The following is a 56,240-nucleotide window of genomic DNA, read 5'->3' as shown; positions in this document are numbered from 1 at the left end:
GTTGTCGCCGTTACCAAACGTGGTGCTCCAGAACGGGACGCCCGCTTTGGTTTTGCTGCGCTCTTTGCCCGCCGCGACCTGGAAATGGTCGCTCCACTTCATGGTTATCAGGTTGTAGTTAAAAAAAGAGACCGTCAGGTTGCCGCGTGTCGGGCAGTGAAGTCGGACGGCATCATCCGCCCGCACGCTGGAAATAAAGGTTATCAGCAATAAAAGCAGGGAGTATTTCATCGGCGGTTTCCGCAGGTTTTTGGCAAAGCACGAAGGTAATCCATCGCGGCGGTGAAAATCCGTAAGAAACGATGTCAGCAAAAGAGAAAACGAGTCAGGATGTTAACGCGGGGTTGCGGTCAGCCTATTTTTTGATGTTGTATATGTTTCGTTTATTTTGACATGATAATAATTATCAAAATCATTAATATCTGACTATCTGCAGGGTTGTTTTTTTATGCAAGGGAAATCAATCTTTACGTTCGTGCTCTCCGCTTTACTCGCTGTTCCCATTCTGGCGCACGCCACGCAATATCCTCTCACCGTAACCGATTTCGATGGCCGCAAAGTGACCATTGAACACGAACCGCAACGCATTATTTTGCAGGACGGGCGTGACATCATGACGATGGCGCTGCTGGATCGCGACAATCCGTTTAAACGGCTGGTGGCGTGGAATAATCTGGCGAAAAAACAGGACATTGCCACCTGGGAAATGCTGAAAACCCAGTGGCCGGAAGCGACCCGCATTATGGACATGGGTTTTAGCGATAAAGGCAATGTTGATCTGGAAAGTGTGCTGGCGAAACAGCCGGATCTGATGATTGCGCAGTTGCGCGCGAAACCGGCGCTGGCCGATAGCGGCGTGCTGGCTAAACTGACCGCGCTGCACATTCCGGTGCTGTTTGTTGATTATGAAGTGAACCCGGCAAAAGACACCGCGCCGAGTATCGATCTGCTGGGTAAAGTGATTAACCGCGAAAGCAACGCGGCGGCCTACACCTCCTATTATCGTCAGCAACTGGCGGCGATTGAGCAGAAAACCGCCGCCATCAACCCAAAACCGAAAGTATTCGTCGAAGCGCTGGCCGGTAACGCGGATAGCTGTTGCTTTACCCACGGGCACAGCGGTTGGGGCGGGCTGGTTGAAGCGGTCGGCGCGAAGAACCTCGGCTCTGAACTGCTGCCGGGCGCAACCGGGTTTATCTCGCTGGAGAAAATCATCAGCGCCAACCCGGATGTCTATATCATGACCGGCTCTAAACGGGGCAACAGCCAGGTACTGCCGCTCGGGCTGAACGTCTCACAAGATGAGGTCAATAAACAGGCGCAGGTGCTGCTGCAACGCACCGGTGTCGCGCAGATCCCGGCGGTCAGCGCCAAACGTGTGTATGGCGTTTACCACCACTTCTATAACCATCCGTACAACATTGTCGGCATGGAATATCTGGCGAAAGATATCTATCCGCAGGCGTTTGCGGATTTGAACCCGGATGCGACCTACCATCACATCATCAAAAACTTCACCACACTGCCGGATAACAACTTCGTCTATAGCTGGCAGCAGGGCAAATGAGTACCACGCTGGAAACAAGCGAGCAGAGGCAGGAAACGGCTGCGGACAGCCTGATGCTCAATTACCGCGTGATCCTTCGCCGCCGCGTCAGTTTGCTGGCGCTGCTGGTGGTGTTCATTGCCGCCTCAATGCTGCTGGATTTCACCCTCGGCCCCTCCGGTTTGCCGCTGGATACGCTGTGGCAAACGCTGGTTGACCCGGCGAGCGCCGATGCCGGAACGCGGGTGATCGTCTGGGATATCCGCATGCCGTACGCGCTGATGGCAATCATTGTTGGGCTGACGCTGGGGCTGGCGGGCGCGGAGATGCAGACCATCCTCAACAACCCGCTGGCGAGCCCGTTTACGCTGGGCGTGTCGTCGGCGGCGGCGTTTGGTGCGGCATTAGCGATTGTGCTTGGCATCGGCATTCCCGGTGTTCCGGCACAGTGGTTTATCTCGGCGAACGCGTTTATCTTCGCGCTGCTGGCGGCGCTGTTGCTGGACGGCATCACCCGCTGGACGCAGGTGGCGACGTCGGGCGTGGTGTTGTTCGGTATCGCGCTGGTGTTTACCTTTAACGCGCTGGTGTCGATGCTGCAATTTATCGCCAACGAAGACACGCTGCAGGGGCTGGTGTTCTGGACCATGGGTAGTATTGCCCGCGCGTCATGGGAGAAACTCGGCATTTTGCTGCTGGCGCTGGCGGTGATCATGCCGCTGTCGATGCTCAGCTCGTGGAAGCTGACGTCGCTGCGCCTCGGCGAAGATCGGGCGATAAGTTTTGGCATTAACGTGCGTCGTCTGCGGCTGGCGACGCTTTTGCGCATCAGTATTTTGTCAGCGCTGTCGGTGGCGTTTGTCGGGCCGATTGGTTTTATCGGCCTGGTCGCTCCGCATATCGCCCGCATGGTGTTTGGCGAGGATCACCGTTTTTATCTGCCCGGTAGCGCGTTGATTGGCGCGCTGGTGTTATCGCTGGCTTCTATCGTTTCCAAGAACCTGATCGACGGGGTAATTATTCCGGTGGGCATTGTCACCTCGCTGGTTGGCGTGCCGTTCTTTATCACCATCATTGTGCGCCACCGGGGGAGTGTATGAGCCAGAGCGGCCTGAGCCTGCGCGGTTTTGGCGCGGGCTATCACAAGCGACAGATTATTCGCGATCTCAATATTTCCCATTTGCCGCGCGGCAACGTGACGATTCTGCTTGGGCCAAACGGCAGCGGCAAATCGACGCTGCTGCGGGCAATGGCCGGGCTGAACAAGGCGCAAGGGGAATTGCTGCTGGATGGCGAAGACGTGCTCAGCCAGCCGTTTGCAAAACGCGCCGAGCAGGTCGTCTATCTGCCGCAATCGCTGCCAGCGGGCGTTCATTTGCATGTGCTGGAGTCGATTATCGTCGCACAACGTGCTTCCGGCGGCTTACACAGCGCGGCAAAGCAGGCGGAAGTGATGTCGCTCCTGCGCCAGCTCGGTATCGAGCATCTGGCGCTGCACTACCTCGACCAGCTCTCCGGCGGGCAGAAACAGCTAGTCGGGCTGGCGCAATCGCTGATCCGCCAGCCTTCACTGCTGTTGCTCGATGAGCCACTCAGCGCGCTGGATCTCAACTACCAGTTCCATGTGATGGATCTGGTGAAGCGGGAAACGCGCAGCCGCAATATCGTCACCGTGGTGGTGGTGCACGATATCAATATCGCGCTGCGCCACGGCGACCATGTGCTGATCCTGAAGCAAGGTGAGTTAGTGGCGAACGGCGTGCCGGGCGAGGTGATAACGCCGGAAAGCCTGGCGCAGGTCTACGGTGTACGCGGGCGCGTGGAACCCTGCTCGCAGGGGATGAAGCAGGTGATTATTGACGGTTTAACCCAGCAGGCAAGCTAGCCTCAACGCGCTGTCCAGTGCGGCAAAAGGTAAACCGTCACCAGCGTTGACGCGGGTGCTGCGCGTAGTGGTGCAGCACGGCTTTATAGGGTTCGGTGCGGGCGTCGGGATGCTGAATAATCGACGCCAGCAGCACGGCAATGGCGTTGTCGTATTCGCCAAGATTGTGCAGACACAAAGCATAAAATGGCCGCACTTCGGTGGCCTGCGGCCAGCTTGCCATGATCTCTTCAAACAAGCTTTTCGCCTGTGCGTATTTGCCAAGACAGCGCCACGTTGACGCCAGGCCGAACTGCGCGTCGAACTTGTCTTCACCGCGTAATCCCGCTTCGAGCGCTGCCATGTAGTGAGGCTCGGCGTCGCGCTCTTTGCCTTCGTTATCATACGACCAGGCGATATTGAGCAACGCCTGCGCACGCAGCGCAGGCTCTTCTGCCAGCGCTTGCAGCGCCTGACGGCTTTTATCGTGTTGACCCTGTTTGCGCAGCGCAATCGCTGCCTGCAATCTGCTATCCATCGTTTTCATCCATTAAGCGTGTCTGAACGTTATAAAGCAGGCGACAGGCAGCGACAAGATTAGCGCGCGCTGATTCGCCAGATAGCGTTACCGGCATCGTCGGCAATCAGCACGCCGCCTTGTTTATCCATCGCCAGCCCGACCGGTAGCCCGCGCACCTGTTTCTGGTCATCGGTAAGAAAACCGGTCACCACCGGTTGCGGTTGTCCAACCGGTTTGCCGTTGGCAAATTTCACCCACACCACCTGGTAGCCATTGAGCGGCTTCCGGTTCCAGCTTCCGTGCTCGCTGATAAACGCGCCGCCGCGATACTGCGGCATGTTGTCGCCGGTATAGAATAACAAGCCAAGTGGGGCGACGTGCGAGCTAAGCGCGTAATCCGGTTTGATGGCCTGCGACACTAAGTCCGGGCGCGGTGGTTTGACGCGCTCGTCCACGTGCTGCCCAAAGTAGCTATATGGCCAGCCGTAGAAACCCTTCTCTTTTACCGATGTCATGTAGTCCGGCACCAGATCGGATCCGATTTCATCGCGTTCGTTGACGATCGCCCATAACGCACCGCTTTCTGGCTCCCATTGCAGCCCGGTCGGGTTACGCAGCCCGCTGGCATAAATGCGGCTTGCACCGGTGGCGGCATCCACTTCCAGCACCGCTGCGCGGCGATACTCCGCGCCGATGCCGTTTTCGGTGATATTGCTGTTGGAACCCACGCCCACATAGAGTTTGCTGCCGTCGGGGCTGGCGAGCAGGGATTTCGTCCAGTGATGGTTAATTGGCCCACCGGGCAGTTCGGTGACGGTTTCTCCCGGCGCGTTGAGGGTGGTTTCTCCTTGTTGATACGGGAATTTTACCAGACTGTCGGCATTGGCGACCCACAAGGTATTTCCAATCAATTGCATGCCAAACGGTGAGTGCAGGTTTTCAATAAACGTGTGCTTTTGCCATGTGCCTCCAGCGTTACGCAACAACGTGATGCGGTTACCGCCGGGGCCGCCTTTGCCGGAGGCTTTTTGCACCAGACCCATAATCAGCTGTTTCGGGCGCGTGGTCGGTTTTTCCGGGGCATTGGCTTCGGCGACCAGAATGTCGTTATTCGGCAAAACGTACAGCTGGCGCGGATGCAGCAAGCCATCCGCCACTTTTTCAATTTTTAACCCCGCTGGCACTTTTGGTGTTTCGCCCGCTTTCCACGCCACGCCTTCCGGCACCTGCATCGGCGGTAACAGGAAATTCTGCGCTTTAGGTAGCTCCGGCTCGGGGCCAACCTGCTTCATCGGGTCTATGTTTGCTCCCTGATCGCAGGCGGTGAGCAGGGCGGTGAGCGCGGCAACGGTCAGTAAGCGATGAGGCATATTCATGGTTTGTTTCCTTACTGGACACGCGTGCGCAGGGCGAGTTGAAGATGGGCAATCAGCAGCAAAATCACCACCGCCGTTGAGAGGATCACGCCAAGCGGTACCACCGCGTAAGCATCCCGGCTGTGTACAAAGGCGTTAAAAATCGCCAGCACAATTGCCAGCAGCCAGAGCCAGAAATGGATTTTTTCCGCGTTTGTAACGCTGTGGCGCTGCGTTACCCAAACCTGCACAAGGTTGATAAGCCGGGGAAGGATGGCAATCAACAAACCGATGGCGATAAGCCAGCTTGCCGCGTCGGTCCACATGATTTGAAAGGTTTTGAGGTACAGAATATCGAAGATCCACGCTGCCACAAAAAAGCCGGTGGGGAGCGGGTTAAAGAGTTCGTAAAGCGCAAGCGTCGCGCGCGATGACCCGGAGAGTGTTTGCATTGGTCTTTCCTTTTGGTGGAAACAAGCGGGATAAGCCACAGGATCTGCTTGTTAAAGGGTAGACCGCTTACACAAAATTTAATTAATTTTGCTTATGTGTTGCGTTTGTTCCACTCACGTCGCGCTATTCCTGCGCGTCTCAATTTCGCCTGGAAAACATTCACTTTACATTCTTTTATCGATAATGATAATCGGTATCAAAATGTTTCTTATTGTTGTCATTTGATTTTGTTACGGAATCATCCCCGCAAACGGTGGGGAATAATAAAAATTGAGGGTTGTTTAGATGAGAGTTTCCCCTTTGTACGGCGCGATGGCTCTGCTTTTCGCCTCGCCACTTTATGCGCAGGATGCGAAAAACAGCGATGATGAACTGATTGTGACCGCCACCCGCACCGACGGTTCGCGTAATGATTCCCCGCAGGTCATCAAAGTCATCAGCGAAAAAGAGATTGCCCAGCAGCGGCAAATCACCTCCGATACCTCGCAGATCCTCAGCAATCTGCTGCCGTCGTTTTCACCGTCACGGCAGAAAATGTCCGGCAGTGGCGAAACGCTGCGCGGGCGCACACCGCTGGTGATGATTGACGGGATACCGCAATCAAACCCGCTGCGCCCGACCGGGCGCGAAATGCACACCATCGACGCTTCGATGATCGAGCGCATTGAGGTGATCAAAGGGGCGAACGCCAGCAACGGCGTCGGCGCGACGGGCGGGGTGATCAACATCATCACCAAACGCGCGAAACCGGGCACCGTCAACCAGCATGTCAGCGTGGAAACCACCACGCCCACCGCGGAATTTAACCGCGATACGCTTTCCTATAAAACCAACTACAGCATCAACGGCAGCGAAGAGTACATCGATTACCTGTTCGCCCTGAGCTATGAAGATCAGGGCCTGTTTAAAGACGCCGACAACCACGCGATTGGTGTGGATAACACGCAGGGCGATTTGATGGACTCCCGTGCCTGGGATCTGCTGGCGAAAGTGGGTTACTGGCTGGATAACGATCAGCGCGTACAGTTGAGCCTTAACCGTTACCGACTGAAAAACAAAGACAACTATGTCAGCGTGCGAGGCGATCGCGATGAGGGTGTATTAACCACCTCGAAAAAAGGTAACCCGCCGGGCAGCGCGCCGCACAACGATGTGTGGACGGTCGGCGCTACCTACGATAATTACAATCTGGCAGGTATGAAGCTGACGGCGCTGGCCTATTATCAGCGTTATGAAGCGCTGTTCGGCGCGACCAATTCCTCGTCGTTCCAGGATCCGGCTATTGCTCCCATTGGCACGTTGTACGACCAGAGCCGTGCGTATACCGATAAGTACGGCAGCAAAATCGCGCTCACCAAAGACGATCTCTGGGATGACCGCATAAAAGCGACGGTGGGTTTCGATACCCTGTTTGATAATTCGAAACAGGATTTATGGGCCACCGGGCGCACCTACGTGCCGGAAATTAACTACACCGATCTGTCACCATTCCTGCAACTGGAATACACGCCAGTTGAATCGGTGAAATTAAGCGGCGGCGTGCGCTATGAATACGCCCGGCTGAATATCGACAGTTATCAAACCGTGTGGGCCAACGACCGGGTAACCGTGGAAGGTGGCACGCCATCGTTCGACCAGACGCTGTATAACGCCGGTGTGGTCTGGACACCGATTGAACCGTTAAGCCTGTTTGCCAGCTACAGCGAAGGGTTTACCGTGCCGGATGTCGGACGCGTGCTGCGCGGCATCGACACGCCGGGCATCAAACTGGATGATTACAACGGTCTGAAACCGATCGTCACCAAAAACAGCGAAATCGGTTTTCGCGTACAACACGCGCCGTTTGATTTCGAAGCCAGCTACTACCAGTCCACCTCGAAGCTCGGCAGCCGCGTTGAACTCGTCAACGACGCGTTTGTCGCCCGTCGCGAAAAGACCGAGATTGACGGTGTAGAAGTGAGCGCCGGTTACAGCCCGAATGCCGATCACAAATTCACCGTGTCGTGGTCACACATGCGCGGTCGTTACGACAGCGATGACAACGGCAGCCTGGATGCGAAACTCGATGGCTTAAATATCGCCCCGGATCGCATCATCGCCAGCTGGTCGGCAAACTGGAATGCGCAACTGAGCACCTTCCTGCAAGCCAACTGGGCGCTCAGCAAGACATTCGACGATGCGGAAAAAGACTTTTCCGGTTATGCGCTAGTGGATGCGGCGGTCGGCTACAAGCTGCCGTACGGGCAGGTGAGCCTTGGGGTTTCTAACCTACTGAATAAACAGTACATCACCTACTATTCGCAAAGCGCGTCAGTCGATCCGGATCGCTATTTCGCCGGTCGGGGTCGCACCGCGACGCTGGGCTACAGTCTCGATTTTTGAGTGTCACCGCCCCGGTTAGCGGGGCGGTTTGAGTGGATGATGAAAAACGAACTCGCTTTCTCTCTTTCGCGCCGACGCAGCTTACAGGCGCTACTGTTGTGCAGTGTCTCACCATTGCTGTTTGCCAAACCCGGCGTACCGCGCGCGGTTTCTCTGTTTCAGGGGGCCACCGACAGCCTGGCCGCGCTGGGCGTTACGCCCTGCGGCATTGTTGAATCCTGGGCGGAAAAACCGGTGTATCGCTATTTGCGCCCGCAGCTTTCCGGCGTGCCGCAACTGGGGCTGGAGACGCAGCCTGCGCTGGAAAAAATCGCGCTGCTGCAACCCGATATCATTTTCGCTTCCCGCTTTCGCCATCAGGATGTCGCGCCGCTGATGGCGAAAATCGCACCTGTTACGCTGCTCGACGATGTCTTTGAATTCAAAAAAACGCTGACGGTGGTGGCGCAAAAACTGGCCCTGACAAACGCCGCCGCGCAACTCCTTGAGCGCTGGGATGCGCGTATCGCCACGCTGCGCAGCCTGCTGCAACAACGTTTTGTCGGGCAGCGTGCGCCGCAGGTGTCGGTAATTGAAGTGCGCCCCGATCACATTCGCAGCTATGTGGCGAACAGCTTTCCCGGCTCGGTGATGTCTGAAGTGGGATTTGCCTGGAATGCGCAGACCATGAAGGCGCACAGCGCGTCGTTGCGCTTTTCCAGCATGGAAAATATTCCGCTGCTGGATGCCGATCTGTTTTTTATTTTGCTGCGGGCCAACAGCCCGGCCATCACCCGCCAGTACCACACCCTCACCGCGCACCCGCTGTGGCAGCAACTGCGCGCGGTGAAAACGCGGCAACTGTGGGAAGTGGATAGCGTGCCGTGGAGCTTATCTGGCGGCATTCTTGGCGCCAACCAGATCCTCCGTGATGTTGAACAGGCGCTCAACCGGGGGCGCGTATGAGCGGGCGTTTTCTGCTCGGCGGCCTGCTGCTGGTAATGCTGATGTTGCTCAGCATGATGACCGGCGCGCGGTTTTATTCACTCACCCAACTGACGCAGGCGCTGCTGCATGCCGATCCCACCAGCGCGGTGGATATCATTATTCGCACCTCGCGCCTGCCGCGTACAATGCTGGCTGTTGGCGTTGGCGCGTTTCTCGCCGTGGCGGGGGCGTTGATGCAGGCCTTGACCCGCAATCCGCTGGCCTCCCCGGGGTTGTTTGGTGTCAATGCGGGCGCGGCGCTGTTAATTGTGCTGACGGGCAGTTTTTTTGCCATCGGCGATCCGTGGATCACGCTGCTGCTGGCCTTTAGCGGTGCCTGCGCCACCAGCACGCTGGTGTGGTTTGCCAGTAAAGTCAGCAACGGGCAGCTTAATCCGCTGCGGCTGGTGCTGGCGGGGGTGGCGATCACCGCGCTGTGCAATGCCTTTACCCAGGCCATTCTTGTTATCGATCAGGAAAGTCTCGACACCATGTTGTTCTGGCTGGCCGGTAGCCTTGCGGGCAATGACGTACAGCTCGTCTACCCGATGCTGCTCCCCGGTGCGCTGCTGGTGATTGCCGCCTGCTTTTTCGCCGGGCAGATGAACGTGCTCAACGCCGGAGAAGAGATTGCCCGTGGGCTGGGGCTGAACATCGCGCTGGTGCGTCTGCTGGCGAGCATGCTGGTAGTAGGGCTGGCGGGTTGCGCCGTGGCGCTGGCGGGAAATGTCGGTTTTGTCGGCCTGATGGTGCCGCATATGGCGCGCCAGTTATTTGGCAGCGACCTGCGCTATACGCTTCCGGCCTGCGCGCTGCTCGGCGCGTTACTGCTACTGGCCGCAGATATTGCCGCGCGGGTGGTTATTTTGCCCCAGGAGCTGCCGGTCGGGGTGATGACCGCACTGATGGGCGCGCCGTTTTTTATCCTGCTGGCGCAACGCAGGGGGAACCATGCCGGATAGTCAACTTTTGCGCTGCGGGCCATTTTCCCGCCACTACTCCCGGCGTTTATTGCCGCTATTACTCGGCTGTACGGCGATGACGTTGCTGGTCGCGCTGGTGGCACTGAACACTGGCGATGTGGCGATCTCGCTGGCGCAAACGCTTCGGCTGCTGGTGCAGCCGGATGCCAGCGCGCACAGCTTTATTCTGCACCAGTTGCGTCTGCCGCGCGTGGCGCTGGCGATGCTGGCAGGTGGCGGGCTGGGGCTTGCCGGGTTGATCCTGCAAACGCTGGTGCGTAACCCGTTAGCTTCGCCGGATACGCTCGGCGTGACCGCCGGGGCGAGTGCCGGGGCGTTGCTGTGGCTCTCCTTTTTCAGCCTGCAATATGGCAGCGCGCCCTTGCCGTACGCGGCGATGGGCGGCGCGGCCTGTGCCGTCGGGCTGATCTTTCTGCTGTCGTGGCGCAGCGGTTTGACACCCTTGCGGCTGATCCTCACCGGCGTTGGTGTTTCCGCGCTGGCGGGCGCGGTAGTGACGCTGGTGCTGGTCTTCAGCCCGCTGACCACCACCTTTTCCGCCTGGGTATGGTTGAGCGGCAGCGTGTATGCCGCTACATGGGACAAAGTGTTGCGCCTGCTGGCGGTGTATGTGTGGGCGTTGCCGGTGCTGCTGTCTCTGGCGCGCTACCTGAAAACCCTGCAACTGGACGACTCGCTGGCCATCAACCTTGGCGTACGGGTGCAGCCGCTGCGGGTGCTGTTACTGCTAAGTTGTGTGGTGCTCTCCGGCGGGGCGATTGCGCAGGTGGGGGCGATGGCGTTTGTCGGGCTGATTGCGCCGCACCTGGCAAGGCTTGTGGTGCGCAATGGCTTTTTCGGCCAGGCGTATGTCACCGTCTGTAGCGCGGGCAGTATGGTGGTTATCGCTGACCTGTTCGCCAGAACGCTATTCCGGCCTGCTGATTTACCGGCAGGGATTTTTGTGGCGCTGGCCGGTGCGCCGTTCTTTTTGTGGCTGCTGATTCGGCAGCGGACGTAATTTGATGGGGAAAATGTGTCTCTCTCAACGCAAAAACTGAGCGTCAGCTATCAACAGCGGCAGGTGATTAACGCGCTGGATTTAACCCTGCCTGGCGCGAAAGTCTCGGTGCTGATTGGCAGCAACGGCTGCGGCAAAAGCACACTGCTTAAAGCCATGGCGCGCTTGCTGACGCCGCATTCCGGCACCGTTATTCTCGATGGCCTGGACATTCACGCCAGCAATACGGCGGAAATTGCCCGCAAGCTGGCCATTTTGCCGCAAACGCCTGTTGCGCCGGAAGGTATCACGGTGCGTCAACTGGTGAGTCTGGGGCGTTTTCCGTATCAGAACTGGCTGCGCCAGTGGTCGCAAGAGGATGAGCAGCAGGTGAATGCCGCGCTGCGCCTGACCGCAACCGACGCATTGCAGCATCGCACGGTGGATGCGTTATCCGGCGGGCAGCGCCAGCGCGTGTGGATTGCCATGACGCTGGCGCAGGCCACGGAGACACTCTTGCTGGATGAACCGACCACCTATCTCGATCTGGCGCACCAGATTGAGATCCTTGAACTGTTGCGCCAGCTCAACCGGCAGCAGGGCAAAACCATTGTGATGGTACTGCACGATCTCAACCTCGCCTGCCGCTATGCCGATCACCTCGTCGCCATCCATGACGGGCGGGTTTATGCCGAGGGCGCGCCGCAGCAAATAATGACCGAAACGCTGGTCAACGAGGTGTTTAATCTGCGCTGTCGCATCATCGACGATCCTTTCTTCCACACACCGTTGTGCATTCCTTTTCCGGGAGCGTCCGATGCTGACGGTTGAAGAGCGTTCGTACCTGCAACACACTTTCCGTCTGCGTTCGCGCTCGCAAGCCGATGCGCGCAGCGTACCGGCACAGGCGCTGCTGGATGCACAAAACTGTCGCGCGCTGTTAGCGCGGGTGATGCCGCTGATTGGCGCGCCCGATCTGGCGATTGCCGCGTCGCTGCTCGCCAAACGGCTGGCATTCCTCGCGACCGGCAATGTGCTGTACGCAATGAGCGTGTTTGATAAAGGCTTGCCGTTAAGCCTTTACGCCAGCCGGGTGGAATATGCGCACGACAACGGGCTGTGGAGCTCGTCGCTGCCGGTGGATGTTGAAGTAACGCATTACCTTTCCGGCCAGCGCGACGCATGGCGCGAAACGGTGGTTGGCGCGTTGTTTCGCGACTATTTAGCGCCGTTGTGGCAGAGCCTGGCGCGGGTAAGCGGCCTGCCGGAAGCCATTTTATGGGAGAACACCGCCGTGCGCGTTTACTCGCTCTACCAGGGGCGAATGGAGGGGCTGAACGCGCAGCAGACGCAGCGCCAGCAGGCGGATTTCGCCTGGCTGCTGGACGCCGCTGCGCCAGATCTGTTTGCTGCGCCCTGGAATCCGCTCAGGCGCTTTCGTCGGCCTGCGCAAAAGAGCGCAGCGGGCAAGATGGTGCGTTTTCGCCGCACCTGCTGTTTTTATTACAAAGCCTCAACGCCGGTCGAGTATTGCCATAACTGCCCGCTGTGCCGGGAGAAATAAATGACAGCGAGCGCGGCGGTGATTAAGGTAATGTCACCCTGCAACATAACAACGGTCGCGCCGTGAAACAGACATTCGCCCTCGATTTTTCCCAACGCGCAGTGATCCCCTACGCCCATGATTACCGGCACGGGGAGCATGAGCACTGGCATACCCATCCGTGCGATCAACTGATCCACACCCTGAGTGGCGTGATCCGCGTGGAAACGCAGCAGGGCATGTGGATTGTGCCGCCAGGCCGTGGCGTGTGGATCCCGGCGCAGGTTTCTCATGCGCTGCGTATTGACGGGGAAGTGCAGGCGCGCGGCGTGTTTGTCGAACCGCTGGCGCGGGCTGATTTACCGGTGGTCTGCCAGGTGGTGCGGGTCAGCGATTTGCTGCGCGCCTTGATTCTCAATGCGCTGGAATTGCCACAGGCGTATCAGGCTGGCAGCCGTGCGGAGCGCATTTACGAACTGATTCTGGATGAAATCCGCCTGATGAATACGCTGCCGTTTTGCCTTCCGGAACCCACTTCCGCGCGGTTAAGGCAGCTTTGTGACGCGGTGCGGTGCGATCCAGCGGGTGAGTGGACGCTGGAAAATGCTGCCCGCCAGGTCAACATGAGCGGGCGCACCTTGTCGCGCCATTTCTATCAGCAGACCGGCTTGCAGTTCAGCGAATGGTTACGGCGGGCGCGTTTGCTGGCGGCGTTAACCCGGCTGGCGCAGGGTGAGCCGGTCACGCAGGTGGCGCTGGAGTGCGGCTACGCCAACCCCAGCGCGTTCAGCGCTATGTTTCGCCGGGTGATGGGTGTACCGCCCGGCGATTACTTTACTTCGTAATGAACGGCTGAGCGGCATTTAACACCGCCTGCAACGACGCACGGGTAATGTCGCTATCGATACTGACGCCCCAGGCGCGCGCGCCGTGTTTATCCTCGCAGCAGACATAGGCGACCGAGCGGCTGTCGCTGTGCTTGCCGAGCGTATGTTCGTGGTAGCTCTCAATGTTGATCTCCACCTGCAAGCTGCGGCACAGGGCGGTGATGGCGGCGGAAAGAAAGCCGTTGCCGCTGGCGTCGAGTTTGAGTTTTTTGTCGTGGCAAAGGATCTCCGCCTGTAACGTGGTGCGCTGCCCCGGCTGGTTGGTGCAGACATATTCAATCAGTTGCAGTGGCGGGTGTTCCACCAGCCCGTAAGACTGGCGAAACAGGTTCCAGATAGCCATTTGCGACATCTCTTTTCCGTCCGCATCCGCCGCGTTTTGCACATACTGGCTGAATTCCTGCTGAAGTTTGCGCGGTAAATTCAGGCCGTGGTTCTGCTCCAGCAGCCACGCCGCGCCGCTCTTGCCTGACTGGCTATTGACGCGGATCACCGCTTCATAACTACAGCCAATGTCTGCCGGATCGAGCGGCAAATAGGGCACTTCCCAGAAGGCATTCGGGGTGTTTTGCCGTGCGGCAAAGCCTTTTTTAATCGCGTCCTGGTGGGAGCCGGAAAAGGCCGTGAACACCAGTTCTCCGGCATAAGGATGACGCGGCGCTACCGGCAACTGGTTGCACTCTTCGACGATCTCAACCACTTTTTTCATCTGGCTAAAATCCAGCTCCGGCGCGATGCCCTGGGTATAAAGATTCAGCGCCAGCGTCACTAGGTCGGCATTGCCGGTGCGCTCGCCGTTGCCAAACAGGCAACCTTCCACGCGCTCCGCACCGGCGAGCAGCGCCAGTTCCGCACTGGCAATCCCGGTGCCGCGATCGTTATGGGTATGCACACTGATGCACACCTGCTCGCGGCGCGAGAAGTGGCGGCAAAAATGCTCAATCTGGTCAGCATAGACATTTGGCGTGCTCACTTCCACCGTGGCGGGCAGGTTAACGATCATCGGTCGTGTCGCGCCCGGTTCCCAGACATCGGCCACCGCTTCGCAAATCGCCAGTGCAAACTCCGCTTCGGTAAAGCAGAAAGTTTCCGGCGAGTACTGGAAAACCCACTCAGTTTCTGGCGCGTTTTCACAGAGGCTGCGGATTTGCCGCGCGGCGTTTACCGCCAGCGCGATAATCTCTTCGCGGCTCTGGCGAAAGACCTGCTCGCGAAACACCGGGGCGGTGGCGTTATACAGATGCACGGTGGCGCGCTTCGCGCCTTGCAGCGCAGCAAAAGTGCGGGTAATCAACTCTTCCCGTGCCTGGGTTAACACCTGTATGGTCACATCGTCCGGAATACGGTGTTCCTCAATCAACTGGCGCACGAAATTGAAATCCGTTTGCGAGGCGGACGGGAACGCCACTTCAATCTCTTTAAAGCCGCAGTCGAGCAGCAATTGCCAGAATTTGAGCTTACGCGCGGCGTCCATTGGCTCGGCAAGCGCCTGGTTGCCGTCGCGCAAATCGGTCGAGAGCCAGCGCGGCGCGCGGGTCAGCGTGTTATCCGGCCAGCGGCGATCGCGCAGCGTTACGGGCATGTGGCGTTGATATTTTTCAGCAGGGGTCGTTAACATTTTTTGGGTCTCCGCAGGGTGTGGTGTCAGTTTCCACGCCGCGACTATTCGTCGCCCCCGCGCAACGGACAACCTGTTGTGTAAAAGTGACAACCTGAGCGAAAAGCCGTACGGCAGTAAGAATCCGGATGAAAAACGCCATACACGCGGCAGGGTTTCTATACTTGGCTGCGGAGGTACGAAATGAAAAAAATGCTGTATTCATTATTCGCAAGCCCGGACCGATTGTTACAGGTGATGAGTCACAACGACATTCAGGATGCCATTGAAGATGGCGAACGCATTGTGGTTGATGCCGATGGCAATACCTCGGTGAATATTCATTGCCAGCGCGTACAGGAAGATTTCAAACGCCACGTCGACACGTTGAAGAGGGCGTAGCATGGGAACCGCTATCTTTATGGTGTTAATGGTTTGTGGCTACTGGTATACCTCGCACGATCTCTCCACCCGTTTTAAATTCAAACGCAGCTTCGGCTGGGATGTTTACTTCCTCGTGGCGCTGTATGGCTGCGTCTTCGTGTTACAGGGGATTCTGGCGACGGGGCTACTGTGGCTGTGTTTGTTGATCACCTCTGCGGTGATGAACGCATGGCCAGCGGTGTTTGGCCCGGAGCAGCATCACCTGCATATGAGCTTTATGAACTGGAGCTTTTTAGGCATCCAGGCACCGGTGGTGATTATGCTCGCCTTTGCGGTGCTGTTTTGCCTGTGGCGCTCGAACTGGTCCGGCAGCGCCAGGCTGGACAGCAACGGCCGCCGCGAGCTGTATAAACACCTTTCGCGCGCCAACGGCGTGGAAGGGCTGATTTATCAGTGTATGGAGAAGGGCGATCTGGCGTGGATCACGCTCAAATCGCAGCGCATCTACATTGGCATGATCCACACAGCTACCTTTGATAGCGGCGATGCGAACAACATTGTGTTGATCCCCATGCTTAGCGGCTATCGCGATGAAAGTACGCTCGATCTGCATGTCGAGCATAACTACAGCGCCTGGTACGACAAGCACGGTATTGATCTCGCTTCAGAACCACGCTCGGCGCTCGATTTTCGCAAAGTACTGCTGCTCTCGCAGGTGGAAAGTTTGTCGCTGTTCGACCCGGCACAGGTGATGGCGATGGGCATCAACCGCGTACCACCTCAGGATTGACCCCGCAGACTGGCCGGGTCAGCACACGGCTCCCCGGCAGAATATCCTGCTAATCAATTGCTTATTTTCGTTTGTGAAAATATGCAACGAGATATGTCCGAAATGATAAAGATTTATCTTAAGGTGACGATAACCATATTGTTACGGCGCATTTACATAATTCTGCAATAGCGACAGTTCAGACCTGTTGATCTGCAAGAGATGTAACGTTGCTTTGCAAAGAGCAACTTGCGAGTAAACACCCCATTACTCTTCTTGCCATCACAGGAATGATGCTCATGACATCATCGTTTTGCCGTTCTTCAGCTCAGCACCAGGGCAGTAACACGCCACCGGTTTTTACAAAACGTTTTATCGCGCTGTTTGTCAGTGCCCTTTGCGCAGCCCCCGCGCTGGCGGGCGAGTTGCCCACCGGCGCGAACGTTGCAGCGGGACAGGTCTCCATTGGGCAAAATGGTTCCGCTGTTACGGTGAACCAGCACTCCAGCACGGCGATTGTTAACTGGAACAGTTTCTCCGTCGGCAAGGGCAATTCGGTCGATTTCGTTCAGCCGAGCAGCTCTTCCGCGATTCTTAACCGTGTCACTGGCGCAACAAAATCCACCATTGCCGGCTCGATAACCGCCAATGGTCAGGTTTATCTGGTGAACCCGAACGGCATTGCTATTACGCCGGGCGGCACGGTGAAAACCGGCGGCGGCTTTGTTGCCTCGACGCTGGACATCAAAGATGAAGACTTCCTCAAAGGGAAGCGCGTCTTCACCGGCAACGGTTCATCGGCTGAAGTGAGTAACGCAGGCGTGATAAGCGTTGGTCGCGGCGGCTATGCCGCATTGATTGGCGGCAACGTCAAAAACGACGGTTTAATCAACGTCCCGGTCGGCAAAGTGGGGCTGGGCGCGGGGGAATCTGCCACCCTGGATCTCTCCGGCGATGGTTTCCTGCAGGTCGCTGTACCAAGCAATTCCGGCATGAAAGAGGCGCTGATCCAAAATAGCGGCACGGTGTCAGCACAGGGCGGCTCGGTGGTGATGACGGCTGCCACGGCGCGCAATGCGGCGCGTAACGCCATCAACCTGAGCGGCGTGGTTGAAGCCGACAGCGTCAGCGGCCAGAACGGCTCCATCGTCATTGGCGGCGGCGAAGGCGGCAATGTGACCCTTTCCGGTACGCTGAGCGCAAAATCGAGCGACGGCGCGGGCGGGAAAATCACTGTCACCGGCGATAACATTACGCTGGCGGGGGCGAAAGTGGACGCCTCCGGCAAAACCGGCGGCGGTAACATTAACATTGGCGGCGAACGCCAGGGCAAAGGCAGCACGCAACGCGCAACGAACACACAAATCGACAGCACCAGCCGTATCAGCGCCGATGCGACAGCCCAGGGCAATGGCGGCGATGTGGTGGTGTGGTCGGATAACCAGACGACGTTCAGCGGTAAAATCAGCGCACGCGGCGCGGGCACCGGCAAAGGTGGCGAAGCGGAAGTCTCCGGTAAAGCCAAACTGGCCTATACCGGCAGCACCGATCTCTCTGCGCAAAGCGGCAAATTCGGCAATCTGCTGCTGGATCCGCATAACGTGGTCATCTCCACGGCGGCTGACAGCGGCACCGGCTTTAGCGCCAGCGCGGACGACAGCGTGATTAACGTGACCACGTTACAAAACGCGCTCTCGACCGCCAACGTCACGGTCTCCACCGGTTCGACCGGCAGCCAGAATGGCGACATTACGCTTGCCGCGAACCTTGGCTGGACGACCGACACCACCTTAACGCTGGCGGCGGCTGGCAACATCATTCTTAACGGTAATATCTCGGCGACCGGAGCGAATGCGGGCCTGGCGCTGAACTATGGCATCGGCAAAGATTACACGCTGCTCTCGGGCAAACAGATAACCATCCCCGGCGCAAATGCCTCATTGACCATTGGCGGGCAGAATTACACGCTGATCCGCACGATGGCGGATCTCGATGCCATTGACAGCACCGGGCTTGGGGGCAAATACGCGCTGGCGCAAAACATTCTTGCCATCGGCAACACATATACCTCTTCACTGGTTGGCGTCTCGTCCAGTGCGCCGTTTAGCGGCATCTTTACGGGGCTTGGGCACACCATCTCCAGCCTGACCATTAACAGTGCGGATACCTATGTTGGCTTGTTTGGCTATAACACCGGCACCATCCGCAACATGGGGCTGAACTCGGCGCAGCTCACCGCGTCTTCGACATCGCCGTTCTACGCCGGACTGCTGGCAGCCTACAACACCGGCACTATCGCCTATTCTACGGTGCTTGGCTCATTGACCCGCTCGTCCGATGCCACAGCCTACATGGGCGGGCTGGTGGGTAACAACGCCGGGCAGATCTCCTACAGCCGTTCCGGGGCGTCAATTACCGCGACGAACAGCTCTAACTGGTCTTACTGGGGTGGACTGGTCGGGCAGAACAGCAAAAACATTACGCAAAGTTATTTCGACGGCTCCCTGAACCTCTCCGGCACCAGCGGCAACGGCTTGCAGTATGTCGGCGGTCTGACCGGCTACAACATGGCGGGCGGCACGATTAGCGCAAGCTACGTTTCCGGTAGCGTGACCGGCAGCGGGATGGGCGGTGCGATTGGTTATGTCGGCGGGCTGACAGGCAATAACGCCGGGAGTATCACGAACGTCTACTCCTCCGGCGTGATTAACGCCGGTTTGAACGCGCAGGCAGGCGGGCTGGCGGGCAGTAACACCGGAACGATCAGCAATAGCATTGCAACCAATACCATCAATGTGACCTCAACACCCAGCGCGATTGGCGGGGTGGTCGGTTCCAAAAGCGGGAGCGGAACGCTAAGTAACCTCTACTGGAACAGCGATAACGTCGCGGCAGGCATCGGGCGCGGTGCGAACGGTACGGAAGCCATCACCGGTTTAACCACCGCGCAAATGAACAACAGCGCGAGTTTTATCGGGCTGGATAATAAAGCCTGGGCGCCGGCCACTGGCTCCGCCATGCCGGCGCTGTTCGGCGTGTCCGGCATTGTTGGCGTGGCGCAAACCGCCATCTATGGCGCGAATCCGATTACAACTTACTACGGTGCCGGCTTCTGGAACGCCATCAGCGGTAGCCTGACGAACGGGCTTAGGAGCACCGATAACGTCGGCAGCTATGCGCTGGATACCACCGGTGTCAGCGCGCTTAAACCCAACGGGCAGCCAGCCAGCGTTGTGGGCGTTGGCGCCACGGTGACGCCAGCCACGCTGACCATCAACGTGGATAATGCCAGCAAAGTGTATGGCCAGTTCCCGGGAAGTGTGAACTACTCCGCGCAAGGCCTGGTCAATGGCGACTCCGTGAACGGCTTGACCTATACCAGCCTGGGTTTTGCCACTACGGCTAACGTTGGCAGCTACAGCATCGTGGGCAGCAACGTGACGGGTACCGGGCTTGCCAACTACAACGTTGTCTATCGCAACGGCAATCTGACCGTCACACCCGCGACGCTCACCATCACTGCCGATAACGCCAGTAAGGTTTACGGCGATGCGGCGAACTTAAGTGGCTACAGCATTGTGGGCTTGTTAAACGGCGATACGGTAACGAATGTCGCCCTTAACAGCGCAGGGGCCGCCATCACCGCAGGCGTGGGCAGTTATGCCATCAACGCCAGCAATGCGAACGGCAGCGGCTTGTCGAACTACACCATCAGCTACGGTGCAGGCTCGCTGAACGTGACGCCAGCACAACTGGTGATCAACGCCGGCAACGCCAGCAAAACCTACGGCGACCTTATCAGCCTGAGCGATTACAGCGTGCTCGGTCTGCTCAATGGCGACACGGTGACCGGCGTGGCGCTGAGCAGCGCAGGTGCAGCGGCGACGGCTAATGTTGGTAGCTATGGCATCAATGGTAGCGGTGCCACCGGCAGCGGTTTGTCCAACTACGTTATTAGCTACAACGGCACGCTGAATGTCACGCCTGCTGCGCTGACCATCACCGCGAATAGCGGCAGCAAAACGGTCGGTAGTACCGCGCAACTGGGCTATAGCGCAAATGGCCTGCTGAACAGCGATGCGATCGCGCACGTGGATGTCACCAGTGACGGCGCAGACAGCTCCGCCATTGCGGGCAGCTACGCAGTGATTGCCGCCAATGCCACCGGTAACGGGCTGGGTAATTACACCATCAACTATATCGACGGAACGCTTGTGGTGAATGACCAGCCGGGCACGCCAACCCCGACGCCGACATCAACACCGGTAGCGACGCCGTTAGCCGCCACCATTGGCAACCGTGTCTTTGCGCAGGATGTGACGCGTCAGTTAACCGGTAACACGATGCTGGTGACCCATGATGCCAGCAGCGCTGGTAGCGCGGATAACACGGTTATCGCCACGGCGGATCCTCGCCTGGCGGGTGCGGTTTGTTCCATGGGCGCCGATTTGGCCCTTTCCTGCTCCGGCAAGTAAAAATAAGAGATAACTCATGCGTTTATTTTCACACTCTTCACTTTTAGCACCGACATTGCTGAGCCTGAGTATCGCCGCGAGCTTACACGCAGGAGCCGCGATGGCGGCGCCCAGCGCCGGTCAACTGGTACAACCTTCTTATGCGCCGGTTCAGCAGCACACCGGCGGCGGCATTACGCTGCCTGCCACCACCGGCCTTACTGCGCCGAACGGCGCGGAAAAACTGTTTGTCACGCCAGCCGGTCTGCTGGTTGAAGGCGGTTTTCCGCAGTTAGCGAGCGAAACTACGCGCATTGAATCGCGCGTCAAAGGTCGCCGCGTCTCTGCCGCGAATTTGTTTGCCGCCGCGCAGGAGCTGGAAACCGCCTACATCAAAGCGGGTTACTTGCTGGCGCGCGTCAGTCTGCCGCCGCAACAGATCAAGGATGGTGCGCCGCTGCGTGTGGTGATTACCGACGGCTATGTGGAAAAAGTGGATGCCTCTGCGCTGCCGGATACCGCGCGCCGCCGGGTGGAAAGCCTGTTGCAACCGCTGGTGGGCGAGAAACATTTAACCCGTAAAGCGCTGGAGCGGCGTTTGCTGCTGGCGGGTGACACACCGGGCGTGATGCTGAAATCGACCCTCAAACCGGGCAGCAAACCGGGCTCAACGGTTCTGATTGTTGATGGCCGCTACGATCCGGTTGCCGGGCTGGTAACGTTTGATAACGGCCTTTCTGACGAACTGGGTAAATACTCACTCGGGCTTGGCGGGCAGCTTAATAACCTGACAGGCTTTGGCGAGCAGGTATACGCGCGCCTGAACGGTTACCCGCGCGGCGATAACCCGTTTACGGATACGCAGCCGCGTAACCGCCAGTGGGCGCTCGGCGTGGTTGTACCGCTTGGCACAGATGGTTTGTGGATGAACGTCGAAGGGGTGGACAGCCGCACCAAACCGAAAACCGACAGCGGGCTGACCTCGCGCGATCATTTCCAGCGCCTGTCGACCCGCCTGGGTTACCACTGGGTGCGTGCGCGTGATTTCAACACCTCGACTCTGCTGTCGCTGGATGTGCAAAACGAAACGCAGCACTTGCAGTTCAATAACAACGACGTGCCGTTCACCGAGGATCATCTGCGCATTGTACGCGTGGCGCAGTCGATGGATTACACCACCAATTTTGACGCGCGTTTCGCCTCCAGCCTGACGGCCTCGTTTGGTATCGATGGTCTGGGCGCACGCCACGGCACCATCGATCTGCCGATGAGCCGAAACGGTGCCGATCCCGATTTCCAGAAACTGGAGCTGACCATGAACTATAGCCAGCCGCTGGTGGATGGCAAAGTACAACTCTCCCTTTCTGGCCTGGCGCAGACCTCGTTTGACCAGGCCCTGCCGTCCTCTGAGCAGGCTTCACTTGGCGGCAGCAGTTGGCTGTCGGCGTTTGATTCCGGCACGGTCAGCGGCGATAGCGCCCTGGCCGCGCGTGCTGAAGTTGGCTTACCGCAGCCGCTGGGCGCGTTCTCCTGGGCACCCGATCTTGGTAGTGCGGTAATGCCATACGTCTTCGGTTCGCTGGGTTCGGTAAGCCAGGCAAAACCGACAGCGCTGGAGAAAAAAGAGGTGCACGGTAGCGCGTACGGTGCCGGTTTGCGCCTGAGCGCCAGCCAGGCCGCCAGCCCGAACAGCGCCTTGTTGACGCTGGAATACGCGCGCGGCAATCAAAGCGGCGAATCGCAGGACAACCGCTTTAACCTCAGTCTGCTGACCTTTTTCTGAGCCACGCACTTTCCCGCGCACCGCCGGGTGTGCGGGTTTCTTTCCCTCCGCTAAAAAACTGCGCTATCCCGTTCAAGGGATAGCCGTTGCTTTATTCCGTTGTCGGGAACATGATGTTTTGCCACAACAAACGTCCTGAATGTGTGTCTGCTCAGCATAAGGAGCTTGCAATGAACGACATCTTTCTCTTCCTCAGCGTTGGGATGCTGGTGTTAATGATGGTTGCCATTCCGCTGGTGCGACAACGTATTAAACCCAATCGTTTTTACGGTGTGCGCACCGCGTTAACCTTGCGGGATGACACGGCCTGGTATCGGGCGAACCGCCTTTTTGGCAAGGTGATGCTGCTCTGCGGTGTGGGATTTTTTCTGCTTTCGGCGCTGCTTGGTAACTGGCGTGAAAACGCGAGTAACGCAATGATCAGCATCATGCTGTTTTTGCTGGCGGTATCTGTGCCGGTGGTTTGCGCGCTGGTCAACGAATCGCGGGAGAAGAGAGGATCGTAATGCGCGAATGCATTAAAACCTTTGGTGCGCGTTTTGCTGGCCGCGTTAATGCAGAGAAACTGCGCTTTGCCATTGAGTACGTCGATTTCGGTGAAAGCGGCTTAGCGTTTGAAACAATCTGCGATTATATCGTCGAAGAAGACGCGCCCATCAGCGAAGAGGAGTACCGCCTCGCGGTGGACATTTTTCACCAGATGAAGATGAAATGGGGCGCTGGCAGCCTTGAAGATATGAAAGCGCTGATCGTGAAAGATCCAGGCGCAGAGGCGTGATGCGTTATCAGGCATGGCTTAACGCGGAGGCCAAACATCGCCTGGCGGCGATGTTTAATGAGAGATCACCACACTATCCGACCGATAACACCGCGTTTGTTAGCCATTTACCTGAAGCATTAGGCTTACTGTAAAAGCCGGGAAACACGAGCGCCTCCCGGCATCCGTTGTTACAACTTAAAGGCATTCACATCGTTAAGCAGTTTACCGGCCTGGTGGCTGAGCGAGTTCGCGGCAGTGGCCATCTCTTCAACCATCGCGGCGTTCTGCTGCAAGTTGCCCTCCATCTGGCTGACCGTCACGTTAACCTGATCAATACCGTGGCTCTGTTCGGTTGAAGAGTTATTTACCTGGTTTATCAGCACCGTGGTCTCATCAACCGCGCCCAGCGCCTCGTTCATCCGCGTAGTCACGTTGGCGGCATAGCTGACGCCCTGACCGACATTTTTAATCGCCTCGTCGATTAAGCCGCGAATATCGCGCGCCGCTACAGACGAGCGTTGCGACAACGAACGCACCTCACCGGCGACCACGGCAAAGCCTTTACCCTGCTCACCGGCACGGGCAGCTTCCACCGCTGCGTTGAGCGCAAGGATGTTGGTCTGGAAGGCGATGCCATCGATAATGTCGGTGATTTCAGAGATTTTCGCCGAAGAAGCTGAAATATCGTCGATGGATCTTTGCAGTGAACTCAGCTCACGATGGCTTTCATTGACCATGGTTTGCACGCGGCCAATAAAGGCATTTGCCTCTTTGGCGTTGTCCATATTGTGCCGAACCGTGGCCGACAATTGGTTCATGCTGGCGGCGGTTTGCTCCAGCGACGAGGCCTGTGATTCGGTACGTGACGACAGATCATCATTGCTTTTGGCGATTTCGCTTGCCGCGACATCCACCTCGTTGCTGGCGTCTTTCACGCTGCTTAATACTTCGCGGATTTTGTCCACCAGATTATTAAAACTGGCAGCGGTTGCGCCAAGTTCATCTTTTTTATTGAGATCCACTTTGACGGTCAAATCCAGCGTGCTGCTGATGGTTCCCATGCTATTTTGCAGACTTTTTAAACCTTTATTTAAATAAGTCAGGATCGTAGAAGCGAATACGCCAATTAACACCAGTAAAAAGATAATGGTTCCGACCAGTAACCAGAAGGTATTGATATATTGCGTATGGTTATTTTCGGCATACTTTTGCGCGATATTATAATTATGTACCAGCATCTCTTTTAAATTGGCGCTAAGCGCAACAGAGGCATTAGCAGTAATACCGCCATCCGACACCATTTTGCGTGCTGCTTCAATACCTTCGCTGTGATAAACGCCGACCATCGATTCTGCTTTTTGCAGATAGTCATCAAAGGAATCCTGCGTTTTTTTCAATAACTGACCATCAATATCATCGCTAATAAGTTGCTCGCGATAATATTTAAATATCTCATTGGTTTTATTTAACTCATCTTTCGCTTGCGCCATATGTTTGGTGAACACGGCTTCATCGTTTATCAGCAGGGACATCAGGATCTGCCGGCGGGCTTCTTCGCGGTGTTGTACTGCTTCGCTGAGCTTACTGATACTCGGTAAACTATTTTCAACAACGTAATCGAAACGTGATTGCGCATTATCTAATGCCCGGATGCTAAGACCACCGAGCACAATCATGGCAACAAATGTAATAGCAAACACGACTAATAATTTCTTAAGAATGGTCATAATAGCCTCAGGTACTTTCCATATCCGGGGGAACACTATTTTTATCGGCGACTAAAGTGAAACCTTCATAGCGAAATGAATAAAAAGAGAGGTGGGGTTTTGTTTTTTAGTTAGCCAGTTAACATACGTTAAAAATGCCCATAAAATACAATCGGTAAGCTTTTTAATAAAAGATAGGTTGCCGGGTTTATATAATATATTCATGTTGGATTGTAATTGATTAAGTAATATATCCTGTATTTGTTTCCGATATTTAGTGGCATCATTTAGCTGCGCTGAAATATCATGTAGCAAAGCAAATTACTTATGAGGGAAATAATTAGAGAAGCGATATTTCTAACGGTGTGCGAGCTTTCCGTGTTCTGGCAACCGAAACGTATGTACTTCTCGTTCGGTCGCCTGTGTTGCAGGTTGTCACCGGATGGGAAACGAAACGGTGATCCCCGGTGGAAGCATGGCGAAACTAGCTCAAGTCGTGCAGATCTTTCTCCAGCAACGGCGTGAGCGCCATTTCTGAAAACGCGACTTCCAGCCCTGCTCGTTCCGGCGTGCAGCACATCACGCCAACGGCGCAACGCGAGTGGGGAAAATGGCACAAGCGCAGCAGTGGCCAGACGCGCCCATCGGTGGAGTATTGCAGCCGCAGCGCGTCGCCTTTGCGGCTCAGGCGCAGCCAGAAATCGCCCGCGTCACCCGCAAAAATACCGGTCGCCCAGTCCGAATAACCTTGTGTCAGCACGCTGCCGATGGCGGGCGCGCCATCGTTGAACTCGATCCCGGCTTTTAGCCAGTTCTGCTCGTCGGCGACCAACAACACACCCGCCTGGTCATACAGCTCGGAAAACCGCGCCTGAATCCGCACCTGAAAGGTGAAATCACCCGTCACATCACGCACAAAACCGTGGCCGCTGAAGCGCTCAAACCCGTACCAGGTCTTGCGCCAGAAATCGGTGCTGCCATCCGTGACCACTTCCATTTTGCCCTGCGTTTCACGCCACTGCTGCGGTTCGTTAATCCAGTAAAAATCACCCGTCATGTTTCGCTCCTTTATCTGTGCTGGCGGCTTACAGAGTGTCGCTGGTGGCGGGGGAGATTGCCAGTGGGTGGTGCGGTCTATTACGCAGGGATCACAAATGTTTGGCGGCAAGAAAGGCGCGGCGGGGAGTAATGAGGTAGCGTTAACAGATAGCAAGTGTTGCGATGCAAAAGAGACAGGAAGAAGCCGTTTCGAAAGTGTGAAAAGGAGTGTGGCAAATGACAACTGTCTATGCGCAAGAGTACCGACGCGTTATCACGGCGCTTAAAAAAGCTCGCAAAACAAGGGATATCACGCAGGCGAAACTTGCCGAAGTGCTAGGTCGCCCACAATCCTTTATCGCCAAAATCGAGCAAGGCGAGAGAAGGCTGGATGTGGTGGAATTTGTCCACCTGGCGAGACTGATAGGGCTGGAGCCAGAGGAGATAGTGAAGGGGATAGGGTAATTCGCTATGGCTGGAGAGCGTTCACTCTTCGAACAGGCGCTCAATAGATTTTGTCGGATAGAACAGCGAATGCTGATTACCATCGGCTAACGGAATGAAGCCCAGTTTTTCATAAAATTTTTTGGCATTGTCAGTGAGCGCCTCAACAAATAACCCATGGACACCGACGGCAAGTGAGGCGCGGTAAACCACTTGCATGGCATGCGCGACCAGCATTTCTCCCCAGCCGTTTCCCTGGAGTGATTTATCGATAGCCAGACGACCTAACATCACGCACGGAACAGTGCGGTAAGGCAGCTTTTTTTGCTGCGTTTTCGTTGGCAGTTGCTCTTTCTCGAAACTCCCGCCCGACAACGTGTAATAACCGAAAACGCGCGGCCTGGAGGCAACTGTTTGCAGGATATAGGCGCGTAAAATTTTTCCGTTGTGCTGGCGCTTGAGATGCTGAGTTAAAAAGGTGTTGAGCGAGATCTCACCACAATCAAAACCACCCGTTTCATACTCTGTCTCTCCTGAGAACATCTCAATGGTCAGCTTGTCCACGATTCACTCCCTGTTTTGCAGACGTTTTGCGGCGCGTTTAAGCTTGTCGTTCGGTGCGGGTGGGTTTTCGATAGCGTCCATCACCCGGTTCCATGACGCTTCATTCAGAACCAGACGGCGATGCTGTTCAATGACTTCTGCGGCATGTTCCGAGGCGCTGCTCACCAGAAATTGGGTGATCGTCTGGTTGGTCATTGCCGCCGCTTCTTCGATCATTTTTTTATCCTCGTCGGTCAATCGCAGATCGATGCGCTGCTTTTTCAGTGCGGGCATAGTGTTACTCTCCCTGGCAGCCTGCTTTATGCAGATCTACCAATAATCTTGTCAGTTTATGTACGGATTTAATCCGTACATAAAGATAAGATTGGACAGCGCGAATTGCAACGCAAAATGGGGGCTCATCGCAAGGCGTGGAAAACGAAAAACCGAGCAGGCTCCCAAAAGCGCTAACGGGAGCCTTGTGGGGTTAGATCAGATACTCTTCTGCGTCGATTTTCCGTTCAGTCATTTGATGCGATGAAAGAAGATGGCGCGCCAACAAAGCAGGGTGTAGCAAGCGGTTGCTGCGTTGGGAATGGGATCGACGTGATATACAGAAAAGTAATCCTTTAGATGCCTGTATGGAGGTTAGATAGCCACCATGAAAATCTAAAAATAGGGCTCCAAAAGGAGCCTTATTATCACGCCAACCGCGGATACCCGTCCGCAATTTCACTGCCGGTAAACTGCGCGATCCAGCCCTCTGGGTTATCAAAAATCCTGATCGCCGTGAAGTTCGGCTCGGAGCCCATATCAAACCAGTGCGGGGTTCCGGCGGGGACGGAAATCAGGTCGTTTTTCTCGCACAGCACCTGGTAAACGTCACTGCCGATGTGCAGGCAAAACAAGCCCGCGCCTTCCACAAAGAAGCGCACTTCATCTTCACCATGCGTGTGTTCGTTAAGGAATTTGGCGCGCATCGCCTCTTTCTGCGGGTTGTCGGCGCGCAGGCTGATCACATCCCAGCTCTGATAACCTTTCTCGGCCACCAGTTTGTCGATGGCGTGCTGATAAGCGGTGATCACCGTCTCCGGTGTCGGGTTTGTGCCGAGATCGCGGTCGGCCTGCCAGCGTTCAAAACGCACACCTTTGGCGTTCAGTTTTTGCTGGATCTCTGCGGCGTCGGTGCTGTGCCACACCGGCGTGCCGGCATCGGTATCGGTGTAAATCGTCAGTGCGCTCATGAAGGGATCTGCTCCGGCTTAATGTTGCTGAAAGAGGGAACCTGGTAATGATGGCTGGCTGCGTCATCATCGCCGCGAATCAGTTGCGTGGTGCGAAAACCTGCCGCTTCGGCGGCGTCCAGCTCCTGGTGAATATCGGAGAGGAACAAAATGGACGCGGGCGGCAGCCCAATCTGCGTCGCAATATTGCTATACGATTGCACGTCGCGTTTCGCGCCAACCAGCGTGTCGAAATACCCGCTGAACAGAGGAGTAATATCACCTTCGTCGCTGTAGCCAAATAACAGTTTTTGCGCCGCCACCGAGCCAGAGGAATATACATACAGATCAATACCCTGTGCTTTCCATTTCTCAAGCTGGGGCAACACGTCCGGGTAAAGGTGGCCTTTGAAATCGCCGTTCACATAACCGTCGCGCCAGATGATGCCCTGCAACGCTTTCAGCGCCGTTGATTTGCGATCTTCATCCATAAAAGCAAACAGCACCTCAATCAGTTCGGCGGTGCTGGCTTGTGGCTGGGCGATCTCTTCCCGCAGATTTTCCAGGATGGTGCTCACCGGCTCGTTGTACTGCTCCGCCGTGACAAACGCTGCCAGGCGCTCGCGGGCGTAAGGGAACAGGACGTTATGCACAAAACGGATATCACTGGTGGTGCCTTCAATATCGGTAACGATAGCGCGGATCATGGTCTCTCCAGCAGGCGACGCTGCATTTCGCATTCAAATAAAAACTCCAGCCCTTCCAGGTGGCGGCGGGCTTCGGCGACATCGCGCCCCCAGCAGGTTAGCCCGTGGCCACGCAGCAGAAAACCATAGCGCAGCGGATGGGTCTGCGCATAGTCGGCGATGCGAGCCGCCAGCGCGTCGATATCCTGGTCGTTGTCGAAAATGGCCACCGGCACGGTGTCCAGGTGCGTGGTCTGGCCGCTCAGGGATTTTTGCATCTCAAAACCGTTCAGCAGCAGGGCAGGGGATTTCTCTACCCGAGACAGCACCGTCGCGTTCACAGTGTGTACGTGCAGCACTGCGTTGGCCTGCGGGTAGAGGCGGTAAATCAAGGTGTGCAGACCAGTTTCCGCCGAGGGTTTACGACCGGAAGGGGCATGGTTATCGGCAATCGACACCTGCAAAAAATCCGCCGTGGTCAGGCTGCCTTTGTCTTTGCCGGATTCGCTCAGCCAGCACCAGTCGGCGTCCTGGCGCACGGACATATTCCCGCCGGTGGCGGGTGCCCAGCCTTTCGCACCTATCCAGTGGCAAGCGGCAACGAGTTGTTGGAGTTGCAGGTTGTCTGTCATCACCCTTCCTTATAAGGAATATTGTTATCGTATAGACGTCTAAGCGTCTTGATTGCCAAATACTAGCATCGTGTTATAGTGGCGGCAACACGCGTATAACAAGCAGGCAGATAATAATGAGCAATAACGCACTGATTCCACAAAGTAAACTTCCCGCGCTTGGCACCACCATCTTTACGCAAATGAGCGCCCTGGCGCAGCAGCACCAGGCGATTAATCTGTCGCAAGGCTTCCCGGATTTCGACGGCCCGCGCTATTTGCAGGAGCGGCTGGCGTTTCATGTGGCGCAGGGGGCGAATCAGTACGCGCCGATGACCGGTGTGCAGGAGCTACGCGAAGCGATTGCCGATAAAACAGCCGAGCTGTACGGCCATAAACCGGACGTGAATACGGACATTACCGTTACCGCCGGGGCGACAGAAGCGCTGTACGCGGCGATCACCGCGCTGGTGCGCCAGGGTGATGAAGTTATCTGTTTTGATCCGAGCTACGACAGCTATGCGCCTGCGGTCGAGCTTTCCGGCGGGGTGCTGAAACGCATTGCGCTGCCACCGCCGCATTTTCGCGTCGACTGGCAGCAGTTTGCGGGGCTGCTCAGCGATCGCACGCGGCTGGTGATTTTGAACACGCCGCACAACCCGTCGGCGACGGTGTGGCAAAAGGCGGATTTCGCTGCCTTGTGGCAGGCGATTGCCGAACGCGAAATCTATGTGCTGAGCGATGAAGTCTACGAGCACATCTGTTTTGCCGAAGAGGGCCATGCCAGCGTGCTGGCGCATCCGCAACTGCGCGAGCGGGCGGTGGCGGTGTCGTCATTTGGCAAAACCTACCACATGACCGGCTGGAAAGTGGGCTACTGCGTAGCGCCTGCCGCCATCAGCGCGGAGCTGCGCAAGGTTCATCAGTATCTGACGTTCTCGGTGAATACTCCGGCGCAACTGGCGCTGGCGGATATGCTGCGCGCCGCGCCGGAACATTATCGTGAGCTACCGGAGTTTTACCGCGCGCGGCGCGATGTGCTGGTCAATGCGCTCAGCCGCAGCAAGCTGGAGATTCTGCCGTGTGAAGGCACCTACTTCCTGTTGGCGGATTACAGCGCGATTTCCGATCTGGATGATGTGAGTTTTTGCCAGTGGCTGACCAAAGAGGTGGGCGTGGCGGCGATCCCGCTGTCGGTGTTCTGCGCCGATCCTTTCCCGCACAAGCTGATTCGTCTGTGCTTCGCGAAACAGGAATCGACGCTGCTGGCGGCGGCAGAGCGACTGTGTAAGCTGTAACAGGTTAACGGCGGTGCTGCCTGCGCCGCCGTGACTGCTTTATTTCTCGCCCATAATCGTGTTCAGTTTTTCCGCGTCCGGCAAACCGACTTCCTGCTGCAACACATTGTCTTCATTCATGTAGTAAATGGCCGGCGTGGCGTTCGCACCGAGATCGTCCATAATTTTCTGGTTGATGTTGAGCTTTTTCATCATTTCCGGCGGTACGCTTTTCGGTAACGTCAGCGCCATTTTGCCGTTCGACTGCTCAAAGTCGTGCCAGCTTTTCGCCGGATCTTTTGCGCTCATAATCGCTGCCGCGGCCGCCGGGCTTTCCGGTTTGATCACGCCAACCAGCAACGTGCGGATCTGCACTTTGCCGGACTCCACCCACGGGCGCGCCTGCTGCCAGAACTGTTTGCAGTACGGGCAATACGGGTCGGCAAAAACGTACACCACGCGCGGTGCCTCTTTTTTGCCATCCAGCAGCCAGTCGGCTTTTTCCATCTGCTGCCACAGCGCACGGCCTGCCGGGGCGTAAATCTCTTTGGCGATCAGCTTTTCGCTCAGGTTGGTGCCTGCATCGTCGTACATGTAGCCGGAGATAGCGTGTTTGCCGTCCGGCGTGACATAAATGGTGACGCCCATTTCCTGATATTTACCGAGATAGCCTTTCATGCCGCCCGGTGCGTCAAAGGATTTGATAATGGTGATGCCTTGTTTTTCAATGGCTTTTACCGGCGCGGGCAGTTCTTCGGCGTGCAGAGTCAGCGGGAGCAGGGTCAGCATTAACAGGCGCTTGAGCATAAAAATCCTTATAAAAACAGTGGGAAAGAGCAAGGGTAGAGAAAACCTATCACAACCATCGGTAAGATCGCCGGGCAAGGCATTGTCCTCACGTGCCCGCAGTGGTGTAATCAACAACGCTTGATGACCAACAGGTTATGAGCGCAACGCAAAGCCAGCTTGCTGGCGCTGAAGTTACCCACGGGTATTTCAGGTATCGAGGCCACCCGTCGCGGTGGCCTTTTTACTTTTGGCAATTCAGCCGTTCACAAGGTTGCTCGTTGCGGGTTGTTAGCTAACACTTATTGATTTGATAAAGCAAACGCATTGGCTCAATCAATCGAAGTTCGTTAACTTACACCCCAACGAAAACACGGAGGAAGTATAGATGTCCTTAATTAATACCAAGATTAAACCTTTTAAAAACCAGGCGTTCAAAAACGGTGAGTTCATCGAAGTAACCGAGAAAGATACCGAAGGCCGCTGGAGCGTCTTCTTCTTCTACCCGGCTGACTTCACCTTCGTATGCCCGACTGAACTGGGCGACGTGGCTGACCACTACGAAGAGCTGCAGAAACTGGGCGTGGACGTTTACTCTGTTTCCACCGATACCCACTTCACCCACAAAGCGTGGCACAGCAGCTCCGAAACCATCGCGAAAATCAAATACGCGATGATCGGCGACCCGACTGGCGCCCTGACCCGTAACTTCGACAACATGCGTGAAGATGAAGGTCTGGCCGATCGCGCCACCTTCGTTGTTGACCCGCAGGGCATCATCCAGGCTATCGAAGTCACCGCTGAAGGCATCGGCCGCGACGCATCTGACCTGCTGCGTAAAATCAAAGCAGCACAGTACGTGGCTTCTCACCCAGGTGAAGTGTGCCCGGCGAAATGGAAAGAGGGTGAAGCGACGCTGGCTCCGTCCCTGGATCTGGTTGGTAAAATCTAAATTTCCTGTCGTCTTTCACGCCATAGCGGCGTTGGCGTCGCCTGCTCGCCCCGGTCACTTACTGGTGTAAGCTCCCGGGGGCGCTCAGGCTAGCCGCCTTGCTCTGGCGCGAAATACTGGGGAAATTATCTGGCAAACGGGTACTTTTGGGTGCCCGTTTTATTCAGCACCATGATGCAAGTTGCATTGATGCAGCCTTAAACAATTCGGCTTGCATGATGATGTTTTTAGGGAGAACGTTATGCTCGACACTACTATGAAAACCCAGCTCAAAGCCTATCTTGAGAAACTCACCAAACCTGTTGAGCTGATTGCTACGCTGGACGACAGCGCGAAATCGACAGAGATCAAAGAACTGCTGGGCGAAATCGCTGAACTGTCAGACAAGGTCTCCTTTAAAGAAGACAACAGCCTGGCGGTGCGTAAACCGTCGTTCCTGATTACCAACCCTGGCTCGCACAATGGCCCGCGTTTTGCCGGTTCGCCGCTGGGTCACGAATTTACTTCTCTGGTGCTGGCGCTGCTGTGGACCGGTGGTCATCCGTCAAAAGAGGCGCAGACTCTGCTGGAGCAGATTCGCGATCTCGACGGCGACTTTGAGTTTGAAACCTACTATTCGCTCTCCTGCCATAACTGCCCGGACGTGGTGCAGGCGCTGAACCTGATGGCGGTGCTGAACCCGCGTATCAAACATACGGCGATTGATGGCGGTACGTTCCAGAACGAAATCACCGATCGTAACGTGATGGGGGTGCCGGCCGTGTTCGTTAACGGCCAGGAGTTCGGCCAGGGGCGTATGACGCTGAGCGAAATTGTCGCCAAAATTGATACCGGTGCGGAAAAACGCGCGGCGGAAGAGCTGAACAAGCGTGACGCTTACGATGTGCTGATTGTCGGTTCCGGCCCGGCAGGTGCGGCGGCGGCGGTTTACTCAGCGCGTAAAGGCATTCGTACCGGCCTGATGGGCGAGCGTTTCGGCGGCCAGGTACTGGATACCGTGGATATTGAAAACTACATTTCTGTGCCGAAAACAGAAGGCCAGAAACTGGCGGGTGCGCTGAAAGCACACGTCTCGGATTACAACGTCGACGTGATTGACAGCCAGAGCGCCAGCAAACTGGTTCCGGCTGCGGTGGAAGGCGGTCTGCACCAGATTGAAACCGCGTCCGGCGCGGTACTGAAAGCGCGCAGCATTATCATTGCCACTGGCGCGAAATGGCGCAACATGAATGTGCCGGGCGAAGATCAATACCGCACCAAAGGTGTGACTTACTGCCCGCACTGCGACGGCCCGCTGTTTAAAGGCAAGCGCGTGGCGGTGATCGGCGGCGGTAACTCCGGAGTGGAAGCGGCTATCGATCTGGCGGGGATTGTCGAGCACGTAACATTGCTTGAATTCGCCCCGGAGATGAAAGCTGACCAGGTGTTGCAGGACAAAGTGCGCAGCCTGAAAAACGTCGACATTATTCTGAATGCGCAAACTACCGAAGTGAAAGGCGACGGCAGCAAAGTGACCGGTCTTGAGTACCGCGATCGTGTGAGCGGCGATGTTCACAGCGTGGCGCTGGCGGGGATTTTTGTGCAGATTGGTCTGCTGCCGAACACCACCTGGCTGGAAGGCGCGATTGAGCGCAACCGCATGGGCGAAATTATTATCGACGCGAAATGCGAAACCAGCGTGAAAGGCGTGTTTGCCGCCGGTGACTGCACCACGGTGCCGTACAAACAGATCATTATTGCCACGGGTGAAGGTGCCAAAGCCTCTCTGAGTTCCTTTGACTACCTTATCCGCACGAAAACTGCGTAAGCAAAAATAAGAAAGTAAACAATACCTGCAAATGTAAAGAGGCTACCGTTGGTAGCCTCTTTTTTTTACGCCTGCGCGTCTTTATCTCACCACCAGCACCGGAATGTGCGCGTGGCGCACGATATTCGCGGCGTTCGAGCCGAGCAGGTGGGTGGAGATGGACGGATTGCGCGAGGCAATCACCACCATATCAGCATTCAACTCTTCGGCTAACTCATTGACCACATCGCGCACGTTCCCTGAACGGACATGAACATGAATGCGTGAAGAATCAATGTGAAAGTGCGTGATCATGGTACTAAGGCGTGTTTGCGCTTCCTGATGCAGATGCTCTTCGAAACGGCGTATATCAGCGGCGAAACGGTGCAGACTCAGGCTGGCGGAGGCGGGTAAAACATGCAAAAGATGGATAACGCCTTCACTCTGAGCGAGAAATTCAGCGTGACGCACGGCTTTGTCGCTTAACTCCATTTCGAAAACATCGACCGGCATAATGATTGTCTGATACATAAACGTTTCTCCCTGTAGATTATGTCCTTCTGATTGAATCATAAACGGGAGGAATATTTTGCTGCCTGGATGGCAAATCTGAAGAATAAACGGGCGGGAACGGAAAGAGGATGCGGGCGCATCCTCTGCATAACAACGCAGGGCGGGGCTTAGCGCATGAAATCGCCTGCGGCTTCGGGCTGGTACAGCAGTTCGAGTACTTCAAGGTCGGTGCTGGTGCCGCCCGGCAGTTCCCAGTGAATGGTATCGCCAACGCGCAAACCCAGTAGCGCTGCGCCGACAGGCGCAAGCACCGAAAGCTGGCTGGCGCTGTCGGTCACATTCGCCGGATAAACCAGCGTGCGCACGCGCTCTTCACCGCTTTTCAGCTCACGAAATTTTACCGTGCTGTTCATTGTCACCACATCGTGTGGCATCGCTTCTGGCGCGCACATCTGGGCGCGATCCAACTCTTCATTTAGCGCATCCGCGACCGGCAGGTTAGCGTGAGCGGGCTGCTCAAGCAGACGGTCGAGGCGCTCGGCGTCTCGCTCATTAATGATAATGGCAGGTCTGGACATCTGGTACTCCATGTCAGGTGATTGATCCAAAGAAAAACCCTCGCCGACTGGCAGCGAGGGTTTGTCTAAAGGGGATGATACTGACACGGCAGCGCGCTGTGAAGTGATGCCGCGCACATTTGCCGGAATTATGATTTATCAGTAGCCCGCTTTATCAATCACGAAGCTGTTTCCGCAATTGCCGGGATGCGGTTGCGGCAGCAAAGAGGTGGCTGCGAGCGGTGCATTTATCGCCCCGGCTTTGATGGCGATCTGCATTTCCGTCAGCCACGCCGGGTTGCCGCTACAGGTCAGTTTCACCGCTTTTACGCTTTGATCGCCATACGCTTTCGCGACGGCGGCGTTGAATGCGTCACGGGTGACGGTTTTCCCGTAGTTTTCCGCCAGAAACTGGCCGAGCGCGCTCTGTTTGATTTCCGTGTCCAGGCGTACCATCGCGCCGAAATAGTCGTCCGGATCGAAGCCAAAACAGACGCCGTGCTTGGCATATTCATAACGCTCAAGGCAGGTGGTACTGCCCGCGCCCGGCATCACGGCGTTGAGTTTATTGGCGACTTCCAGCGACAAGCCGGTTTCCGCCGCGGCGCATTTCTGGCTGGCTTTCGCTTCCGGCATGTTTGGAATCGGACGCGTGGCGCAGCCGAAGCGCATCCAGCGGCGATCGTCGACGCCGCGCGCGGCGATGGATTTCGGCAGGCCAGGCCACAGACCATGCACGGTCAGATAATCGGCTTTGTTGGCGGGTTCTTTTTGCGGCCGGCACTCATCGGGCTCATTGCGACCTTGCGCGTGCAGGCTCTGGCAAAAACCGGTTTGCCAGGAGAGCGCCAGAACATAGCGGTCAAAGTCACCATACTGTGTGGGCTTGAGCGGTGCGGCATAAGCGACGGAGAACAGCGTTGCGACAAGGCTTGCGCAGGTGAAGAATCCCTTTATAAACATATCGGTTCCTGATGGATGTATCCGGGTAATTGCCATGCGTTATTAAACCATAAAAAAAGCGCCGGGCAGGCGCTTTTTCATAAATGGTATTTATAAATTAATGTACTGCGACACCCGGGACTAATACTTCGGTGGCGATGATCACCACAATCAGACCGACGATCACTGGTACCGAAGTCCGTTTTACCACTTCAAACGGGGATATGTTCGCCATCCCTGCCACGGCAACCACCACACCGGAAACCGGAGAGATGGTGCGACCAAGATTGGACGCCTGCAACATTGGAATCGACAGGTACGCCGGGTTGATACCGGATTCGTGCGCCAGTTTCGGGATCATCTCGACAAAGGCGTAGAACGGCGCGTTACCGGAACCGGTGGTCATTGCCGCCAGCATGGTCAGCGTGACTAGCACCAGCATCAAAATAATGCTCGCTGAACCGAACGAGGTGGCAATCGAAATCAGGCTCTGGATAAAGCCAATGGTGCTTAAGCCCTGGGCGAAAACCCCGGCGGCGACCAGCAACATCACCACACCAGCAAACGCGTCAGCCATACCGCGATAAGCTACTTCCAGCCCGGAAAAGACGTTTTGTGTATTGAAACCACGTAAAAATTCCAGCACGGCCGCCAGCAACATGCAAATCACCAGAATGGTGATGATATGCAGTTCCGGGCCCCATTTGCCGTCGAAAATCAGCACGCCGATAATCGGCGTAAACGGCAGAATGGCGTAGAAGGTGGGCGCGTTGGTGGTGATGTCTTTCACATCCAGCATTTCGCTGACGATATGCTCTTTTTTATCCAGGTAGCGCTGCCAGAAAAAGTGGGCAATCGCCATGGCAATAATCGCTGCGATAGAGATGGGCAGGGTGGTTTTAAACGCGAAGTCGATAAGCGGCATCTCTGCGGCTTTCGCGGCCAGCACTACGTCACCGGAGGTGGGCGAAAGAATGATTGCTGCCGGAGAAGCACAAATGGCTGCCGCCGCACCACGGCTGATACCGACGTTGACCATCACCGGGAACAGGGTTGCCATCAACAGCACGCCAAGGCCGGTTGCGGAAGAGACCGCCAGCGACATCAGGCAAGCGACAAAATAGGCGGCAATCATCAGCAGGTAAGGCGAGTTGATAAAGCGCAGCGGGCGCGAAGCCAGCTTCACCACCATGTCATTGGCGCCGATGTGGGTCATATAAGCGGCAAACCCGCATAGCATCATGATCATCATGCCGAGATCGCCACCACGACTCATCAGCAGGATTTTAATGTATTCGACAATATCGGTAGCGCTATAGCCAGTGCTGGTGGCGCTGCCTGGTAATATTTTGTGGCCCATCAGCGCGCTGACAATTAATAGCGCCAGACCGCCGACAAACAGCACGCCGGTGGCGGAGTAGCCTTTGATGATGTAGCGCGCCACGCCGACAATCACCACCACGCCTATCAGCAGTTCAATGAGTGTTAATAACATGTTGTTGGCCCCGGAGGTTGACCTGAATAAAAAGTAAGTAAAAAAACTGGCAACGCAATGTGCCGAATAATAGCCAGCGGGTAGATGATTAAAATCAACAAAGCGATGTGTTGAGCGAATAATCGCGTCAATTTGTTATCACCCCACTTAATTAATACTGCTTAAGTAATAATTGGGATTAATAGGAAATGATAAATTTGTTATTTAAAAGGTGCTGATAAGTTAATGAATTTAACGGTTTCGGTTGCGCTTTATTTCCGGGCGTAAATTAGTTAAAAAACGCTTTAAAATTAAAAATAATGCTGCTTATACTCGCCGTTACTTTCCTTTCACCCATGGCGACGTTATGCACGCAGGCTGGCTATACCGATTGCGCTTTATTAAGCGGCATCTGTTGATGCTGATTTTGGCGTTTGGTTGGCTGCTGATTCAAAGCCAGGTAGCAATTGCTTCGCATAACTGTGATTTAAGCGTGCAGGGTGAAAATGTGATGGTTCAGCATATGGACCATCGAATGGCGATGCCCGACAGTGCGCCGCAAATGGACATGATGAAAACGCCGCTGTGCGAAAAACATTGTGTGCCGGATCTGGCGCAAAAAGACACCGATCACGCTTCACTGGTGGCGCTGCCCGTTTCGCTGACGCTGGCGGTCGCGGAACCAGTTTGTGTCTCCGTTACGCATGACGGATGGTCGTTACCCCCTCCCGCGATAGGCCCGCCGGCAACGATTCGTTTTTGCCGGTTCCGTGAATAAAAACCTGTTAATGCATTGAATTTTATTAATTTCATTGTCTAACAGGAGTTTTATTATGCGTTCTTCTCTTCTTTGCATGCTCTCTGGCGTGCTGTTTTTCTCCCTTGCCGCTCACGCGGAAGATATGCCCGTAATGCACGGCATGCACGATATGTCTTCGCATGGTGCCATGCACGCACAAGCGCAGACCTATCAAAGCCAGGGCGTTATCAAGAAAATTACCCCCGATGCGATTTCTATTGCCCATCACGCTATTCCCGCGCTGAACTGGCCGCCAATGACCATGCAGTTTGCCCTGGCCAAAGGCAGCACGTTTGCACCGGTGAACGTGGGCGATAAGGTCGAGTTCAGCTTTGTGCAAAGCGAAAACGGTTATCAGCTCGTTTCATTAACGCCGCAACGCTAACCGGGGGCAACAATGAAACGTTACTCGCTGAGCCTGCGGCTCGGTGGGGTGTTGCTTGGACTGATGTGCTCCGCCGCGCAGGCGGAGTCACTGACGCTGACGCAAACCCTTGCCGCCGCTGAGCGCTATTCCGCCGAACTTTCCGCTAACCGCAACGAAGCGCAGGCGCTGGATGCGATGGCAGATTCTGCCCGCCAGTTACCCGACCCGAAGCTGAAATTCGGTATTGAAAACGTCCCGGTACAGGGCAACAACGATCGCCGTTTAACCCGCGAAGGGATGACGATGCAGCGGATCGGGATCATGCAGCAGTATGTCAGCGCCGAAAAACGCGATCGTAAAGCCGATACGTTGTTAGCTGAAGCGCAAAGTGTTAGCGCCAAATCTGCCGTCGTACGCGCCAATTTACAGCGCGACACCGCCCAGGCGTGGCTCGACTTAGCGCTTTCACAACAGGCGTTACAGACCGCGCGCAAACTGCTGGCAGAAACCGAACGCCAGCAGGGCGCTCAGCGCGCCAGCGTGGGAGCGGGCAATGCTGCACCTGACAGCGTGCTGGCTTTCCGGGTTGGCCTGAGTGCAATGCGCGACAAGCTCACGCTCGCCGAACGCGATGTGCACCTGGCGCAAACTCGCCTGGCGCAGTTGACTGGCGAGGATGTGAGTGCCGTTTCCGGCGAGCTTCCACGGTATCAACGTCTGCCTGCGGATGAAAAAACGCTGGAGCAGGGCATCGCGCAGCATCCGGACATTATCGCTGCGGCCAGTATGGCTAACAGCGCGAAAGCCCGTTCCGCCGAATCCGCCATTGCCGCTATTCCGGATGTCGAGGTGGAAGTGTGGTACGGACGCCGCGCCGAAGGGTATGAAGATATGGCTGGGGTGATGTTTACCGTCGATCTGCCGCTGTTCCAGTCGCACCGTCAGGATAAAGATCACGCCGCTGATGTTTCCCGCACTATGCAGGCTAACGACCAGTTGGCGCTGGCTGAGCGCGATCACGCCGCACAGCTGCATTCACTCATTGCTGAATATAACGCTGCGCAAACCCTGTGGATGCGCCAGCGTGACGAGGTGCTGCCGCTGGTTCGCCAGCGTGCCACGTTACTGGCGGCGCAATACCGTTCCGGGCAGTCGGATCTCTCCGCGTTACTGGAGGCCCGGCGTAATGTGCTCGATAGCGAACTGGCCGCGAACCAGGCCGAAAAAGAGATGGCGCAGAAATGGGCCGCAATCCGCTGGCTGATCCCGCAGGAGTTAAGGTAATGAAAAAAACGATTTTAGCCGTCGTGATTGCGGCTTGCCTGGCGGCGGGCGTTGGGTATTTCACCGGTCGCCAGCACAGTGCGCCTGCGGCTTCCGGCGAGCCGACGCCGCAACGAAAAGTGCTCTACTGGTACGATCCAATGGTGCCGGATCAGCGTTTTGACAAGCCGGGTAAATCCCCGTTTATGGATATGCCGTTGGTGCCACGTTATGCCGATGAAACACCTGCCAGCGGTGGCGTCAGCGTCAGTGCGCAACAGCAGCAAAACCTGGGGATGACCACGGCGAAAGTGGAAAAACGCGCGCTTGCTGACGCGTTTTCCGCCTTTGCCACGGTAACCACCGATGAGCGCAGCATTCAGAGCGTGCCGTCTCCGGCGGCGGGCGTGGTGGAAAAACTGTTTGTCCGCGCGCCGCAACAGTGGGTGAAAAAAGGCGAAGCGCTGGCGCAACTGTGGATCCCGCAATGGACAACGGCGCAGCAGGAGTATCTGGCGGTGCGCCAGTTGGGCGATGGTGAACTGACGCGTGCAGCCCGTGAGCGGCTGGCGTTGCAGTTTATGCCGGATGCCATTATTCGCGCGGTTGAGCGTAGCGGGAAACCGCAAACCCGGCTCACGCTGCGCGCCGATCGCGACGGCTATGTGGTGAAACTTGATTCCCGTGAAGGCGCGCAAGTTGCCGCTACGCAAGTTCTCTTTGAGCTGGCGAGCCTTGATCCTGTCTGGCTGGTGGTCGATTACCCGCAAAGCCAGGCGCAGGCACTTACTGCGGGTAGCGAAATCATTGCCACATCTGGCAGCTGGCCGGGCGAGCAGTTTCATGGCCGCGTCAGTGAGTTGTTGCCGCAGCTTGAAACCACCACCCGGACGCTGAAAGCCCGCATCGTGCTGGATAACCCGCAGCAAAAACTCAAACCCGGCATGTTCCTGACCGTCACGCAGCCTGCTTCGGCGCAGCAGCCTGACGTGCTGGCTATTCCGGAAGAGGCGCTGATTGAAACCGGTGCGGCAAGCCGCGTGTTACTGGCGACGGGGGACGGTCATTTCCAGGCGGTTAATGTCACCACCGGGCGTACGGCACAGGGCTGGACCGAAGTGCTGTCCGGGTTGCAAGAGGGCGATAACGTTGTGACGTCCGGCCAGTTCCTGATCGATTCGGAAGCGAGCCTGCGCAGTGCTCTGCCGCAGCAACAGACACCGCAGGCGGCGGTGAAGAACGTGCAGACTTACGAATCAACCGGGGTGGTGAAAGCGATTGAGGCGGGCAGCATCACGTTATCGCACCAGCCGATCCCGGCGCTGAACTGGGGCGCGATGACAATGGATTTCGTGCTTAAGCAGCCTGAACCCGCCATCAAAGTGGGCGATAAGGTGATGTTCAGCTTTACGCTCGATGACGAGCAGGGTGCTGTCATTACTCATCTGATGCCCACGCAGGAGACGATGAAATGATTGCTGCCGTGATTCGCGCCTCGCTGCGTAACCGCTTGTTAATTCTGCTGGCCGCGCTGGTGCTCACCGGCTGGGGGATTTGGTCAATCCAGCGCGCGCCGCTGGATGCTCTGCCGGATCTCTCCGATGTACAGGTGATTATTCGTGCCAGCTATCCGGGTAAAGCGCCGCAACTTATTGAAGATCAAGTGACTTATCCGTTGACTACCGCCATGCTTTCCGTGCCGGGGGCGAAAACGGTGCGCGGCTATTCGATGTTTGGCGATGCCTATGTCTATGTGCTCTTTGATGATGATACCGATCTCTACTGGGCGCGTTCTCGTGTGCTGGAGAACTTAAGCCAAATCCAGTCTTCATTGCCTGCGGGCGTGAACGTTGGGTTAGGGCCGGATGCAACCGGTGTGGGCTGGATTTATGAGTACGCGCTGGTGGATCGCAGCGGTAAACATAATCTGGCGGATTTGCGCGCGTTGCAGGACTGGACGCTGAAATTTGAACTTAAAACCGTGCCGAACGTTGCGGAAGTGGCAAGTGTTGGCGGTATGGTTCGGCAATATCAGGTTGTGCCGGATCCCGCGAAAATGCGGGCGCTGAATATTACCCATGAACAGATAGTCAGCGCTGTGCAGGCGGCGAACCAGGAGAGCGGCGGTGCGCTGCTGGAGATGGGAGAAGCCGAATTTATGGTGCGCACCACCGGTTACCTGCGGCAACTGGCAGATTTTCGCCAGATAGTCATTGCCAGCCGGGACGGTGTGCCGGTGATGCTTTCCGATGTGGCGACGGTGCGCCTTGGGCCGGAACTGCGCCGTGGCGTAGCGGAATATAATGGCGAAGGCGAAGTCGCGGGCGGCATTATCGTTATGCGTTATGGCAAAAACGCGCTCGATACCATTCATGCGGTGAAAGCGAAACTCAGTGAGGTGCAAAAAACGCTGCCCGACGGTGTGGCGATCGTGCCGGTCTACGATCGCTCGACGCTGATTGAGAGCGCGGTTGAAACGCTGACGCATAAATTGATTGAGGAATTTATCGTTGTTGCGCTGGTTTGCACGCTGTTCCTGTTCCATTTCCGTTCGGCATTAGTGGCAATTGTGTCACTGCCGCTGGGGATCCTCGGCGCGTTTATCGTCATGCATTACCAGGGCATCAACGCCAATATCATGTCTCTTGGCGGGATTGCGATTGCTATCGGCGCAATGGTGGATGCGGCCATTGTGATGATTGAGAACATGCACAAAGTGATGGAGCAGTGGCGGCACGATAACCCTGACCGCCAGCCGACCGGTGCGGATTACTGGCATTTTTCAGAACAGGCGGCAGTCGAAGTGGGACCTGCTCTGTTTTGCAGCCTGCTGATTATCACCTTGTCGTTTATTCCGGTATTTTCACTGGAAGCGCAGGAAGGGCGTATGTTCTCGCCGCTGGCGTTCACCAAGAGCTGGGCGATGGCAGTAGCAGCCGGGCTGGGTATCACGCTGGTGCCGGTGCTGATGGGCTTGTTTATTCGCGGCAAAATTCCTGATGAGAAAGCCAACCCCATTAACCGTTTCCTGATCCGCATGTATGAGCCGCTGCTGGATAAAGTGCTGGCGTGGCCGAAAGCGACGCTGGCGGTGGCACTGCTGTTGTTGCTGGCAACGTTATGGCCGTTGAGCCGGTTGGGCAGTGAGTTTATGCCGCCGCTTAACGAAGGCGATTTGCTGTATATGCCGTCGACGTTGCCGGGGATCTCTGCGCGCGAAGCCGGGCGTTTATTGCAGCAAACCGACCGGCTGATTAAAAGCGTGCCGGAAGTGGCGAGCGTATTTGGTAAGGCCGGCAGAGCGGAGAGTGCAACCGATCCCGCGCCGTTGACCATGGTGGAAACCACCATTCGCTTTAAGCCACGTGACCAGTGGCGAGCATGGATGACGCCGGAAAAACTGGTGGAGGAACTGGATAAAACGGTCAACGTACCGGGCATCGCCAATGTCTGGGTGCCACCTATCCGTAACCGCCTGGATATGCTGGCAACCGGGATTAAAAGCCCGGTGGGGATTAAGGTGAACGGCAATAATATTGCTGATATTGAACGTGTGGCGCAGCAAATCGAGCAGGTGGTGAAAACAGTGCCAGGCGTAACATCGGCACTGGCCGAGCGTCTGGCGGGGGGGCGCTACGTCGATATCAACATTAACCGGCAGCAAGCCGCGCGCTATGGTGTGTCGGTAAAAGAGTTGCAGTCGCTGGTCTCTACGCTGGTTGGTGGGGAAAATATTGGCGAAGTGCTGCAGGGGCGGGAGCGGTATCCTGTCAATGTACGTTACCCGCGAGAAATACGGGATAACGTCGATGATTTGCGTAAATTGCCGGTGATCACCGAAAATGGCAGCCAGATCGCGTTAGGTGAACTGGCGGATATCGTGGTGAAAGAGGGGCCGCCGATGCTGAAAAGCGAGAACGCGCGCCTCTCGAACTGGATATACGTTGACCTGCGCGGTCGCGATTTGAAATCGGCAGTGGATGAGATGCAGCAGCGGGTGGCACAGCAGGTGAAACTGCCGCAAGGGGTAACGCTTTCGTGGTCCGGACAGTTTGAATATCTGGAACGCGCCACGGCAAAATTGAAAATCGTTTTGCCGGTTACGCTAATGATTATCTTCGTCCTGCTATTTATTACCTTTAAGCGTATATCTGATGCCCTGTTAATAATGGGGACATTGCCATTCTCGTTGATTGGCGGTGTCTGGTTATTGTGGCTGCTGGGATATAATTTGTCAGTTGCGGGAGCCGTAGGCTTTATTGCTCTGGCCGGGGTGGCGGCGGAGTTCGGCGTTATTATGGTGCTCTATCTTAATCATGCACTTCAGAAATATCGCACACGTGAACCGGATGGGGGGAATAAGGTGTTGCTACAGGCGATCCATGAAGGTGCGGTACTCCGCGTGCGGCCAAAGGTAATGACGGTTGCGACGATTATGGCAGGGCTGCTTCCCATTATGTGGGGCGGTGGCAGCGGTTCGGAGGTGATGAGCCGTATCGCCGCTCCCATGATTGGCGGCATGATAACGGCACCCTTGCTGTCGATGTTGGTTATTCCGGCGGTTTATTTCTTACTGCATCGCAAACGTTAGTCGTTTTTTTGCGCCCCTGTGATGGGGCGCAGCTAACCCTATTCTATGTTAAGTGAGGTAAATACTGCGATTATTCCGTAGGTTTTTTCAGAATTAATCCGATCTCGTTAAGGAACTATTCAGATAACATGCCCAAGAATAAACGTCGTTGCGTAATATGGAATAAATACGGTGTCTGTAAATAAGAAGTTTTTAGCTATTTTTTTGTCTTTGTTTTGTCCGTTTTCGGTGGTTACCACAGCAGTTGCTGCAGAGAACTCCTGGTTCTCGAGTTTTACTGACAATGTGAAGCAAACCTGGCAGCAGCCAGAGCATTATGATCTCTATGTTCCTGCTATCACCTGGCATGCGCGTTTCGCCTATGACAAGGAAAAAACGGACCGCTATAACGAACGTCCGTGGGGCGCGGGTTTTGGTCAGTCACGCTGGGACGAAAAAGGGAACTGGCATGGCCTCTATCTGATGGCATTTAAAGATTCATTTAACAAATGGGAGCCGATTGGCGGCTACGGGTGGGAAAAAACATGGCGCCCGCTGGCAGATGATAATTTCCGTCTGGGATTGGGTTATACGGCCGGGTTTACCGCGCGTGATAACTGGAAGTACATTCCTATTCCGGTGTTGTTGCCGCTGGCATCTATCGGCTATGGTCCGGCGACCTTCCAGATGACCTACATTCCGGGCACCTACAACAACGGTAACGTTTACTTTGCCTGGATGCGCTTTCAGTTTTAACTGCAAATGCGGTGTTAACGCGGTGTGCAAATTTTAATCATTGCCTAAAATGCGGAATAAACTCACTTTTGCAAAAAAGTTAGCGACATTTATCACTTTTTCACGAATAACGACTGGACAAAAGTCGTCACAATTGTTGTACTGATACCCGACACAGCATTTGTGTCGATTTTTCATGTAAAGGTAATTTTGATGTCTAAGATTAAAGGTAACGTTAAGTGGTTTAATGAATCCAAAGGATTCGGTTTCATTACTCCGGAAGATGGCAGCAAAGACGTGTTCGTACACTTCTCTGCAATCCAGAGCAATGGTTTCAAAACCCTGGCTGAAGGCCAGCGCGTTGAGTTTGAAATCACTAACGGTGCCAAAGGCCCATCTGCTGCGAACGTAATGCCTGTTTAATTCAGCTACGTACGTACAGTAAGAATTCCAAAACCCGCCGTAAGGCGGGTTTTTTTATGCTTTCAATTTGCGTTAACCGAGGTAAACAACCAAAACGCCAATGCCGTCATGGCAAACGAACCCAGCAGGTTTACCGCCACATTCAGCAGCGCCCAGTTAATTCGCCCCTCCTGTAACAAAAACACCACTTCAGCGGAAAAGGTAGAAAAGGTCGTCAGCCCACCACAAAAGCCGGTGGTTAACAGCACTTTCCAGACGGGCTCGATGTGCGTCATACGATTGAACCACGCTAAACCCATACCGATAATAAACGCGCCAAGCAGGTTGGCGGTGAGCGTACCAACAGGAATTGCCTGATGTGCCGGATTAAGTTTCATGCTTAACATCCAACGCGCGACGCTGCCGGTTCCACCGCCAATAAATACCGCTAAAAGAAGTTGTAACACCGTGAGATCCTGCTATTTGATTTGTTAGAGTGTTGAGTTTAGCGTCGCGGCTATTTTCTGGCTATCGCGACGAAGCGAGAGGACTATAGATGATTGTTGCAGCCGGGCAATTTGCGGTCACGCCAGACTGGCGGACCAATGCGCAGACATGTGTTGCGTTGATGGCACAGGCGGCAGCGCGTCAGGCGTCGCTGCTGGTGCTGCCAGAGGCATTACTGGCAAGAGATGATGCCGACCCCCACCTTTCGGTCAAATCGGCGCAGAGGCTGGATGGCGGCTTTCTGAGCCTGTTGCGTACGGAGAGCCAGCGTAACGCGTTGACGACGGTGTTGACGGTGCATGTTCCGTCAACCGAAGGCAGGGCAGTTAATACGCTGGTGGTATTGCGCGGTGGAGAGGTGATCGCGCAGTATGCCAAGCTGCATTTGTATGACGCCTTCAATATGCAGGAGTCGCTGCGAGTGGACGCCGGGCACGATATTCCTCCGTTGATTGATGTGGAGGGCATGAAGGTCGGGTTGATGACGTGCTACGATTTGCGTTTCCCGGAACTGGCGTTGTTGCTGGCGCTGCAGGGGGCTGAACTGCTGGTGTTGCCTGCCGCCTGGGTACGTGGTCCGCTCAAGGAACAGCACTGGGCGACGCTGCTATCAGCAAGGGCGCTGGACACAACATGTTATATTGTCGCGACCGGCGAATGCGGCAATAAGAATATCGGGCAGAGCCGGGTTGTTGATCCGCAGGGCGTGACGGTTGCGGCGGCAGCAGAAGCGCCACAGCTGATTTTCGCTGAAGTCACGTCTGAACGCGTGGCGCAGACGCGCGAGAAACTGCCGGTGTTACGCAATCGTCGTTTCGCTGTACCGCATTTATTGTGATGTTTTTTTAAACAACACTTGATTCATCTCGTTACACATTGCTATTGTGTGCGCGCGCCGAATGACCGTTAATGAAGTCTGGTTATAATGGCGTTTTATGTAGCCTGTTTTACGAAAGAAGGTATCTATGGGTGAGATTAGTATTACCAAACTGCTGGTTGTGGCCGCACTGGTTGTTCTGCTGTTTGGAACCAAAAAATTGCGTACGCTCGGCGGTGACCTGGGCGCAGCCATCAAAGGCTTTAAAAAAGCCATGAATGATGATGATGCAGCGAAAAAAGCTGACGAAGTCACAGCAGAAAAACTCTCTCACAAAGAGTAACAGCGGCTTTGACAGGCGAAAAAAAACCGGCGCAGAAGCCGGTTTTTTTGTTTGCAGTGTAAGCAAGTGTTACTTCACTTCAATGCCTTTTGCCTGCAGATCTGCATGGTAAGAGGAACGAACGAACGGGCCACAGGCTGCATGGGTAAAGCCCATCGCCAGCGCTTCCTCTTTCATTTCGTCAAACTCATCCGGGCTGACATAGCGCTGTACAGGCAGGTGGTGGCGGCTTGGCTGTAAATATTGGCCCAGCGTCAGCATCGTCACGCCGTGACGGCGCAGATCGCGCATGACCTCGATGATCTCTGCGTTGGTTTCGCCTAAGCCAACCATCAAGCCTGATTTCGTCGGGATTTCCGGATGCGCTTCTTTAAAACGCTCCAGAAGTTTCAGCGACCAGTTGTAATCTGCGCCCGGGCGAACCTGGCGGTAAACACGCGGCACGTTCTCCAGGTTGTGGTTAAACACATCCGGCGGCGTGGCGGTGAGGATATCCAGCGCACGATCCATGCGGCCACGGAAATCTGGCACCAGCGTTTCGATTTTGATCGATGGGCTTTTTTCGCGGATGGCGGTAATGCAATCAGCAAAATGCTGAGCACCGCCATCACGCAAATCGTCACGGTCTACAGAGGTGATAACCACATAACGCAGCGCCATATCAGCAATGGTTTGCGCCAGTTTTTGCGGCTCGTTGGCATCCGGTGCCACAGGGCGGCCATGTGCCACATCGCAGAATGGGCAACGGCGCGTGCAGATAGCGCCAAGGATCATAAAGGTTGCCGTACCGTGGTTGAAACACTCAGCAAGGTTCGGGCAGGAAGCCTCTTCGCACACAGAGTGCAGCCCATTTTTACGCATGGCTGCTTTAATACCCTGGATACGGGAAGAGTCGGCCGGGAGTTTGATTTTCATCCATTCCGGTTTTCTTAACAGGGCTTCGCGCTCTGTCGCCACATTTTTAACCGGGATAAGCGCCATTTTATCGGCATCGCGGTACTTAACACCGCGTTCCATCACAATGGGTTTACTCATAGCGTGCGTGTTCCAGTTGCGGATAACGAAGTAAGCATTTCAATTCAAATGGACGTTGTATTTATCAACTATTTTTGAATTAAGTTGCGTGCAGTATACCATTGATGGGGGATAGAAAGCAGCCTGACAACGGGGCAATTTGTAAAATAGTTGTTGTTTTGTGCCGAATGCCCAATAAGGGTTAGCGCTTTCGCCAGGCACGGACGGGCGTTAAAAAGCCCGTCGGATAACATTAATGACGCTTTCCAGTACCGGGTCGCGCAGGCTCAACTTATTGTAAAAAAGTGAGATTTCAAGCTGCTCGCTGCTGATTGGCGGGTAATCAATTTCAACCAGCGGCCAACAGCCACTGAATAACTCAAACAGCCGCGCCGGCATTAATCCCAGCATATCGCTGTTGCCGATCAGTGCCGCAATCGTAAACATATTGTAACTGCTGAAGCTTACCTGACGCTCAGGAAAAAGATCCTGTACACGCTGGCGAAGCCCGCTAAGATTTTGCCCTTCCAGCATCAGCAGCGTGTGTTCGTACTGCTGTAAAACCGCTTCATTAATCGGCTCATTTAAACAAGGGTGTCCTTTGCGGCAAACCAGCATGACACGGTCGCTATAGAGGACGTGATGATTAATGGTACGAGAGCCTGCAATGTGCGTATCAATAATTAAATCGGTTTGAAACTGGCTGAGCTGGCTTTCCGCATCGTTAACGGGAATATTACGCATCATCAGATGCGGCGAACTCTCTTTTATTGCCTGGAAGATAACAGGTATAACTAATGCACCAATCGATGGTGGCGTGCCGATGGTAATCGTACGTTGTTTGTCATAACTGCCGGTCAGATCTAATGCGCCAAGAATAGACTCCAGCCCCTGACTGATATATTCGTGCAGATGGGAAGCATAAGCCGTAGGCGTCACGCCCTGGCCTTTACGAATGAAAAGCGGATCGGGAAATATTGCGCGTAATTTTTGAATGGACTGGCTAATTGCGGAAGGCGTTAAATTGAGCACTTTCGCCGCGTTGACTATCCCTTTGTGAACATATACTGCCTCAAAAATGGTCAATAAATTGAGATCAATATTGCGCAGCGTTCTGAAGACTTGCGGCTTATCATCGTCGGGGCGCACGGTTATTCGCTTTTCCTGCAGGTTATTATTATCCACGCTTGTGCTCCGTATTCATTCAAAAACTGAATGATAGTTGAATTTATTTTTTTTGTTGATTATTAACTTGAGTAAACATCCTGTCTCTCGTCATCATGACGTAGTTTTTCATCGCGAGGCCAGGCAATACACTAAAAAAGATTGGACTGGAGCGTGTATACAAAGCCTGGCAACGTGCTTTAATGCTAATTATCCCGACAAAGCAGGCAGGTTGAAAATAGAGAATATGGCTTCTATTGTAAAGCGCTAACAGGCCAAATAAATAACTACCCGCACAAAATGCGGGCTTCTATACATGATATATTAAGCGCTCATATATTGATGCGGTGGATTGTTTAGTAGCGCTAAAAATTGCTGGATAAGAATCGTCCTTAATTTATCCATATCGCTATTTTCCACCAGTTGGCTGACCTGGGTCATTTCCATACCGGCGTACCCGCAAGGGTTGATGCGCATAAATGGCGCCAAATCCATATCGATATTCAGCGCCAGCCCATGAAATGAGCACCCTTTACGGATCCGCAGTCCCAGAGAACAGATTTTCTTGCCTTGCACATATACACCCGGTGCGTCAGCACGCGCCTGGGCGTCAATGCCGAGCGTTGCCAGCGTATTGATAACCGTATTTTCCAGCAATGTGACAAGCTCGCGAACGCCTACTTTTCGCCGCTTCAGGTTAATTAATACATACATCACCTGTTGGCCTGGCCCGTGGTAGGTTACCTGGCCGCCGCGATCGCTCTGGATCACGGGAATATCGCCCGGTGCCAGCACGTGTTCGGCTTTGCCGGCCTGGCCTTGCGTAAAGACGGGGTGGTGTTCTACCAGCCAGATTTCATCCGGCGTCATCTCATCACGAGCATCGGTGAATTCATGCATCGCCCGAGAAATGGGATCATAAGGCTGCAAGCCAAGATTGCGGATAAGAATGGTGTCCTGAGACAAAACGGCATCCCCGGGAGAGAAAAAGAGTGGGGGGAGTATATCACAACGAAGACGTTACCCGAATGGCTCCGGGTAACGTGATGAACAATTACAGCACCATACGAACAATTTCGATATTGCCGAGTTCTTCGTAAAGCGTCTCTACTTGTTCAATATGCGTAGCGTTAATGGTGATGGATACCGAGTGGTAATTGCCTTTGCTGCTCGGTTTTACCTGCGGAGAGTAATCACCTGGCGCATGGCGCTGTACCACTTCAACCACCAGATCAACCAGCTCTGGTTTCGCCAGACCCATCACTTTGTAAGTAAAAGGAGTCGGGAATTCAAGCAGTTCTTTAAGATTGGTTTTCATGTCAGCTCCGGCGTAAAAAATAAGAACTCCTGCCGCAAGGGCAGGAGTTTTTCTGAGATGCTAAGTATATGGGGACGGAAATCACACTTTCAAGTGTTCAATTTTTAGCCAAACCAGTGATGGAACATCAATTTAATGTAATCAATGATTTTGCCGAAGAAATTGCCTTCCGGGATCTCCTGCAGCACCACCAGCGGGCGTTGCTCGATGGTTTTACCATCCAGCTGGAAGTTGATAGAGCCAACCACCTGATTTTTCTGCAGCGGTGCGTGCAGTTCGCTGGTGTTCAGCACATAGCTGGCTTTCAGATCTTTCATGCGACCACGCGGAATGGTCAGGTACACGTCTTTATCAACGCCCAGCGAAGCGCGATCGCTGTCGCCAAACCATGCTGGCTCTGAAGCAAACTCTTTACCGGCTTTAATTGGGCTTACGGTTTCAAAGAAACGGAAGCCCCAGGTCAGCAGTTTCTTGCTTTCGGTTTCACGGCCTTTAAACGTGCGACCACCCATCACAGCAGAGATCAGGCGCATCTGGCCTTCGGTTGCTGATGCCACCAGGTTATAACCCGCTTTATCGGTGTGACCGGTTTTAATCCCGTCGACATTCAGGCTGTTATCCCACAACAGGCCATTACGATTGGTCTGGCGAATACCGTTAAAGGTGAACTCTTTCTCTTTATAAATGGAGTATTCGTTCGGCACATCGCGGATCAGCGCCTGACCAATCAGCGCCATGTCACGCGCGGAGCTGTACTGACCATCAGCATCCAGGCCGTGTACGGTCTGGAAGTGGCTGTTTTGCAGGCCCAGCGCTTTAACGTAGTTGTTCATCAGACCGACAAACGCATCCTGGCTGCCCGCCACATAATCGGCCATTGCCACGCAAGCATCGTTACCGGATTGCAGGTTGATACCACGGATCAACTGGGAAACCGGCACTTGCATACCAGGTTTCAGGAACATCAGCGAAGAGCCACGGAACACCGGGTTGCCGGTCGCCCAGGCGTCGTTACCAATCGTGACCAGATCGCTGTCTTTAAATTTGCCCGCTTTCATGGCCTGGCCAATGACATAGCTGGTCATCATTTTGGTCAGACTTGCCGGATCGCGGCGTGCGTCGGCGTTTTGCTCAGCCAGCACTTTGCCGGAGTTATAGTCGATCAGGATATAGGATTCCGCGTCAATCTGCGGAACGCCCGGGATCATGGTCTTAATATTCAGGTCATCGGCATGCGCAGCGGAAAGAGAAGCTGCAGCCAGCGCCGTGGTGAGCGCCAGGCGCTGCATAAAACGAGCGGAAAAAGTGGTCTTCATGGTCGAACAACGACATCCGTGATGGAGTTAAAAAAAGTGCCTTACTATAGCAAAAGCTATACCTGCAGGCATCTGACTTTCAGCATGACTTTGTTAATGTTGCTGACATAAGTTGACAAAGTCAGACGCCTTAGCAAGGTTACTGGGCGTTCGTGACGAATGACTGCAACTGCGCCTCGTTTTGCAGACGCTGCTGCAAGGCGCTGGCGTCCGCTTTGTTGCTAAACGGCCCTAACTGTACGCGCCAGACAGCACCGTTTTGCGTGACGCGGCCAGGAACCGCAAACTGCTGCGCCAGGCGCTGCTGATATTGCTGCGCACGCGTCTGATCGCTGACGGCTCCCACCTGCACCATATATCCGCCACTGCTTGCCGCCGCAGCGCTGCTGGCAGGCGCGGCCGTATGTACGTTGCCCTGTACCGAACCCGGTGCTGTAACAGGCGAAGTGCGCGTTGGTGTGTAAGTTTGCGCCGCCGGAGCAGTCTGCGCGGCCGGCGTAGCCGTTGGCGTTACAGATGCTGTTACAGGTTGCGCTGCTGTCGCGGTGGAAGTATTAGCGCTTCCTTCCAGCACGCCAGAGGCGAGCGGGGTCGGCGCGCCCAGGAAGCCGCCGCTACGTACCGGCGCAGCAGTGGTGTCGTCGCTTTTCAGCGTATCATTGCTGATCGCATGTACATTGCCCTGCGGTTCTTCAGGCTGTGGCGCCGAAGAGACGCTGCCGAGACCGCCGCCAAGATCGGGACGCGCAGGCAACGCGTAGGTTTGCTGTGCAACTTTCGTACACGCCATACCCGGGCCGGAAAGGGAACCATCCTGCGCAACGATAATCGGATCGATACGCACTTTGGTGTTATTGGAGGTGTTCAGTCGATCCGCTGCCGCGCGTGACAGGGAAATTACGCGATCGTTACCGTAGGGCCCGCGATCGTTAATACGCACCACGATCATGCGACCATTCGCCAGGTTGGTGATACGCGCATAGCTCGGAATGGGCAGCGTCGGATGTGCTGCGGTAAGCTGCATTGGATCGAACGCTTCGCCGGAAGCTGTCAAATTGCTGCCGGGTTCGGCATCATAAATGGCAGCTAATCCCGCCTGGCTAAAATTCGCCGGATTCTGCACGATTTTGTAGCGCTTACCGTCGCGTTCATAATCCTGATTCGCCGTGGCGACAGGCGCTTCGTAATGAGGCTCCGCACCGCTAATTTCAACGACAGGGCCGTTACACACCGCAGGTTGCGGCGCTACGGTCGTCTGCTGCTGACCATCATCGTTCGAACATGCCGCCAGTAATCCTGCTGCTATGCAGATCCCAAGCCATTGCTTACGCATTGCCCACCTCTTATACGCTCTTTGACAACATTTTCCTGTGGGTATGGATCGACATAACGATACCAAACCCGGCCATGAGTACGATCAGGGCAGAACCCCCGTAACTGATCAGTGGCAGCGGTACGCCCACCACCGGCAGGATACCGCTCACCATACCAATATTTACGAACACATAAACGAACAAAATCAACATTAAACCACCGGCCATGACGCGTCCGAACGTGGTTTGCGCCCGCGCAGCAATCCACAGCCCACGCATAATCAGCAATACATACAGCGCCAGCAAAATCAGAATACCGATGAGGCCCAGCTCTTCTGCCAGCACGGCAAAGATAAAATCGGTATGGCGTTCGGGCAGAAACTCCAGCTGCGACTGGGTTCCGTGCAGCCAGCCTTTACCACTCAGACCGCCGGAGCCGATGGCGATTTTTGACTGAATAATATGATAGCCCGCGCCGAGCGGATCGGTTTCCGGATCGAGCAGCATCATCACGCGCTGGCGCTGATAATCATGCATCAGGAAGAACCACAGCACCGGGATAAATGCCGCTACCAGCACGGCGGCAATGCCAATCAGCCGCCAGCTTAACCCGGAAAGAAACAGCACAAACAGCCCGGAGAGCACCACGAGGATGGAGGTTCCCAAATCCGGTTGAGCCGCCACCAGCAGCGTTGGCACGAAAATCAGCGCCAGCGCGATAGCGGTATTCTTCAGCGAAGGCGGGCAGACATCGCGGTTAATAAAGCGCGCCACCATCAACGGTACGGCAATTTTGGCGATTTCCGAAGGCTGGAAACGCACTACGCCCAAATCGAGCCAGCGCTGCGCGCCTTTTGAAATAGCGCCGAAGGCATCCACCGCGACAAGCAAAACGACGCAGAAAATGTAGAGATAGGGCGCCCAACCTTCATAGACGCGTGGCGGCACCTGCGCCAGGATGACCATGATAATCAACCCCATGGCGATCTGACCGATTTTGCGCTCGGTCATACCGATATCCTGACCGCTGGCGCTCCAGATAACAATCGCGCTGTAAAACAGCAGCGCGAGGATAATCAGCAGCAGCACCGGATCGATGTGGATTTTATCCCAGAACGATTTCTTGTTCGGATTATCCGTCATGTTATTGGTCCTCCACTGCTGCCGTAGACGGGTTTTCCGTTGGCAGCTCGGTGTTGTTATCGCCAAGCATAATGTGATCGAGGATCTGGCGCATTATCGTACCCACCGCCGGACCAGCACCACCGTTTTCCAGAATGACGGCGACGGCGACCTGCGGGTTGTCGTAAGGCGCAAATGCCGTCATCAGTTTATGGTCGCGCAGACGTTCGGCAATACGGTGGGCGTTATAGGTTTCGTTGGCTTTCAAACCAAAGACCTGGGCGGTACCGGATTTCGCCGCGACTTTGTACGGCGCGTTGGCGAAATACTTATGACCCGTACCGTTCGGACGGTTGGCTACTCCATACATCCCGTCTTTGGCAATCTCCCAGTAGCCAGAGTGAATATCACCCACCGGCGGCTGTGCCGGCTGTTGCCACGGCACTTGTTTGCCATCTTCTACCGTGCTCATCAGCAGGTGCGGCACTTTAACAACGCCGTCATTAATCAGCGTCATCATCGCTTTGTTCATCTGCAATGGCGTTGCTGTCCAGTAACCCTGGCCGATCCCTACCGGAATGGTATCGCCCTGATACCACGGCTTTTTGAAGCGCTTCAGTTTCCATTCACGGGTTGGCATGTTCCCGGCGCGCTCTTCCGAGAGGTCAACGCCGGTATAGTGACCGTAGCCAAATTTGCCCATCCATTCTGCCAGGCGGTCAATGCCCATATCATAGGCGACCTGATAGAAGAAGGTATCGGCGGACTCTTCCAGCGACTTGGTAACATTCAGGTGGCCGTGACCCCATTTTTTCCAGTCGCGGTAACGTTTTTCCGAGCCGGGTAATTGCCACCAGCCGGGATCGAACAAGCTGGTATTGCGTGTGATCACCCCGGCGCTGAGTGCGGAAACGGCCACATACGGTTTTACCGTCGACGCAGGCGGGTAAACCCCTTGTGTGGCACGGTTGATCAGCGGTGTATTTGGGTCGTTTAACAGTGAAGAGTAATCTTTGCTGGAAATGCCATCGACAAACAGGTTCGGGTCGTAGCTTGGCATCGACACCAGCGCGAGAATGCTGCCATTGCGTGGATCGGTTACGACCACGGCGGCACGGCTGCCGGCGAGCAGCGTTTCAATATATTGCTGGAGTTTTAAATCCAGCGTCAGATAGATATCATGGCCGGCCTGCGGCGGCACCTCTTTGAGCTGACGGATCACGCGGCCGCGGTTATTGACTTCCACTTCTTCATAACCGGTCTGACCGTGCAGCACATCTTCGTAATAACGCTCAATACCCAGTTTACCGATATCGTGGGTGGCGGCGTAGTTTGCCAGCTTGCCCTCTTTATCCAGCCGTTCGACATCTTTATCGTTAATTTTCGACACGTAGCCAATAACGTGCGTCAGCGCGGAACCATACGGA

General features: G+C 55.3%; 56 protein-coding genes (2 of these 56 only partly in view). 30 read left to right on the top strand and 26 right to left on the bottom strand.

The features are described from left to right. A protein-coding gene (locus M8Q36_RS23700; protein ID WP_249882589.1) for a hypothetical protein crosses the window boundary here: on the bottom strand, positions 1-231 show its 5' portion. Its footprint begins 195 nt before the window's first position; 231 of the gene's 426 nt are visible here — the first part of the coding sequence; it begins with the start codon at positions 229-231; its stop codon lies beyond the left edge, outside the window. 217 nt (positions 232-448) lie between these two features. Between M8Q36_RS23700 and M8Q36_RS23695 the strand changes: the two genes are divergently transcribed. The 3 genes from M8Q36_RS23695 to M8Q36_RS23685 are packed head-to-tail and all read left to right on the top strand — an operon-like array spanning position 449 to position 3,431. Then, a complete protein-coding gene (locus M8Q36_RS23695; protein ID WP_249882588.1) occupies positions 449-1,567 on the top strand; it encodes an ABC transporter substrate-binding protein in 1,119 nt (372 codons plus the stop codon). A gap of 50 nt (positions 1,568-1,617) precedes the next feature. Further along, on the top strand, positions 1,618-2,646 hold the full coding sequence (locus M8Q36_RS23690; RefSeq protein WP_249882845.1) for a FecCD family ABC transporter permease: 1,029 nt from the start codon (positions 1,618-1,620) through the stop codon (positions 2,644-2,646). Beyond that, on the top strand, positions 2,643-3,431 hold the full coding sequence (locus M8Q36_RS23685; protein WP_249882587.1) for an ABC transporter ATP-binding protein: 789 nt from the start codon (positions 2,643-2,645) through the stop codon (positions 3,429-3,431). Before M8Q36_RS23690 ends, M8Q36_RS23685 begins: the two co-directional genes overlap by 4 nt. Positions 3,432-3,468: 37 nt before the next feature. Here the strand turns inward: M8Q36_RS23685 and M8Q36_RS23680 are convergent, their stop codons facing one another. From M8Q36_RS23680 to M8Q36_RS23670, 3 genes are read right to left on the bottom strand one after another with little or no spacing between them, the layout of a single operon-like run. Further along, a complete protein-coding gene (locus M8Q36_RS23680; RefSeq protein ID WP_249882586.1) occupies positions 3,469-3,948 on the bottom strand; it encodes a tetratricopeptide repeat protein in 480 nt (159 codons plus the stop codon). Positions 3,949-4,007: 59 nt separating this feature from the next. Then, positions 4,008-5,306: a PQQ-dependent sugar dehydrogenase gene (locus M8Q36_RS23675; protein WP_249882585.1), complete on the bottom strand. Its 1,299-nt coding sequence runs from the start codon at positions 5,304-5,306 to the stop codon at positions 4,008-4,010. 11 nt (positions 5,307-5,317) lie between these two features. Beyond that, complete coding sequence (locus tag M8Q36_RS23670; RefSeq protein WP_249882584.1) at positions 5,318-5,737, bottom strand: DUF2231 domain-containing protein; 420 nt, start codon at positions 5,735-5,737, stop codon at positions 5,318-5,320. Between the two features lie 286 nt (positions 5,738-6,023). Here M8Q36_RS23670 and M8Q36_RS23665 point away from each other — a divergent pair, with 286 nt between their 5' ends. The 7 genes from M8Q36_RS23665 to M8Q36_RS23635 all read left to right on the top strand — a co-directional run bounded on the left by M8Q36_RS23665 (position 6,024) and on the right by M8Q36_RS23635 (position 13,436). Further along, entirely contained in the window at positions 6,024-8,120 is a 2,097-nt protein-coding gene (locus tag M8Q36_RS23665) for a TonB-dependent receptor (RefSeq protein WP_502825485.1), read from the top strand. Between the two features lie 36 nt (positions 8,121-8,156). Then, positions 8,157-9,065: an ABC transporter substrate-binding protein gene (locus M8Q36_RS23660; protein WP_249882583.1), complete on the top strand. Its 909-nt coding sequence runs from the start codon at positions 8,157-8,159 to the stop codon at positions 9,063-9,065. Then, positions 9,062-10,048, top strand: coding sequence for a FecCD family ABC transporter permease (locus M8Q36_RS23655; RefSeq protein ID WP_249882582.1), 987 nt, complete (start codon positions 9,062-9,064; stop codon positions 10,046-10,048). Before M8Q36_RS23660 ends, M8Q36_RS23655 begins: the two co-directional genes overlap by 4 nt. Further along, the gene (locus M8Q36_RS23650) at positions 10,038-11,069 is read left to right on the top strand and encodes a FecCD family ABC transporter permease (protein ID WP_249882581.1); all 1,032 of its coding nucleotides are present in this window, start codon (positions 10,038-10,040) and stop codon (positions 11,067-11,069) included. The genes M8Q36_RS23655 and M8Q36_RS23650 overlap by 11 nt, the downstream gene beginning before the upstream one ends. Before the next feature lie 15 nt (positions 11,070-11,084). Next, entirely contained in the window at positions 11,085-11,879 is a 795-nt protein-coding gene (locus tag M8Q36_RS23645) for an ABC transporter ATP-binding protein (protein WP_249882580.1), read from the top strand. Then, complete coding sequence (locus M8Q36_RS23640) at positions 11,866-12,612, top strand: IucA/IucC family C-terminal-domain containing protein (protein WP_249882579.1); 747 nt, start codon at positions 11,866-11,868, stop codon at positions 12,610-12,612. Before M8Q36_RS23645 ends, M8Q36_RS23640 begins: the two co-directional genes overlap by 14 nt. 62 nt (positions 12,613-12,674) lie before the next feature. Next, the gene (locus M8Q36_RS23635; RefSeq protein WP_249882578.1) at positions 12,675-13,436 is read left to right on the top strand and encodes an AraC family transcriptional regulator; all 762 of its coding nucleotides are present in this window, start codon (positions 12,675-12,677) and stop codon (positions 13,434-13,436) included. Here M8Q36_RS23635 and leuA read toward each other — a convergent pair. Then, a complete protein-coding gene (gene leuA / locus M8Q36_RS23630; RefSeq protein ID WP_249882577.1) occupies positions 13,426-15,096 on the bottom strand; it encodes a 2-isopropylmalate synthase in 1,671 nt (556 codons plus the stop codon). The two genes, M8Q36_RS23635 and leuA, sit on opposite strands and share 11 nt — an antisense overlap. 183 nt (positions 15,097-15,279) lie before the next feature. On the opposite strand from leuA, the gene M8Q36_RS23625 reads away from it, so the two are divergent. The 7 genes from M8Q36_RS23625 to M8Q36_RS23595 all read left to right on the top strand — a co-directional run bounded on the left by M8Q36_RS23625 (position 15,280) and on the right by M8Q36_RS23595 (position 23,377). Continuing rightward, positions 15,280-15,477, top strand: coding sequence for a hypothetical protein (locus M8Q36_RS23625; RefSeq protein ID WP_020456970.1), 198 nt, complete (start codon positions 15,280-15,282; stop codon positions 15,475-15,477). Position 15,478: 1 nt separating this feature from the next. After that, on the top strand, positions 15,479-16,249 hold the full coding sequence (locus tag M8Q36_RS23620) for a hypothetical protein (RefSeq protein WP_249882576.1): 771 nt from the start codon (positions 15,479-15,481) through the stop codon (positions 16,247-16,249). A 278-nt stretch (positions 16,250-16,527) separates the two neighbouring features. After that, complete coding sequence (locus tag M8Q36_RS23615) at positions 16,528-20,703, top strand: beta strand repeat-containing protein (RefSeq protein ID WP_249882575.1); 4,176 nt, start codon at positions 16,528-16,530, stop codon at positions 20,701-20,703. 100 nt (positions 20,704-20,803) lie between these two features. Beyond that, entirely contained in the window at positions 20,804-22,465 is a 1,662-nt protein-coding gene (locus M8Q36_RS23610; protein WP_249882574.1) for a ShlB/FhaC/HecB family hemolysin secretion/activation protein, read from the top strand. Positions 22,466-22,635: 170 nt separating this feature from the next. Next, positions 22,636-22,971, top strand: coding sequence for an SdpI family protein (locus tag M8Q36_RS23605; protein ID WP_249882573.1), 336 nt, complete (start codon positions 22,636-22,638; stop codon positions 22,969-22,971). Then, entirely contained in the window at positions 22,971-23,243 is a 273-nt protein-coding gene (locus M8Q36_RS23600) for a MafI family immunity protein (protein WP_249882572.1), read from the top strand. The genes M8Q36_RS23605 and M8Q36_RS23600 overlap by 1 nt, the downstream gene beginning before the upstream one ends. After that, positions 23,240-23,377 (top strand): hypothetical protein, encoded by a 138-nt coding sequence (locus M8Q36_RS23595; protein WP_249882571.1) that lies wholly within the window; start codon positions 23,240-23,242, stop codon positions 23,375-23,377. The genes M8Q36_RS23600 and M8Q36_RS23595 overlap by 4 nt, the downstream gene beginning before the upstream one ends. Before the next feature lie 36 nt (positions 23,378-23,413). On the opposite strand, the gene M8Q36_RS23590 is transcribed toward M8Q36_RS23595, so the two are convergent. Together M8Q36_RS23590 and M8Q36_RS23585 are read right to left on the bottom strand one after the other, a co-directional pair. Next, complete coding sequence (locus M8Q36_RS23590; protein ID WP_249882570.1) at positions 23,414-24,952, bottom strand: methyl-accepting chemotaxis protein; 1,539 nt, start codon at positions 24,950-24,952, stop codon at positions 23,414-23,416. A 463-nt stretch (positions 24,953-25,415) separates the two neighbouring features. Next, on the bottom strand, positions 25,416-25,988 hold the full coding sequence (locus M8Q36_RS23585) for a DUF1349 domain-containing protein (protein WP_249882569.1): 573 nt from the start codon (positions 25,986-25,988) through the stop codon (positions 25,416-25,418). Positions 25,989-26,206: 218 nt separating this feature from the next. Between M8Q36_RS23585 and M8Q36_RS23580 the strand changes: the two genes are divergently transcribed. Then, complete coding sequence (locus M8Q36_RS23580; RefSeq protein ID WP_249882568.1) at positions 26,207-26,434, top strand: helix-turn-helix domain-containing protein; 228 nt, start codon at positions 26,207-26,209, stop codon at positions 26,432-26,434. Between the two features lie 21 nt (positions 26,435-26,455). Here M8Q36_RS23580 and M8Q36_RS23575 read toward each other — a convergent pair whose 3' ends face one another. The 5 genes from M8Q36_RS23575 to M8Q36_RS23555 all read right to left on the bottom strand — a co-directional run bounded on the left by M8Q36_RS23575 (position 26,456) and on the right by M8Q36_RS23555 (position 29,497). Then, positions 26,456-26,977, bottom strand: a complete 522-nt coding sequence (locus tag M8Q36_RS23575; RefSeq protein WP_249882567.1) for a GNAT family N-acetyltransferase — start codon at positions 26,975-26,977, stop codon at positions 26,456-26,458. A gap of 3 nt (positions 26,978-26,980) precedes the next feature. Beyond that, positions 26,981-27,250: a type II toxin-antitoxin system TacA family antitoxin gene (locus M8Q36_RS23570; protein ID WP_249882566.1), complete on the bottom strand. Its 270-nt coding sequence runs from the start codon at positions 27,248-27,250 to the stop codon at positions 26,981-26,983. 407 nt (positions 27,251-27,657) lie between these two features. Next, a complete protein-coding gene (locus tag M8Q36_RS23565; protein WP_249882565.1) occupies positions 27,658-28,200 on the bottom strand; it encodes a 1,2-dihydroxy-3-keto-5-methylthiopentene dioxygenase in 543 nt (180 codons plus the stop codon). Next, complete coding sequence (mtnC, locus tag M8Q36_RS23560) at positions 28,197-28,886, bottom strand: acireductone synthase (RefSeq protein WP_249882564.1); 690 nt, start codon at positions 28,884-28,886, stop codon at positions 28,197-28,199. Before mtnC ends, M8Q36_RS23565 begins: the two co-directional genes overlap by 4 nt. Then, positions 28,883-29,497, bottom strand: a complete 615-nt coding sequence (locus tag M8Q36_RS23555) for a methylthioribulose 1-phosphate dehydratase (protein WP_045508930.1) — start codon at positions 29,495-29,497, stop codon at positions 28,883-28,885. Before M8Q36_RS23555 ends, mtnC begins: the two co-directional genes overlap by 4 nt. A gap of 116 nt (positions 29,498-29,613) precedes the next feature. On the opposite strand from M8Q36_RS23555, the gene M8Q36_RS23550 reads away from it, so the two are divergent. Continuing rightward, complete coding sequence (locus tag M8Q36_RS23550) at positions 29,614-30,774, top strand: pyridoxal phosphate-dependent aminotransferase (RefSeq protein WP_249882563.1); 1,161 nt, start codon at positions 29,614-29,616, stop codon at positions 30,772-30,774. 39 nt (positions 30,775-30,813) lie between these two features. Here the strand turns inward: M8Q36_RS23550 and dsbG are convergent, their stop codons facing one another. Beyond that, the gene (dsbG, locus tag M8Q36_RS23545) at positions 30,814-31,560 is read right to left on the bottom strand and encodes a thiol:disulfide interchange protein DsbG (RefSeq protein WP_200551561.1); all 747 of its coding nucleotides are present in this window, start codon (positions 31,558-31,560) and stop codon (positions 30,814-30,816) included. A gap of 367 nt (positions 31,561-31,927) precedes the next feature. Between dsbG and ahpC the strand changes: the two genes are divergently transcribed. Together ahpC and ahpF are read left to right on the top strand one after the other, a co-directional pair. After that, positions 31,928-32,491: an alkyl hydroperoxide reductase subunit C gene (ahpC, locus tag M8Q36_RS23540; protein WP_002894394.1), complete on the top strand. Its 564-nt coding sequence runs from the start codon at positions 31,928-31,930 to the stop codon at positions 32,489-32,491. A 241-nt stretch (positions 32,492-32,732) separates the two neighbouring features. Next, positions 32,733-34,298: an alkyl hydroperoxide reductase subunit F gene (ahpF, locus tag M8Q36_RS23535; protein WP_249882562.1), complete on the top strand. Its 1,566-nt coding sequence runs from the start codon at positions 32,733-32,735 to the stop codon at positions 34,296-34,298. An 81-nt stretch (positions 34,299-34,379) separates the two neighbouring features. Here ahpF and uspG read toward each other — a convergent pair whose 3' ends face one another. The 4 genes from uspG to dcuC form a co-directional block, all read right to left on the bottom strand. Next, positions 34,380-34,808: a universal stress protein UspG gene (uspG, locus tag M8Q36_RS23530; RefSeq protein WP_017455865.1), complete on the bottom strand. Its 429-nt coding sequence runs from the start codon at positions 34,806-34,808 to the stop codon at positions 34,380-34,382. A 149-nt stretch (positions 34,809-34,957) separates the two neighbouring features. Then, positions 34,958-35,368, bottom strand: a complete 411-nt coding sequence (gene rnk, locus M8Q36_RS23525; RefSeq protein ID WP_249882561.1) for a nucleoside diphosphate kinase regulator — start codon at positions 35,366-35,368, stop codon at positions 34,958-34,960. A 138-nt stretch (positions 35,369-35,506) separates the two neighbouring features. Then, complete coding sequence (gene rna, locus M8Q36_RS23520) at positions 35,507-36,310, bottom strand: ribonuclease I (RefSeq protein ID WP_249882560.1); 804 nt, start codon at positions 36,308-36,310, stop codon at positions 35,507-35,509. 97 nt (positions 36,311-36,407) lie between these two features. After that, positions 36,408-37,784 carry an anaerobic C4-dicarboxylate transporter DcuC gene (gene dcuC, locus M8Q36_RS23515; protein ID WP_097400594.1) on the bottom strand — a complete coding sequence of 459 codons (1,377 nt, stop codon included), beginning with the start codon at positions 37,782-37,784 and terminating at the stop codon, positions 36,408-36,410. A gap of 346 nt (positions 37,785-38,130) precedes the next feature. Between dcuC and M8Q36_RS23510 the strand changes: the two genes are divergently transcribed. The 7 genes from M8Q36_RS23510 (at position 38,131) to cspE (ending at position 45,920) form a co-directional block, all read left to right on the top strand. Next, complete coding sequence (locus tag M8Q36_RS23510; protein WP_249882559.1) at positions 38,131-38,541, top strand: DUF2946 domain-containing protein; 411 nt, start codon at positions 38,131-38,133, stop codon at positions 38,539-38,541. Positions 38,542-38,596: 55 nt separating this feature from the next. Further along, positions 38,597-38,947 carry a copper-binding protein gene (locus tag M8Q36_RS23505; RefSeq protein ID WP_249882558.1) on the top strand — a complete coding sequence of 117 codons (351 nt, stop codon included), beginning with the start codon at positions 38,597-38,599 and terminating at the stop codon, positions 38,945-38,947. A gap of 12 nt (positions 38,948-38,959) precedes the next feature. After that, positions 38,960-40,213 carry a TolC family protein gene (locus M8Q36_RS23500; protein WP_249882557.1) on the top strand — a complete coding sequence of 418 codons (1,254 nt, stop codon included), beginning with the start codon at positions 38,960-38,962 and terminating at the stop codon, positions 40,211-40,213. Beyond that, positions 40,213-41,667, top strand: a complete 1,455-nt coding sequence (locus M8Q36_RS23495) for an efflux RND transporter periplasmic adaptor subunit (RefSeq protein WP_249882556.1) — start codon at positions 40,213-40,215, stop codon at positions 41,665-41,667. Before M8Q36_RS23500 ends, M8Q36_RS23495 begins: the two co-directional genes overlap by 1 nt. After that, positions 41,664-44,783: an efflux RND transporter permease subunit gene (locus M8Q36_RS23490; protein WP_249882555.1), complete on the top strand. Its 3,120-nt coding sequence runs from the start codon at positions 41,664-41,666 to the stop codon at positions 44,781-44,783. The genes M8Q36_RS23495 and M8Q36_RS23490 overlap by 4 nt, the downstream gene beginning before the upstream one ends. Before the next feature lie 204 nt (positions 44,784-44,987). Continuing rightward, positions 44,988-45,518, top strand: a complete 531-nt coding sequence (gene pagP / locus M8Q36_RS23485; protein ID WP_249882843.1) for a lipid IV(A) palmitoyltransferase PagP — start codon at positions 44,988-44,990, stop codon at positions 45,516-45,518. 192 nt (positions 45,519-45,710) lie between these two features. Continuing rightward, on the top strand, positions 45,711-45,920 hold the full coding sequence (gene cspE / locus M8Q36_RS23480) for a transcription antiterminator/RNA stability regulator CspE (RefSeq protein WP_007373839.1): 210 nt from the start codon (positions 45,711-45,713) through the stop codon (positions 45,918-45,920). A gap of 62 nt (positions 45,921-45,982) precedes the next feature. Here cspE and crcB read toward each other — a convergent pair whose 3' ends face one another. Further along, the gene (gene crcB / locus M8Q36_RS23475; protein WP_249882554.1) at positions 45,983-46,366 is read right to left on the bottom strand and encodes a fluoride efflux transporter CrcB; all 384 of its coding nucleotides are present in this window, start codon (positions 46,364-46,366) and stop codon (positions 45,983-45,985) included. Between the two features lie 89 nt (positions 46,367-46,455). Between crcB and M8Q36_RS23470 the strand changes: the two genes are divergently transcribed. Both M8Q36_RS23470 and tatE read left to right on the top strand, forming a co-directional pair. Continuing rightward, positions 46,456-47,244 (top strand): deaminated glutathione amidase, encoded by a 789-nt coding sequence (locus tag M8Q36_RS23470; protein WP_249882553.1) that lies wholly within the window; start codon positions 46,456-46,458, stop codon positions 47,242-47,244. Positions 47,245-47,371: 127 nt separating this feature from the next. Then, positions 47,372-47,566 (top strand): twin-arginine translocase subunit TatE, encoded by a 195-nt coding sequence (gene tatE, locus M8Q36_RS23465; protein WP_017455877.1) that lies wholly within the window; start codon positions 47,372-47,374, stop codon positions 47,564-47,566. 69 nt (positions 47,567-47,635) lie between these two features. Here tatE and lipA read toward each other — a convergent pair whose 3' ends face one another. From lipA to mrdA, 8 genes are all read right to left on the bottom strand, one after another. Continuing rightward, positions 47,636-48,601 (bottom strand): lipoyl synthase, encoded by a 966-nt coding sequence (gene lipA, locus M8Q36_RS23460; RefSeq protein ID WP_200551574.1) that lies wholly within the window; start codon positions 48,599-48,601, stop codon positions 47,636-47,638. 210 nt (positions 48,602-48,811) lie between these two features. Next, positions 48,812-49,765: a YbeF family transcriptional regulator gene (locus M8Q36_RS23455; protein WP_249882552.1), complete on the bottom strand. Its 954-nt coding sequence runs from the start codon at positions 49,763-49,765 to the stop codon at positions 48,812-48,814. Between the two features lie 303 nt (positions 49,766-50,068). Next, positions 50,069-50,710, bottom strand: a complete 642-nt coding sequence (gene lipB, locus M8Q36_RS23450; RefSeq protein WP_249882551.1) for a lipoyl(octanoyl) transferase LipB — start codon at positions 50,708-50,710, stop codon at positions 50,069-50,071. 88 nt (positions 50,711-50,798) lie between these two features. After that, on the bottom strand, positions 50,799-51,062 hold the full coding sequence (ybeD, locus tag M8Q36_RS23445) for a DUF493 family protein YbeD (protein ID WP_017455881.1): 264 nt from the start codon (positions 51,060-51,062) through the stop codon (positions 50,799-50,801). A gap of 104 nt (positions 51,063-51,166) precedes the next feature. Next, positions 51,167-52,378: a D-alanyl-D-alanine carboxypeptidase DacA gene (gene dacA, locus M8Q36_RS23440; RefSeq protein ID WP_017455882.1), complete on the bottom strand. Its 1,212-nt coding sequence runs from the start codon at positions 52,376-52,378 to the stop codon at positions 51,167-51,169. 139 nt (positions 52,379-52,517) lie between these two features. Continuing rightward, positions 52,518-53,711, bottom strand: a complete 1,194-nt coding sequence (gene rlpA, locus M8Q36_RS23435) for an endolytic peptidoglycan transglycosylase RlpA (RefSeq protein ID WP_249882550.1) — start codon at positions 53,709-53,711, stop codon at positions 52,518-52,520. A 10-nt stretch (positions 53,712-53,721) separates the two neighbouring features. Beyond that, on the bottom strand, positions 53,722-54,834 hold the full coding sequence (mrdB, locus tag M8Q36_RS23430) for a peptidoglycan glycosyltransferase MrdB (RefSeq protein ID WP_020457005.1): 1,113 nt from the start codon (positions 54,832-54,834) through the stop codon (positions 53,722-53,724). 1 nt (position 54,835) lies between these two features. After that, positions 54,836-56,240, bottom strand: the 3' portion of a protein-coding gene (mrdA, locus tag M8Q36_RS23425; RefSeq protein ID WP_020457006.1) for a peptidoglycan DD-transpeptidase MrdA. 497 nt of this gene lie beyond the right edge of the window; only the last 1,405 of its 1,902 coding nucleotides appear in the window; its start codon lies beyond the right edge, outside the window; it ends in the stop codon at positions 54,836-54,838.

It is taken from the genome of Kosakonia sp. R1.Fl (assembly GCF_023516815.1).
In the GTDB taxonomy this organism is placed as follows: Bacteria; Pseudomonadota; Gammaproteobacteria; order Enterobacterales; family Enterobacteriaceae; genus Kosakonia.
The sequence above is the reverse complement of the archived record's forward strand: the minus strand, read 5'-3'. Positions and strand labels throughout refer to the sequence as shown.

What these genes read in the sequence shown, in the direction of transcription:
- tatE (WP_017455877.1), top strand. Translation starts at nt 47,372, where the DNA reads ATGGGTGAGATTAGTATTACCAAACTGCTGGTTGTGGCCGCACTGGTT.
- M8Q36_RS23590 (WP_249882570.1), bottom strand. Translation starts at nt 24,952, where the DNA reads ATGACCATTCTTAAGAAATTATTAGTCGTGTTTGCTATTACATTTGTT.
- uspG (WP_017455865.1), bottom strand. Translation starts at nt 34,808, where the DNA reads ATGTATCAGACAATCATTATGCCGGTCGATGTTTTCGAAATGGAGTTA.
- M8Q36_RS23670 (WP_249882584.1), bottom strand. Translation starts at nt 5,737, where the DNA reads ATGCAAACACTCTCCGGGTCATCGCGCGCGACGCTTGCGCTTTACGAA.
- M8Q36_RS23620 (WP_249882576.1), top strand. Translation starts at nt 15,479, where the DNA reads ATGGGAACCGCTATCTTTATGGTGTTAATGGTTTGTGGCTACTGGTAT.
- cspE (WP_007373839.1), top strand. Translation starts at nt 45,711, where the DNA reads ATGTCTAAGATTAAAGGTAACGTTAAGTGGTTTAATGAATCCAAAGGA.
- M8Q36_RS23495 (WP_249882556.1), top strand. Translation starts at nt 40,213, where the DNA reads ATGAAAAAAACGATTTTAGCCGTCGTGATTGCGGCTTGCCTGGCGGCG.
- dsbG (WP_200551561.1), bottom strand. Translation starts at nt 31,560, where the DNA reads ATGCTCAAGCGCCTGTTAATGCTGACCCTGCTCCCGCTGACTCTGCAC.
- M8Q36_RS23505 (WP_249882558.1), top strand. Translation starts at nt 38,597, where the DNA reads ATGCGTTCTTCTCTTCTTTGCATGCTCTCTGGCGTGCTGTTTTTCTCC.
- M8Q36_RS23470 (WP_249882553.1), top strand. Translation starts at nt 46,456, where the DNA reads ATGATTGTTGCAGCCGGGCAATTTGCGGTCACGCCAGACTGGCGGACC.
- M8Q36_RS23570 (WP_249882566.1), bottom strand. Translation starts at nt 27,250, where the DNA reads ATGCCCGCACTGAAAAAGCAGCGCATCGATCTGCGATTGACCGACGAG.
- M8Q36_RS23555 (WP_045508930.1), bottom strand. Translation starts at nt 29,497, where the DNA reads ATGACAGACAACCTGCAACTCCAACAACTCGTTGCCGCTTGCCACTGG.
- rlpA (WP_249882550.1), bottom strand. Translation starts at nt 53,711, where the DNA reads ATGCGTAAGCAATGGCTTGGGATCTGCATAGCAGCAGGATTACTGGCG.
- ybeD (WP_017455881.1), bottom strand. Translation starts at nt 51,062, where the DNA reads ATGAAAACCAATCTTAAAGAACTGCTTGAATTCCCGACTCCTTTTACT.
- M8Q36_RS23650 (WP_249882581.1), top strand. Translation starts at nt 10,038, where the DNA reads ATGCCGGATAGTCAACTTTTGCGCTGCGGGCCATTTTCCCGCCACTAC.
- M8Q36_RS23665 (WP_502825485.1), top strand. Translation starts at nt 6,024, where the DNA reads ATGAGAGTTTCCCCTTTGTACGGCGCGATGGCTCTGCTTTTCGCCTCG.
- rna (WP_249882560.1), bottom strand. Translation starts at nt 36,310, where the DNA reads ATGTTTATAAAGGGATTCTTCACCTGCGCAAGCCTTGTCGCAACGCTG.
- M8Q36_RS23675 (WP_249882585.1), bottom strand. Translation starts at nt 5,306, where the DNA reads ATGAATATGCCTCATCGCTTACTGACCGTTGCCGCGCTCACCGCCCTG.
- M8Q36_RS23615 (WP_249882575.1), top strand. Translation starts at nt 16,528, where the DNA reads ATGACATCATCGTTTTGCCGTTCTTCAGCTCAGCACCAGGGCAGTAAC.
- M8Q36_RS23510 (WP_249882559.1), top strand. Translation starts at nt 38,131, where the DNA reads ATGCACGCAGGCTGGCTATACCGATTGCGCTTTATTAAGCGGCATCTG.
- M8Q36_RS23610 (WP_249882574.1), top strand. Translation starts at nt 20,804, where the DNA reads ATGGCGGCGCCCAGCGCCGGTCAACTGGTACAACCTTCTTATGCGCCG.
- ahpF (WP_249882562.1), top strand. Translation starts at nt 32,733, where the DNA reads ATGCTCGACACTACTATGAAAACCCAGCTCAAAGCCTATCTTGAGAAA.
- M8Q36_RS23500 (WP_249882557.1), top strand. Translation starts at nt 38,960, where the DNA reads ATGAAACGTTACTCGCTGAGCCTGCGGCTCGGTGGGGTGTTGCTTGGA.
- M8Q36_RS23695 (WP_249882588.1), top strand. Translation starts at nt 449, where the DNA reads ATGCAAGGGAAATCAATCTTTACGTTCGTGCTCTCCGCTTTACTCGCT.
- M8Q36_RS23625 (WP_020456970.1), top strand. Translation starts at nt 15,280, where the DNA reads ATGAAAAAAATGCTGTATTCATTATTCGCAAGCCCGGACCGATTGTTA.
- mtnC (WP_249882564.1), bottom strand. Translation starts at nt 28,886, where the DNA reads ATGATCCGCGCTATCGTTACCGATATTGAAGGCACCACCAGTGATATC.
- M8Q36_RS23600 (WP_249882572.1), top strand. Translation starts at nt 22,971, where the DNA reads ATGCGCGAATGCATTAAAACCTTTGGTGCGCGTTTTGCTGGCCGCGTT.
- M8Q36_RS23680 (WP_249882586.1), bottom strand. Translation starts at nt 3,948, where the DNA reads ATGGATAGCAGATTGCAGGCAGCGATTGCGCTGCGCAAACAGGGTCAA.
- rnk (WP_249882561.1), bottom strand. Translation starts at nt 35,368, where the DNA reads ATGTCCAGACCTGCCATTATCATTAATGAGCGAGACGCCGAGCGCCTC.
- M8Q36_RS23490 (WP_249882555.1), top strand. Translation starts at nt 41,664, where the DNA reads ATGATTGCTGCCGTGATTCGCGCCTCGCTGCGTAACCGCTTGTTAATT.
- ahpC (WP_002894394.1), top strand. Translation starts at nt 31,928, where the DNA reads ATGTCCTTAATTAATACCAAGATTAAACCTTTTAAAAACCAGGCGTTC.
- M8Q36_RS23580 (WP_249882568.1), top strand. Translation starts at nt 26,207, where the DNA reads ATGACAACTGTCTATGCGCAAGAGTACCGACGCGTTATCACGGCGCTT.
- leuA (WP_249882577.1), bottom strand. Translation starts at nt 15,096, where the DNA reads ATGTTAACGACCCCTGCTGAAAAATATCAACGCCACATGCCCGTAACG.
- mrdB (WP_020457005.1), bottom strand. Translation starts at nt 54,834, where the DNA reads ATGACGGATAATCCGAACAAGAAATCGTTCTGGGATAAAATCCACATC.
- M8Q36_RS23640 (WP_249882579.1), top strand. Translation starts at nt 11,866, where the DNA reads ATGCTGACGGTTGAAGAGCGTTCGTACCTGCAACACACTTTCCGTCTG.
- M8Q36_RS23565 (WP_249882565.1), bottom strand. Translation starts at nt 28,200, where the DNA reads ATGAGCGCACTGACGATTTACACCGATACCGATGCCGGCACGCCGGTG.
- dcuC (WP_097400594.1), bottom strand. Translation starts at nt 37,784, where the DNA reads ATGTTATTAACACTCATTGAACTGCTGATAGGCGTGGTGGTGATTGTC.
- M8Q36_RS23550 (WP_249882563.1), top strand. Translation starts at nt 29,614, where the DNA reads ATGAGCAATAACGCACTGATTCCACAAAGTAAACTTCCCGCGCTTGGC.
- M8Q36_RS23605 (WP_249882573.1), top strand. Translation starts at nt 22,636, where the DNA reads ATGAACGACATCTTTCTCTTCCTCAGCGTTGGGATGCTGGTGTTAATG.
- M8Q36_RS23685 (WP_249882587.1), top strand. Translation starts at nt 2,643, where the DNA reads ATGAGCCAGAGCGGCCTGAGCCTGCGCGGTTTTGGCGCGGGCTATCAC.
- M8Q36_RS23585 (WP_249882569.1), bottom strand. Translation starts at nt 25,988, where the DNA reads ATGACGGGTGATTTTTACTGGATTAACGAACCGCAGCAGTGGCGTGAA.
- M8Q36_RS23660 (WP_249882583.1), top strand. Translation starts at nt 8,157, where the DNA reads ATGATGAAAAACGAACTCGCTTTCTCTCTTTCGCGCCGACGCAGCTTA.
- dacA (WP_017455882.1), bottom strand. Translation starts at nt 52,378, where the DNA reads ATGAAGACCACTTTTTCCGCTCGTTTTATGCAGCGCCTGGCGCTCACC.
- lipA (WP_200551574.1), bottom strand. Translation starts at nt 48,601, where the DNA reads ATGAGTAAACCCATTGTGATGGAACGCGGTGTTAAGTACCGCGATGCC.
- M8Q36_RS23655 (WP_249882582.1), top strand. Translation starts at nt 9,062, where the DNA reads ATGAGCGGGCGTTTTCTGCTCGGCGGCCTGCTGCTGGTAATGCTGATG.